Here is a 57,671-nt window from a genome sequence, read left to right on the forward strand (position 1 = left end):
TCCAATTGGAATCATTGAGTCAACAGATTTAAGTCCAGTTTGCATAGGTTCATGAACACTTTTACGCGCCATAATACCTGGTGCTTTTACTTCAACAACAGAAGTTTCTGAAGTATTTAAATCACCTAGTCCATCAATTGGTTCACCAAGAGCATTGACAACACGGCCAAGAAGTTGCGGCCCAACTGGCACACTGTTTACTTTTCCTGTTCGGCGAACTTGCATTCCTTCATAGATAGATTCACTTCCACCAAAGATAGCAACTCCAACATTATCTTCTTCAAGATTTAAAACAATTCCTTTAGCACCATTTTCAAATTGAACTAGCTCACTAATAAGCGCTTTTTCAAGACCGTAAATGCGAGCCATTCCATCTGCAATAGAGACGACAGTTCCAGTTTCAGACACTTCTGCCTTCTGACCAAAAGCCTGAATTTTCTGCTTTAACAATTGGCTAATTTCATCAACCCGGATATGCTCCATGAATTCAACTCCTAACTCAAAGACTCTTTAAGATTCAAAAGACGAGAACGTAGACTCGCATCTACGTTAGTATTTCCTACTTTTACTATAAAACCAGAACGAAGTGATTCATCAACCTTCGTTTCGAGAACAATTTTTTTTCTTAAAACTGAAGACAAAATTGAAGAGAAATCCTCTTCACCTTCTTTAGTTACCTTATTAGCTGATATTAAAGTTGCTCTAGCAACTCCAATGTATTCATCTGCTTTGATTAAAAAATCTTTTAAAACAATGGGAAGCTCTAATAAACGAGCATTTTCGATCATAAGCCTTAAAAAATCTTTTAACTCAGACGGTAATTTTTTTTCATTAGTATTAATTTTACTTAATACAATATCAAGAAGTTCATTTTTTTCTTTAATAGTTAACACAGGACTTTTAAAATAAGACAATAATTTCTTATCAAAAGTTGCTTGCAATTCTCTCACAATATCTGCAAATTTCTCAAAAGAAAGAGAGCTTCCATTTCTGGAAGCATCTATTGCACACTCATATAAAGCTGTGCCGTAGCGTCTTGCTATAGGGCCAGAATTTTTTTTCATACCTTAAATACTCCACAGAAAACAAAAAAATAATACTTAGTAATTAATTAAGAGTTTTTATTCCTTCGATTGTTTCTGACTTTAGTTTGGAGTCAAGTGAGAGCAATTTTTCGGAAGTAAGACGTTTTTCAACTTCTTCAAGCGCTATACTAAAAAGTTCTTGTCTAATTTCTTCACGACTGCGATTAATAAGTTCTCTTGCAGCACGATCCGCATCTCTTAAAATTGCTTCAGAAACTTTTGAAGCTTCAGCTAAAATTTTCTCACGTTCAATTTTTGCATCAAATAAATTACGTTCTTTTAGCTCATTAATTTCATTTTGTAGAGAGGCAATTTTACTTTCATATTCTTTAATTTTTCTTTCCGCTAACAACGCGGCTTCTTTTGCTTCTGAAAGTTTTGCTTTGAAATCATCACGTCTTTTTTCTAGCATTGCAGTTATAGGCTTTTTTGCAAAATAAACAAGCGCTAATATAAAAACTGCAAACTGAAAATATGGCCAAAAAACACCATATAACCAATTAATTTCTGAACCACTCGCAGCAGATGCAAATGCTGAATTTTTAAAGAAAGCTGCTGCTGAAATAAATGACATCAATACTGCTAAACCAATTTTTTTATAAATTGTTTGAACTAAATCATTAATTTGGTTTGGCATATTTGATTTAGCTTCTAACATTTCCAAAGAAAGTTTTTCTCTAATTGAACTCACATGCAACGCTGCTTTCTTTTGGTTTTCAGCAATCATTTTATTTGCAACTTTTTGAGCAGCTTTGATTTCTTCTAACCTTAAATGTTTTGCTTCTTCAGCACCATTTTTAAGTTCTAAGAAATATTCATGTTCAAGTTGAATAGCTCTTTCATTTTGATTCTTAGATGTCTCAAAACTTCCAACGGTTCTTTTTTTACGCTCATTGTGTAAGCGAATAGCAGGACCAATTATAAGCCTTTGAGCAACCACAACACCAACTAAGAATATTGCAACTTGGATACCGAATCGGACAGCTCCTTCTGTGTCATGAAACGGATATATATCTAGAGAGCCAGCCATTTACTCCACCTCAGCGCAAATTCAGCACGAAGCACTGAATATTCTAAATAAAATAAAAATATCTCAAAACAAAAACGGTGTTGTTTAAGTGAGATTACCCAAAGCAGCACCCGCTCGTTCCTGTATCTGGCCTTGTTATTACTGTGATCCTAGAGATTCTGCAAGCCCTCGCACACATATTTTGCAAATTTAATATCAATTAAATTGACTTTTGGATATTTCCTTCAAAAAAATGGGAAACTCCAAGTTCTTCCGCAGTTTTAAGATGAGCTTGTAAAGTTGTCCTCGAAATTGATAAAATTTGACTAGCTCGACTCATGCTCAGCCCTTGTAAATATATTGAATAGTAGCTAAAGCTTGATTTTAAAAAACAATGAGCATCTTCACCCCTTAAAAGGACATATGAAAAAAATCTTTCTGCACATTTTTCAAGCGATATTTCTTTTCCAACACTTTCATTGCTTGATTCAAAATGTGTTTTATTCAAATGGCGTTGTGCTTCCTCACTTTCACCTTTAAAGCCTCCTAAATAAGCAGTTTGGATAACTGAATCAACTAACACATTGAGACCATGCGTTCGCGCAATCTGTTTGAGACTTAGTAATTTTTCTGAGTCAAAAACATCCAAGTATATTTCTAAACTAAAGTAGTTTAACACTGCGGTGATCGTGGATGGTATGGAACTTATAAGTTGATCTGGAGGAGGAAGATTTAAAGTTATAAAACCATATCCTTTCTTTATCGCCGCCCTTCCAACGTAAATGATCGGCATAAAGTTTAAATCTTCGTTTTCAGGAAGTTCATATTCTGAATATATTTGCTCAGGCTCAATAATTAGACGATACGCTCTAGAATTGATTTTTAACTGTACCTCTAAAATTTCTAATAATATTTTCTCAACTTCTGGATACTCCACTCTAATTTGAATATCAAACCCTTGCCTTGATATAGATAAAAACTGATCAATTTCTATATTTAGTTTTTTACTTATTAACGATGAAACTAATTTTGATCGCAAGCCAGCCATTCTTCCTCCAACATTAATTGTTAACAAAAATGACTTACCTGACTCATAGATCTTCATACCACCTATTCATTTAAGAGTGATATTGTTTAAAACTTATTGATATTCATTAGAAATAAAACAAGAAAGAGTGCTCTCATCAAAATAATCACAGAATATTGAATCAAAACATTTTATAATTCTTCTGTGAAATATTCACAGCCCATCGTACTTCAATGTTTCACGTGAAACATTTTAAAATTTATTAATTTAATTGCACTAAAAAGGATTTTTATTAATTTTAGTTTAATTTAAAAATAATATACTTCTTGCAAAATGTTTCACGTGAAACATTTGAATCTAAAATTTTAATATTATTATATAAAAACTAAAAATATATTTTTTAAAACTCAAAAACTTAACTCCTCAATAGCATCTATAAAATGAATCATATATGAAGGTTTTTAAATAAATAATATTTACTCATTCCTAAGAGGAGACAAAATGAAATTACACAGTGAATTTAAATTTCCAAATGGCATTCAAGTTAAAAATAGAATAGCTCTTGCGCCAATGACAAATAGTTAGAGCCTTAAGAATGGAGAGCTTGGTGAAAATGAGCTGCAGTGGTTAGTGAAACGTGCAAAGGGGGGATTTGGAATCATAATCAACTGCGCTGTGCATGTCTGTCAGAGTGTTCAAGGATGGATAAATGAACTTGGAATATATGATGACTTACATTTACCTGGTCTGAAAAGACTTAGCGAAACTTTGAAAACATACGAAAATTTAAACATCATACAAATTTTTCATGGCGCCGCTCGTTCAGCAAGAGCACTGACTGGAAAGCAACCAATGAGCGCAAGTATATATAAAATTGATAACCAAAACTTTGAAGAACCAAGAGAAATGTCTCACAAAGACATCTCAGATATTTTAAATAAATTCGCTGCAGCAACAGAAAGTGCATATAAAGCAGGTTTTGATGGAGTCGAAATACATGAGGCAAATGGATATATTCTCACTCAATTTCTAAGCACTCAGTCTAATCTAAGGAAAACGAGTATTGTGGAAGCATTGAAAACAGAGCTTGTTTTGTTCGAGAAGTCATAAATGCGTGTCGAAAAAAAGTGCCTGATCATTTCCACATTGGTATGAGACTCTCTCCAGAAAGCTCAGGAATTCAATCAGGTATAGATATTGATGAAACAATTCAAGTCGAAAAGTGGCTCAAAGAAGGCAACTGATTTTATCCATCTTTCAACAGCAAATGCATTAAAAAGACCAGATAAATATTCTCATATTAATAAATCTCTAATTAATATGTTTAGAGAATCTTTAGGCAGTGACTATCCAATATTCATAGCTGGATCAATAATCACTCCTAACCAAGCACAACAAGTATTAAGTGAAGGTGCAAGCTTTGTTGCATTGGGTGTTATTGCGATTTGCAATGCGCATTGGGCAGAACTATCAAAAGATCCAAATTATAAACCAGTCTTACCACCATATGATTTTGAACAACTCTCAAAACAGAAAGTGAGCAAATAATTTTATGCGCAACTTAAAAACGTAAGAAACTTTTTAATCTGCACAGACAAACTACAAACTAACGGCTAATTATATATAAATATAATAAATTTCTTACATCATTCATATTTAGTACGATCTACCTGAAGTTAAAATAATCGAGATTCAATTTTTATGGCTTCTATACTTAAATATTGTATAAGAAACTATTGTTGCCAATTCGACTACAACTAGGAAATTTTAACCTATTCAATCTATCCATAAGAGTTTTTTTTGTGTGAAAATTGATCTTGGTAATGTTTCACGTGAAACATTCGTTCTTAAACTCATAACATTAATTGATTAATTTGAATTTAACAGAAAACTTGAATTTTTATATATTTTAGAATTAGTGTCTCAAACTGTGCTGAAGGAGCTCCTCATGACGCAACATATGAACCAAAGTGAAAACCCTCTTATTGAAAAACAAAGGCCTATGACGCTCAATCATCGTTACACCGATCAAGCAAAAAACTACTATCAAAACCAAGTGATAGAATACATTTCAATTAATCTTCTTGCTCCAATGGAAAATCAACCGCGCTATACTTTTGAACAAGAAAGTCTGGAAGAACTTGCTCAAAGCATTCGAACCTATGGAATTCTTCAACCTCTCATTGTCTCATTAGAGAAAGATGGGCAAATTACAATTATCGCAGGTGAAAGAAGATGGAGAGCTGCAAAAATTGCAGGGTTGGAATCAGTACCTTGTATTGTTCGTGAACTGCATGATCACTCTCGTCTAGAACTTGCACTTATCGAAAATATTCAAAGAGAGTCTTTGTCAGCACTTGAAGAAGCACATTCTTTAAAACAGCTTATAGAAGAGCACAATTACACGCAGGATGCCTTAGCAACACGAATTGGAAAAAGTAGAGCCACAGTTACAAACACAATACGACTTTTAACTTTACCAGAAAAAGTGCAAGACGATCTTCAAAATAAAACTATTTCTGCAGGGCATGCACGAGCATTATGCGCATTAAATAATGAAAAATTGCAAATAAAAGCACTCTCAATTATTGTTAAGAAAAAATTGTCCGTAAGACAAACTGAAGATTTAATTAAGAATTTAAAATCAGAAAAACATCAAAAAACTTTAATAGATTCCATCTCACCTGATTTACGCTACATATGCGATCAATTTAAAGGACACCTTGGAACAAAGGTAAAGATCACTGGTGATACAAATAAAGGCAAAATTGAGATCAGTTATTATACCCTAGATGATTTAGAGCGTATTTCTGAGTTAATTCTAGGAAATTTGCTTTCACCAAGAAAATAAAATTTTCAATTGTTTACTTATTAAAAAATTTCTAAAAAATTAATTTGCAGAAAAAATTTTATATTCGAAAAAAATGCTGTTACTTTAAAATTAAATTTTAACACCCATGCCACAAAAGAGAAAATAAATAATTAAATTAATTAACATATATTTTACTATAATTATTTATTTTTCTTAATTAATATTCTGATTTGTTACTTTAATTACAACAAACTAGCTGCTATTGTTGCAAGTGCAGATCTCTCTCCTTTAACTAAAGAAACATGCCCAGCAATTGCTTCCTGCTTCATCCTTTCAACAACATACGTCAAACCATTCGATGCAGCATCAACATAAGGATTATCAATTTGGTAAGGATCTCCCGTTAAAATTATCTTCGTATTTTCTCCTGCACGCGTAAGAATAGTTTTTATTTCATGAGGAGTTAAATTTTGTGCTTCATCAACAATAAAGTACTGATTTGGAATGGATCGTCCTCGAATATATGTTAAAGGTTCTACTTCAAGAATCCCTTGATTTATAAGTTCATGATAACTTTGCGACAATCTTTTTTGTCTACCTTGAGCAACTCCTCCAAGAAGAAGTTCTAAATTATCGAAGATAGGTTGCATCCATGGATTTAATTTTTCTTCTAAAGTACCAGGTAAATATCCAACGTCACGTCCCAACGGAAAAATTGGTCTGCTTACAAGTAATTTTTGATATTTGGATTCATCTGTAGTTTTTTCTAGGCCTGCAGCTATAGCTAACAGTGTTTTACCAGTACCAGCCGTTCCAACTAAAGTAATAAGTTTAACATCATCATCGAGTAATAAATCTAATGCAAAGCTTTGTTCCAAATTTCGTGGATAAATTCCCCAAACAAAATCTTTTCCACCTAGATTTAAATTTTTTAAATTACCTGTAACATGATCGTATTTTCCATAAACAAATTGCAATGAGTCTCTATTATCTCTTAAAATTACATATTGATTTGGCATCAATTCATAATCCTCAAGTGAAACTGTGCCTGATGACAAATATTTTTTTAAAATTTCTGCATCAACTTCAAATTCAACAATCCCTGTGTACAATTCCTCAATATTAACTTTATCTGCTTCAAAATCTGAAACATTAATTCCCAATGCATCTGCTTTGATTCTTAAGTTAGAATCTTTTGTGATTAATATAACAGCCATATTCGGAGTCTGACGTTTTAAAATAAGAGCAACACTTAATATTAAATTATCTGGCTTTCTTTCAAAATGAGCAGGGAGTAAAGCCATATCTGACTCCAAAACAACATACACACGTCCACTGTCTTTCTTATCAGTGAAAAGCGGAATACCGTTACTTAATGATCCCTTTTCTCTAAGATCATCTAATATTCTTGAAAATTGTCTTGCATTTCTTCCCGTTTCACTCAAACCTTTTTTAAATGTGTCCAATTCTTCAATCACAGAGATTGGGATATAAACATCATTATCTTCAAAGGAGAAAATGGCGCTTGGATTGGAGAGCAATACATTTGTGTCAAGAACAAATTTCTTTTTCAACCCCGTACCCCTTCTGCAAATAATCCGACCCAAAGAGGGATCGGTCTCTTACAAGAAATCAAATCTTCCTCTATCATTCCATGAGAACGTTTTGAGGTTAACAGAGTCAAGCATTTTTTTTTAGGGCAACGGCAGGAGGAAAAGAAATGGCGACAATGCATTCCAAAGAGCTACTCAGTTCTGTATCCGATAGCGTACGTCGGGAATTTAAAGAACAAAAATATATTTTATCTTATGATGAATTTCTTGATATTTTTAGCAATGAGCCCAAAAGACTTATAAGAAATTCAGCTGAATATATGCTTGATATGTTTAAATTTTTTGGAGTAAGCGAAATTAAGCATGGATTTAATCATACCAAAAGACATTTTAAACTTTTTGAAAGGGTGCGTGGCAAAAATAAACCTGCCATCGTTGGCCAAGAAGAAGCTCATGAAAGTATTTACAGAGTTCTAGAACAATTTGTCCGTCAGGGAAAAATTGATAAATTAGTCTTATTACATGGGCCAAATGGCTCAAGCAAATCATCCACTGCGGAATCCTTAGCAAATGGACTCGAAGAATATTCAAAAACTGAAGAAGGTGTCGTTTATAAATTCAATTGGATATTTCCTTCAGACAAAATTGGTTATGAGGGTCTTGGAGATGCTTTAAATAAACATATTGGATTTGGTGATAATAATCCAAGTAGAAATGGAAATAAAAGCTTTGCACATTTAGAAGATGACGAAATTATGTGCAAAATTGTTAGTGAAATGAAAGAAAATCCAATTTTTATTTTACCTAAAAAAGAACGTGTAGAATATTTTAAGAAAGTAATTGGGAAAAACTTAACCCATGATGAAATACCAAGCTACCTTGAAGAAGGAGCACTAGGCGCAAAAAGTAAAAAAATATTTGATTCACTTCTTGTTGCGTATAAAGGAGATCTCGAAAAAGTTTTAAGACATGTTCAAGTCGAAAGGTTTTTTTACAGCAGTCGCTATCGCGAGGGCATTGCATCGGTTGAACCACAAATGGCTATCGATGCACAAGATAGACAAATAACCATGGAACGGAATATGCAAAATATTCCCCCTGCCCTACAAAATATTAGGCTTTACGAACCTCAAGGTGAATTGATTGATGCAAATAGAGGATTTATTGAATTTGCGGATTTATTAAAACGACCACTTGATGCATTTAAGTATTTACTTTCTACAATTGAAAAAATGAATATTAATCTCTCAAGCGGAATTGCTGATCTTGACTTAGTCATGATGGCCAGCGCAAATGAAAAACATTTAGATGCATTTAAAAACTCACCAGATTGGCCTTCATTTAAAGGGAGATTCGAGCTTGTGCGTGTTCCATATCTTTTATCTGCTCGACTCGAACAAAAGATTTATGAAGAAGACATAAAAATAATTGAAAAAACTAAAAAAATTGGTCCTCATTCACTTAATCTTCTTGCCCGCTGGGCAGTGTTAACTCGATTGAGGCAACCAGATCCTGATTATTATGATCCAGGAATAAGAAATTTAATTGCCCGTCTTGATCCCTATGATAAACAGGCACTTTATGATGGAAATGAGCCTTCTAATGCATTTACTGAAACAGAAAAAGGTTTATTAAAAAAACATGTGGAAGATATTTTAAAAGAAAGTCAAAGTTCTGTTGCATATGAAGGTCGATTTGGAGCGAGTCCTCGAGAGATGAAAATGTTACTTTATTTTGCTGCACAAAATGAAAGACATGATTCTCTCTCAACAATTGCTCTTTTTGATGAAGTTGAAAAATTAACTCGCGATAGAACTATATATGATTATCTTCAATTTGAACCACGTGGAGGTTATCATGATTACCGTGAATTTATTAAATATATTAAATCTCAATATGCTCAATTTTTTCATAGAGAGTTTTTATCTGCCTTAAATTTATATGATGAAGAACAATATATAAAAGCACTGCAAAGGTATATGAAAAATGTTACTTCATATTTAAAAAAAGAAAAAATGCAGAATGATATAACAGGCAGACAAGAAGATGCTAACGAAAATATTATGGAAGAAATGGAATCTCTAATGGGTACGACTGGAAACAAGAGAGAAATTAGAGAAAGACTAGTTGGAAAAATTGCCTCTTGGCGTGTAGAAAGGCCAAGTGAAGAACTTAACTTCGCAAAAGTTTTTGAACAAGAATTAGCAACTATTGCAAAACGAATTTATGAGAGTAAGGAAGAAGAAATTAAAAAAATTAAATCATCTATGATGATGAATGGCAGTGAAGATTATAAAAATCTTCCTAAAAATGTTTTAGAAACCTGTGAAAATACATTTGCAAATTTAGAAGAAAAGTTTCATTATACTAGAAAAAATGCTTGGGAGAGTTTAATTTTTTTAAACTCAATAAAAAAATAACTCTAAAGATATTTTTTTATTCACAATCATGAACTTGACTTGGAGAGTATTTCTCCCAATCATAATGAAAAATCTTAAAAAATTTACATATAAAAATAAAGTTATGTTAGACAGCACTAATGAAATATAAAAGACTATCACTCAAATAATATTTCATACGTACTAATGCGTAGAATTTAATGCTAAAGACATTTTTTCCGAAAATAATTTTTAACTACTTAATATATATATATATATATTTATTACTTCTACAATATAAATAGTTATGAGAAAGTTTAATCTGATTTCATTAAATTTCAATTAAAATCTATTATGTAATGCATGAAAAAGTTAAAAAATCCATAAAATACGAAAGTCATAGCGAGTGTTTAAATTTATTAATATATTTTAGTGGAAAATAATATTTCTTTCGTATATAAATTTTTTTCTGATAACATGTATTGCTAATTCTCCAATGAAAAGCAGGAGCCAAATTTCATATGCACATCACGCAAAAATCACTTCACAAAAAACAAGATGAAATATTATTGCATTTAGGACTCGATAATTTTGAAGTTAAAGAGTCACAAATTCATGGACTTGGTTTATATTCAAAAAAATATTTTGCAAAAAATACTGAACTTGGCCCATCTCTAATACATAAATCAGTTGAGCTACCGTATATTCGATATTTAGGCTCCCAATATGACCCAGATTTAAAGTGGGAATACTCACAAACCACTGCAACAAGATTTATCAATCACAATAATAAACCAAATTTAAAAATTTATAAACAAGAACCAGATATCGGTATAATTTATGCGAAATGTCTTATTGATATTTTTCCAGGAGATGAATTAACATTAGATTATAAAGAAACTGCTTTAATTGCTGAAGACTTCACAGACAAAAATGTTGTTGAATATTATTGCAAAATTTTAGAAATGTCGCTTGATGAGTTATATAGTTTTCTAAAACTACATAATAAAGCATTTTAACAAATAGACTTTTTATCTAAGAATTTTTCCTATTTTTATAAACGGTAAAATCAGTCACTTTTTTAGTGTATTTTCCAGAAAAATATGGTGATGAAATAAGAAAATCTGCGGAAGAGCGATTACAAGCAAGTGGCACATTCCAAACAACAGCAACTCTTAATAAGGCGCGCACATCAGGATCGTGTGGTTGAGCAGCAAGAGGATCCCAGAAAAAAAGAACGAGATCGAGTTTTCCATCAGCGATATATGCTCCAGCTTGCATATCCCCGCCTAATGGACCACTTTCAAAACACGTTACCTTAAGACCTGTTTCTCTTTCTAATAACTTCCCTGTTGTTCCTGTAGCAAAAAGTTTGTGCTTCGATAATTCATCGCGGTATTTAACAGCCCATTCTAATAATTCTCTTTTTTTATTATCATGAGCAATAAGAACAATTTTTTTTCTCTCAGGTAAATTTACTTCTTTAAAATGAGAGTGCATATTGCTTCCTTATTTTTATGTTTTATTCCACTGTAACACTCTTTGCTAAATTTCTTGGTTGATCAACATCAGTACCTTTTTTAACAGCAATCCAATAAGACAATAAATGCATAGGCACAGCGGTTAAAAATGGAAGAATAATTTCTGAGCATTCAACTACACCAATAAACTCATCAGAAATACTTTTTAAATCTTCATCTCCTTCTGTCCCAACAGAAAGTATTTTACCACCCCGTGCACGTATTTCTTCTATATTACTAATTGTTTTTTCATAATAACTGTCTTTTGGAGCTAAACAAACAACCCAAAGATTTTCATCTATAAGAGCAATAGGACCGTGCTTTAACTCACCGGCAGCATATCCTTCGGCGTGAATATATGAGAGTTCTTTAAGTTTTAAAGCGCCTTCCATAGCAACAAACCACTGTTGTCCTCGTCCAATAAATAAAATACTCGATGCTTTATAGAATTTCTTAGATATTTTTTCAATATAGCTTGAAAGAGTCAATGTTTTTTCAAGTAAACTTGGAACTTTAACAAGTTCATCAATACATTCTGTTATTTTTTCAGAAGAGAGTTTCTTTTGCTCTTGAGCAAGTGCTAATCCTAATATTATGAGCGAACTCACCTGTGCCGAAAAAGCCTTGGTACTTGCAACACCAACTTCTGGCCCTGCATATATTAAACTTTCATCGTGGCAATTGTGCGCAATTGTGCTCCCAGGAACATTTACAATCGCTAAAGTCTGCGCTCCATTTTCTTTTGAAAATTTTATTGCTTGCAATGTGTCAATGGTCTCTCCACTTTGCGAAACAGCGATACTTAATGTTCTTGAATTTACTGTTGAAGTCCGATAGCGACTTTCACTTGCGAGTTCAACTTCAACGGGAATTTTAGTAAATTTTTCTATAAAGTAACGAGCCAACGAACCTGCATAAAAACTTGTACCACATGCAATGATTTGAATTCTGTCAATTTCTTTTAAGTTAATATTAGAAATACCATAATTATCAATATTTATTTTACCTAATTCAAGATCTAAGCGTCCATTTATTGTCTGAGCCACAGCCTGTGGCTGCTCGTGAATTTCTTTTAGCATATAATGATCGTAACCATTTTTATCGAGCATTGCAGTCGACCAAGATATTTGAATTGGTTTTCTTTCAATTTCATTTCCAGAAAAATCTGTCAAAATAATTTTATCGGACTTTAAAAATGCTATTTCTTTATCTTCCATTATTATAATGGAACGAGTGTGCTCAACAAGTGCGGTTATTCCAGATGCCATATAATTTTCATTTTTACCCAGTCCAAGAACAACAGGAGACCCATATTTTACGACATATAACGTGTCAGACACATCGGTACACATAATACCAAAAGCAAATGCACCATGAATTTGAGAAACTAAAGAAAAAATAGCTTTTTTCATTCTCTCAAAATTATTTTTTTCTTGTGAGAGTTGCTTATATTCATAATTTAATAAATGAGCAGCAACCTCCGTGTCTGTTTCACTTTGAAACTCATAGCCCTTTTTAATTAAAAAAGTTTTTAATGGTTTATAATTTTCAATAATTCCATTGTGCAATAAGATAATATTTTCTGAACGATGTGGATGCGCATTGTTTTCAGTCGGCTTACCATGAGTTGCCCAACGTGTATGCCCAATTCCAATCTTGGTATTTTCAGGAAGTTTAGAAAGTTTTTTTTGTAAATTATTTAACTTTCCTTCAGCTCTTTGTATAAACACTCCATCTGAATTCATCATTGCAATACCAGCTGAATCATAACCTCTATACTCGAGGCGTTTTAGCCCATTGTAGAAAAATTCAGGGGTTGCATTTGTTCCAATGTATCCAATAACACCACACATACTAAACCTCTTTTATAATAAATTTATTTTTTATTTTGTATTATATTTTTTTTGGAATCTTATTTCCATTTCCGCCAATTGTTCTTGAGAGTTTATACCTAGAAATTCGCTTTCATCTTCCCCTATCATATAACCAACTTTTTTACCAGAACTTCTAGAAATGAAAGGAGCGTCAGTCAAATAAAATTCTTTCGCTGAATTATCATTTTTCAATTGAGGCAGAATATTTTCAATATCTGAAAAATTCGCACATAAAAATCCTGAATTGCATAAATTTATTTTTTTCTCTTCGTCATTACAATCTTTTTCTTCATGAATTGCTAAAAAATTATTATTTTTATCAGTTAATATTCTTCCATAGCCAAAAGGATTTTTAGCTAAAAAAGCAAGAACTGTGAATGAGTGATTTTGAGCGCTATGATAGTTAAGAAAATCTCTGAAGGTTTCTCCTTCAACCGCAGGAGTATCTCCGTATGCAATTAATATTTTTGCATTTAAATTTTCATCAATTTCTTTTGAAAAAGAATGCCTCGCAACCTCAACCCCACAGCGGGCAGCATGCCCTGTCCCCAAAGGATTTTCTTGATATGCAAATTTAATTTGAATATTTTCTTGAAAAGAGCGTTCAGCAATAATCTGCTCAACTATTTTTTGTGCAGGAGAAATGACGACAACTAATTTTTTTACATCTGCTTTTATAAGTGATTCTATTGCCCAAATAACCAATGGTTTGCCAAACAGGAGATGTGCAACTTTAGGCAAATGGGAGTTCATTCTCTTCCCCATTCCAGCGGCAAGAACAACACCGATGGCTAAACCTTTAAATTGAGAAGGAGCTTCCACAGAGTAATTCTCCAAATTAAATAAATTTAGACTCAAACAATTCATGAATGTTTGATTGTATCAAATATTAGATACATTTTCTTCTCTCTACACAAAATAAGAGTTATTTTCAAAATTAAATTTATTTTTTTCGCCGAACCTTGAAAAAGGTTTTTAAAAGATTTGATGATTCTTCGGAACAAATACCAGAAATAACATGACATTGATGATTTAAACGTTTATCATTTAAAATATTGATTAGGCTCCCAACAGCACCCGCCTTGGGATCAGAAGCGGCAAAGATTACATTAGGAATACGAGCCAGCACAATGCCCCCAGCGCACATAAAACAGGGTTCTAAGCTCACATAAAGACTGCAATCACTTAAACGCCAACGTCCAAGTTTTTTACACGCACGCTCAATAGCAATAAGTTCTGCATGTGCTGTGGCAATATTTTCTATCTCTCGTAAGTTATGTGCTTCAGAGATAATTTCACCTTGGGAAGTCACAATAAGTGCGCCAACAGGAACTTCCCCTAAGGATGCAGCTTGTTTTGCAAGTTCAAGACATTTTTCCATGTAGTAGCTATGATTTAAATTGTCGTTTGTGGATTTTATAGTAGACAAGAATTGAGTAACCTAAAAGGTGGCGGAGCGAGAGGGATTCGAACCCTCGGAAGAGTCTCCCCTTCGCGCCCTTAGCAAGGGCGTGGTTTGAGCCACTCACCCATCGCTCCCCAAGGGAAATATATAATAAAAATGGCGCGCGGTAAGCGATTCGAACGCCTGACCGCCAGATTCGTAGTCTGGTGCTCTATCCAGCTGAGCTAACCGCGCATTTACTTTGTCAGAGAGATTTTCATCTCGACTGTCAGAGTGTTCTGTGGTGTACAAAATCAAAAAAGAGAAGTCAACACACTTTGTCAATTTTTTCTAACCAAGCTTATTTTTGGGAAAATACGAGACTTAAGATAACGTAGCAAAGAATTAAAAAGTCCTAGAAACATTTGGCGCATTTGTGCTATGCCTCTTTTGCTCGTGCCTATTTGGCTAAGTATCATATTTTGCCAAGAAACTTCAATCAGAAAGGATCTCTCGTGTCTCCTAGCTGTGTATCTAAAAAAGCAGGATTATTACTTTTTCCTCTCCTAAGCATGTCGGCAATCACACCCATGACATTATACGCTTCAGAGCCACCAAAAGTTTGTATGGTTCTGGATAAGGGAGGCAAAGACGACAGATCTTTCAATGAATCTGCTGTACTCGGTTTTAATCGAGCCATTAAAGAGTTTCCTGTCAATAAAACTAGCAAATTTGTAGAACCAAAGAATGACGCTCAAATATCCCAATTTTTTAGAAGTTTTGCAACTTCCGCCAAGTGCGATTTAATAATAGCTATTGGCTATAACCCCTCAGAATATCTACCAGACCTTGCCTCTAAGTATCCTAACAAAAAATTTCTCGCAGTCGATACCAATCTAGAAGGAAAAAACACCACAAAGAATATCCGTTCTATTACATTTGCGGAACATGATGGATCCTTTTTAGTGGGTGCAATTGCAGCCATGAAATCAACTACAGGAAAAATTGGTTTTGTTGGGGGCATGGATATCCCTCTGATTCATCGTTTTGAAACAGGATATTCTGCAGGCGCTAAGTATATTAATCCTAAAATCAAAATTTCAACTGCCTATGTCGGTATAACTCCAGATGCTTGGAATAATCCCGCTAAAGCAAAAGAGCTTGCACACGCACAGTATAATGAAGGCACTGATGTTATTTATCAAGTGGCCGCAAATTCAGGCCAAGGCGTTTTTGATTCTGCTGAACAGATGAACAAAAAGTCGAAAACAAAACACTATGCGATTGGAGTAGATTCCAACCAAAATTGGATTAACCCAAAAGTCATTTTAACGAGCATGGTTAAGAGGGTTGATAACGCTGTCTATTTAGCAATTAAAGATTTTTCAAATGAAACATTCAACACAGATCACACGACATTTAATTTAAAAGATGGAGGCGTTGATTGGGCCTATGATGAACATAATAAAAAATTCTTTACAGATGCGCAATTAACCGAAATTAATGGTATCAAAGAGAAAATTATCAATGGAAAAATAATTGTCCCTGATTATTATAAGTTAGATAAAAAATAATATTTCCTTTGAAAGGCTATAGTTTAAAATGAAGAATATTATTACCTCTATTTTCCTTCTATCAATAACATTGAATACTCAATCCGTGAGTGCCGCAATAAATCCTAAAATTTGTATGATTCTTGATAAAGCGGGCAAAGATGATCGTTCATTTAATCAAGCAGCTTATGAAGGGTTTCAAACTGCTTTAAAAACACTTCCAATTTCGAAAGAAAGTAAAGTTATTGACGCCAAAGAAGACACACAGCTTAAACAAGCTATTCGTTCTTTCACAAAGAGCAATTGTGCTGTTATATTCTCAATTGGAATAAATAATGCAGACGCAATAAAAGCTTTAATACCAAAATATCCTGAACAAAAATTTGTTGTTATTGATTCAGTTATTAATGAAAATAATGTGCGCTCCATTATTTATAGAGAAGATCAAGGCGCATTTTTAATTGGTGCTATTGCTGCAATGAAATCAAAAACAAATGAAATTGGTTTTATTGGGGGTATGGATATTCCTCTAATTCGTAGATTTGAAACAGCTTATATTGCTGGCGCAAAATATATAAACCCTAAAATTAAAGTTTTCTCTGGATATGTAGGAATATCCATTGAAGCATGGAATAATCCTACAAAAGCACAAGAGCTTGCTTTAAGCCAATATGCTCAAGGAGCAGATATTATTTTTCATGCTGCAGGTGGATCTGGCCTTGGGGTTTTTAATGCCGCAGAAAAAAAAGATAATTTAAAATATAAAAAATATGCTATTGGCTGCGACTCCAATCAAAACTGGATTAAACCAGGAATTGTTCTTACAAGTATGACAAAAGGAGTTACAGAAACTGTTATTGACACTATTCAATCCGTTATTGATGATAAGTTTTCAACAGGTAAAAACTCATATGGCTTGAGCAATGGTGGCGTTGATTGGGCATTAGATAAATATAATAAAAATTTATTTACTAATAAAGATCTTGAAAAAATTAAAAAAATTAAATCTGATATTATAGCAGAAAAAATTCAAGTTCCAGATTATTATAAAGAGGCAAAGAATTAATATGCAATTATTTAATTTTGTAAAAAATATTTTTCTTAAATCTTTCTTTTTTTCTTTATTTGCTATAATTTCTTTAAATTCTTATGCAGAAATAAATAATAAGATATGTCTTATTCTCGATAAAGGAGGAAAAGACGATAAATCTTTTAATCAATCTGCATATGAAGGATTTTTAAAAGCACAAAGCGATTTTAAAATAACAAAAGATAGTAAATACGTAACTGTTAAAGAAGATTCGCAATCACCTCATTTTATTAGAACTCTTTCAAATGGAGATTGTGGACTTATTATTGCCGTTGGTTTTAATAATGCTGATATTGTTGGAAAAATGGCACAAAAATTTCCAAAACAAAGATATGTTCTTGTTGATTCATCAATTAAAGAAACAAATATCCGTTCTTTATCATTTCAAGAACACGAGGGAAGTTTTTTAATAGGAGCAATTGCTGCTATTAAGTCGAAAACAGCTAAGATTGGATTTATTGGTGGAATGGAAATACCACTTATAAAACGCTTTGCTTTGGGTTTTGAATCTGGCGCAAAATACATAAACCCAAAAATAAAAATTACAGAAACATATGTAGGAGTTTCACCTGCTGCATGGAATAATCCAACAAAGGCAAAAGAACTTGCATTGTCTATGTACAATCAAGAGAGTGATATAATATTTGTTGCAGCAGGCGCATCCTCACAAGGTGTCTTTGATGCGGTATCTGATATGAATAAGAAAAACAACAAAGCAGAGACTAAAAAATTTGTTATTGGTGTTGATTCAAATCAAAACTATTTAATTCCTGGAACAGTTTTAACAAGTATGGAAAAAAAAGTTAATTCCAAAATTTATTCTGCAGTAAAAGATTTTATTGAAAATAAATTCACTACAGGCGTTATAACATGCGGTTTTGCCGATGATGGAGTTGACTGGGCATACGACACATACAATAAACAACTTTTTTCAAATGAAGATATAAAGAAAATTAATAAAATCAAACAAGATATAATATCTAAAAAAATTAACGTTCCAGATTATTATAAGGTAGGAAAGTAATTTTCTACCTTTTTATTTTTAAGTAATTTTTAACGACAAACGGTATTATATATGAACATAAGTAAAAACCAAGTTGCTTTTGAGTTTCGTGAGGTCACAAAGACCTTTGGAAAAATAATTGCAAATAATAAAATAAGTTTTTCAGTTCCAAAAGGCTCTATTCGCGCACTTGTAGGAGAAAATGGAGCCGGTAAATCGACTGCAATGAAAATTTTATTTGGACTTTATAAGGAAGATTCTGGAGAAGTTTTAGTTAATGGTCAACCACAACACTGGAGCTCGCCACGAGATGCTATAAAAAATGGAATTGGAATGGTACATCAACATTTTATGCTAGCAGAAACCGCAACAGGTTTAGATAACATAATTTTAGGTGATGAAAATAATACACTTAAAATACCTTTTCTACCTCTTTCTCTTAATATAATCGATAGAAAAAAAGCTAAAATTAGAATAGAAAAAATTGCAAAAAAATATGGCTTATCAGTTCCATTAGATATTAAAATATCTAAACTTCCTGTTGGAATGCAACAAAGAATTGAAATTTTAAAATTACTATATAGAAATGCTGATATTCTTATACTCGATGAACCAACAGCTGTATTAACACCACATGAAGTTGAAGAGCTTTTTACAAATTTAAAAAAGCTAAAAGCTGAGGGCAAAACAATTATAATTGTAACCCATAAATTAAAAGAAGTTCTTAGTTTTACCGATCATATTACCATATTTAGAAGTGGACAAGTTATTGGAAATATTGAAACTCACGACGCAACTGAAGAAAAAATTGCATCTATGATGGTTGGTCGAAATGTTAATTTAAAACCACAAATCCCAAATGGAACAAATATAAAAGGCCCAGTTTTAAATTTAACAGATGTAACTTTAAAAGATTACAAAACAAAAGATTCAAAAAGAAATTTATTAAATAAAATAAATTTAAAAGTATCAGGTGGAGAAATAGTTGGAATCGCTGGTGTTGAAGGCAATGGTCAATCCGATTTACTTGATCTTATTTTTCATCCTCAAAAATACTTTGGTAAAAAAACATCACAAACAAGCTCGGCAAGTGGTGAAATAAGTTTACTAGGAATAGATATAAAACATAAAAAGAGCTCAGAAATGTCCAATCTCATAGTTGGATTTATTCCTGAAGATAGACATGTTGATGGCCTACTTTTAAATATGTCTGCTGAAGAAAATTATATTTTGGGCAGACATTGGGAAAGAAAATTTCGAATTGGATTTTTACAAAATATATCCAAAATAAAAAAAACCGTCAAAAAAGAAATGGAATTATATGATGTCAGACCACGTAACTCTGAACTTTTGGCATCTGGCTTTTCGGGCGGCAACCAACAAAAAATAATAATCGCACGAGAATTTGGTAAAGATCCAAACTTTATTGTCGCAGCAAATCCCACGCGCGGGGTAGACATTGGAGCCATTGAATTTATTCACCAGCGAATTGTTGAAGAAAGAGATAAAGGTGTTGGAATTTTGCTTATTTCTTCTGAACTAGACGAAATAACAACTCTAGCAGATAGAATTATTGTTCTATACGAAGGAGAAATTGTGGCAGAATACAAACGCAATGAAGCTAACGAATATCAAATTGGATTAGCTATGTGTGGTGGACTTCCTCAAGAAGGAGTTCGCAAATGAATATCATTCGTCCGATAGCAGCAACAATAATTGGCCTTTTTTTAGGTCTCCTTGTTACTTTTTTTGCTGGAGAAAATCCTCTAAATGTTTTTCTTATTTTTGCAACATCAGGCTTTGGCAGTACATATGATTTTGGAATGACTTTAACTTATAGTATGCCACTTATTTTAACAGGTTTATCGGTTTCAATGGCTTTTAAATCTGGTTTATTTAATATAGGCGCCGAAGGACAATTAACAATGGGAGCTCTTGCTGCAGCAACTGCTGGAGCCCTATTTACTTCAGTTCCAGCTTTTATAGCCCCAATTTTTGCAGGAATCTGCGCAGCTTTAGCAGGTGGTATATGGGGAGGAATTGCAGGATATTTAAAAGCAAAAAGAGGAGCTCATGAAGTTATCACAACCATTATGCTTAACTTTATTGCTGCAGGAATAGCCAGCTATGTCACTGTATATTTATTAAAAGATCCAAACACTCAAAATCCACAAACCATTCCAATATCTCCAAATTATAAACTCGAAACTTTTGCGTTTTTTGATAGCGCACCCGTTTCAAGTGCATTATTTTTATCCGTCATAGTTGCTATTCTAGTTTGGATTTTTTTATACAGAACTCCACTAGGATATGAGATTAGAGCGGTAGGATCAAATGAATCTGCAGCTTCAACAGCATGTATAAGTATTTCAAAAACTCAAATTTTAAATATGTTTATCGCTGGAAGTCTAGCTGGACTCGTCGGTGTAGGAGAAGTCTTAAGTAGAGCAGAATGTTTTAAACTTGATTTTTCACCTGGCTATGGATTTACGGGTATTGCAGTTGCATTTTTAGCAAGAGGCAATCCAATAGCAATTATTTTTTCGGGATTTCTTTTTGGTGCACTTCAAAAAGGAGCTAGTGATCTTGAAATATTTACACATAATGTCACATCTGACCTTTCACTTGTATTACAGGCATTAATTATTCTTGCAGTATCTGCTGATGGTTTATGGGAAAAAATCTTATCTGGAAAAAAGGTTAAATTGTAATGGATTGGATTAATCTAGCATTCTCAATAGGCGGCGCAACGATTCGAATGTCAGCTCCACTTATTTTTGCAGCACTTGGCGGTCTCTTTAGTGAAAGAAGTGGAATAATAAATATTGCTCTCGAAGGTAAAATGCTTGCAGGCGCATTTGCAGCTGCTGCTGTGACCACTTTGACTCAAAACCCCATTCTCGGTTTAATTGCAGGTGGGTTTGCCGGCATGCTTATGGCAATTGTATATGGAATATTTGTAATTAATTTTAAAGCAAATCAAATTGTTGTAGGAACAGCTATAACAATTCTTGCGTCCGGAACTGTTCCTTTTGTCTCTCAAATTCTTTTTCAAAATACAGGTTCAACACCTGAAATTCCAATTGGAAATAGATTCATTTACACACCCATTATAATTGCTTGGCTTCTCGTGATATCCATTTGGTGTCTATTTAAATTTTCTCCTTATGGCATGTGGCACAAATTTGCAGGAGAGCACCCAGATGCTTTGCAAACATCCGGTATTGATGTCATTCGTACCCGTTGGTCGGGTGTTTTAGTATCTGGTTTCTTAGCTGGATTGGGAGGGGCAACTCTTTCAATATGCTTATCAAGTAGTTATACAAGAAATATGACTGCTGGACGAGGCTATATGGCTCTGGCAGCACTTATTGTTGGAGGATGGAAACCAATAACAGCTGCTCTGGCATGCCTTGCTTTTGGTTTCTTTGATGCTTTGGGAATTACTTTACAAGGAATTCAAATTCCTAAACCCGAATTTTCGATTCAATTTTTAAATCAAATATGGAGCTTTTTTGTATCAGCTCAATTTATACAAATCATTCCATATATCCTTACAATAACAATTGTTGCTGGTTTTGTAGGAAAAAGTAGACCACCTAAAGCTTTAGGACAACCCTATTTAAGAAATCGATAATTTAATTATCTCAGGGGACTATTATGAGAATAACTAAAGTTTACACACGCACTGGTGACAAAGGAACAACAGCTCTTGCTGATGGTAGCCGAACCTCAAAAGATAGTTCAAGACTAGAAAGCTATGGAACAATAGATGAACTCAATAGTATAATTGGAATATGTCGACAAAATCTCAATGAAATTTCTGAAGAAAAAAAACTACTGATCGACAAGTGGCTATTTGCAATACAAAATGATTTATTTAATTTAGGATCAGATTTAGCCACTCCAATATCTTCACGTTGGAAAAACATGATTTTAATTAATGAAAATGACATAATTCAATTAGAAAAAATAATAGATTATTGTCAAAGTACACTAGAACCACTTAAAGATTTTGTACTTCCTGGCGGTACTTTATTAAATTCATATTTGCATTTATCAAGAACGGTCTGCCGTCGAGCTGAAAGACTCATTGTTTCTTTAACGAAGGAAGAAGAAATTAATAAGTCCATTTTAATTTATGTAAATAGACTGTCAGATTTATTTTTTGTTCTCTCCCGTTGGGTTCAACAAGTATCTAATAAACCTGAAGTGATTTGGAACAAGTCAATGGGTGTTCGCTCTCTTGAAATTTAGCTCCAAGAAATACTATAACGAATTGATCCAAAGTTTAAAGTTCCTTTCTGACCTGCTTGTACAGGCCCTACTCCCGCTGGGGTTCCTGTAAAAATAAGATCTCCAGCTGCAAGAGGAAAAAATTCGCTTATATAAGCCACACATTCTGCTGGACTTAAACGCATATTTTTCCCGTAGCCTTCTTGCTTAATTTTATCATCTAAAGAAAATGAAAATTTTTCATTCAAATAATCAGGAAATTCAGAAACTCTTAACCATGATCCCACAACAACACAATCAGGAAAAACTTTACTAGTTGTCCATGGATGACCCGCTTTTTTCTGAGAATTTTGTAAATCTCTCAAGGTCATATCAAGGCCAATAGACACCGCTCCAATTGCTTTCTCAGCATCCTTTATATCGAGTTTATAACCACCCTTATCAAGTCTTAAGACGATTTCCGTCTCATAATGCAATGAACCTAAGTTTTGTGGTATACTTAAGAAAAGCTCTTCATGATCAACCGCAGCCCTTAAAACGCTTCTAGGCTTTATAAAGAGGACAGGTTTTTCAGGAACGATATCTCCTAACTCTTTCGCGTGATCGAGATAATTCTTGCCAACGCATACAATTTTATCCATAACCAAGTCTCCAGGAGACAAATGCTCTTTTTCATAAAAGTACATGATTCTTATTGGCATGTACCAAATGATAATTTAAAGAAAGTAAGCGGTATTGTCTACAAGACTAAAAAAAGAGTTCTATATTCTTCTTGGCCTTTCATGCCTTTGAAGAGTATAAAAAAGAAGCCTTGTTATTTTATGATTTGTTTTGGAGAAGTTTAGTATGGGATTTAGAGGTAACAACAGGAATACATATCGTCCAAAACCCCCCAAAGGACCAGTTCGTTTAACATTTGGAATTATCGAAGACAAAACAAATGAAGCAAAACCTGTTGCAATTGCTCAACCACAATTTGAAAAACAGGAAATAATTGGAACTTTATATCTAAAAAAAGTTAAAATTGACAACGTAAAAGCTTTGCCATCTAAACATATATCAAGGATTATAGAAAATATATCTAAAATTTATGAAGAAGGTAGATATTTAAATACAGCTACAGTTATTGATTCAGAAAATAATATTTTCAAAGTAACTTTTAATTACAATCAAAATACAATTGATAGAATTAAAGGGCTTGATCGAAATGAACGCCAATGGGAACCAGAAGAAAGAATTTGGAAAGTTTATATTGGTAGCTTTGATGATTTATTTGATATTTTAGGTAAAGGTTTTAAGCTAACAGAAAATGCATATAATGAAATAATCGAATTTGTAAAAAGTAAGTATTATGCGCATATAGCCCCAAGTAAACTTGGCAAATTAATTTTACGCGAAAGCTGGTTTGAAGAATTTGATCTCACCACTGAAATCAATGCATTTCATGGAAGTGAAGCAATGGCTTCTCAAGGTTTATTAAATATAAATTATTCAAAACCTCAATTTGAGCTTCTCGAAAAAATAAAAAATCAAATAAACTCTTTCTCATTTAAACGTAAACCGTACTCTCATCAGCTTGTTGGTATTGAATTTCTCTTACAAAATCCAGCATGCGCATTATTAGATGAAATGGGTTGCGGTAAAAGTTTTCAAATCGCTTCATCTGTTGCAATGCTCTTACAAAGTAAAACAATTGATAGATGTTTAATTGTTGCTCCAAAATCACTTGTAAGAACTTGGCAAGAAGAAATGTCACTTGCAACATCTATTCCATTTACAGTTATTGAGGGATCTCCTGCTCAAAGAGTTAAACTTTTAAAAAGTTCTTCACAAATTTTTATAGTCCACTATGAAGGAATTCGCCTTGAAAAAGAAGCTCTTTCTAACTGGATTAAAGAAGGTGAAGGCATGATAGTTTTTGATGAAAGTCAAAGAATTAAAAATTTAAATGCCCAAACAACTATAAGTGCAAAATTCGTTCGTAACAGCGCTAAGCGTTGCGTTATTGCAACAGGTACGCCTATTGCTAACCGACCACTTGACTTATTTGCACAGTATTTTGTTATGGATAATGGAAATACTTTTGGAACAAGTTTTCCTGCATTTAAAAATACTTTTTGCTACATAGATATTTTAGAAATAAATCAAGGACGCAGAAAAGTTAAAATTGAAAAATTTATGGGCGTCCGGAATGGCGAAGAATTAAGAAGAAGAATTCTTGCTACAAGCTTAAGACGTTTAAAAAATGAAGTTCTCGATTTACCTCCTATTATATTTAAAGATTATGCAATTGAATTAAAGGCTGAACAAAAAACAATTTATGCAAAAATGCGTGATTCCGTTCGCAGCGAAATTGAAAATATGAGTCCAGAAGAATATGCAAGTCAAGCAAATAATATTGTAGTTAGATTATTAAGATTATCTCAAATTGCTTCAAATCCAAAATTAATTGATGCAAAATACGACGGGACAAATGCAAAGCTTACTGAACTTGAAGATCTTTTAGTCGACATTTTCTCCGATGACACAAAAAAAGTTATTTTGTGGAGTCACTTTGTAGGAAATGTTAATTATTTAACCGAAACTTATCAAGAAATTTGGGGAGCAGTAGCTCATACAGGTGAAATGAATATTGAAGAACGCTCTCGCAGTATAGAACAATTCCAAAATAATCCTGAATGTCGTTTATTTATTGCTACGCCTCAATCTGCAAAAGAAGGTCTAACTCTTCTTCCACGCGATGGTAAAATGAAAGCTGACACAATGATTTATATGGATCTTAATTTTGACGGAGGAAGCTATGTTCAGTCTCAAGCACGTTTCCACCGTATTGGTCAAAACGCTGAAAAATGTCTTGTTATTCATTTACTCGGTATAGATACAGTTGACGAATATATTAAAAAATCACTTATCGATAAAATTCAAACTGCTTCTCAGATACTTGATAATGCAAATCAAGAACAATTAAATAAAATCAAAGGTGAAAGCTTTAAATTAACAAAAGAAGAAATTCTTAATATTTTATAAGCTTTCGCATAGATTCTTCTGAAATAACTCTCATTTCTTTTCTTTTTCTTTTATTTACTTCATATCGAATTTGCAATAACTGAATAAATAAAGCAAATAATAGTGGCGCATATAAATATTGTTTTGGAATAGATCGATCAAATGCTTCCAAACATAATGTTGCACCAATAACTAACATAAATACCAATGAAAGTATTTTAACAGAAATATAACTTTTTATAAATAAAGCTATTTTATTTACAAAGAAAATCATAATACAAACTGATACAAGTATCGAAAATATAATTACAATTAAATTTTCAGTTAAACCGATCGCAGTTATGACAGCATCCATTGAAAAAACAGCGTCAATAGTTACAATTTGTATAATTGCAGAAAACATTGAAATCTTATATATTGATTTATTCTCACTTCCTTCGTAGTCTTTATGTTCCACTGTTGCATGAATTTCTTTTATTGATTTCCAAATCAAAAATAATCCACCCATTGTTAAAATTATATCTCGAGTAGAAAAATCAAAGCTTCCAATATAAATAAAACTTTTTTGAAATGACGAAACCCAAGCAATCCCACATAAAAGAAAAATTCTTGTCACCGCTGCTAAAAGAAGTCCTAAATATCGAATAAAATTTTGTTCAGTTAATTCAACTCGATTAGATATAATAGATATCATTAAAATATTATCAAAACCCAAAACGATTTCTAAACACAGCAAAATAAAAAAAGTAATTAGAATACCAGCATCGGGCATTTCACTTTCCTCCAAACATTGTAATATCTTATATCATAAAATTTTCAAATTTAATATTTTAACTGAAAACTAAAATTAATTATTTATAGTAAATTTTTTTTACTTTTTTTTAAATTGAATTTTTACAAAAAATTTTTATAGAAAATCAGATAATATCTTTCTGAGTTTCAAACCTGACGATTGAATTTTTGATCTATAACTCCGACCTCGGTCTTCATTATAAGAATGATAGCAATTTATCCAATTATTTCCACAAGATTTTACATAATTTCTTAAAATCTTGTTTGAAAGAAAATCTACAGAAAACTGACCACTCAAAAACTCAATTGGACTCTTACCGGAATGCGCACCATTTGCCCTCCAATTGATTTGGAGAGGTCCAATATCAACATTCTTTTCTTTTGAAAGTCCATTTTCTAAATATTCTTTTGCATTGTTACCTGTTAATACTTTTTTACCTTCAATTTGTATCACTCGCATTTTAAAACTCGATTCAACAAGTGCTATTTGCCAAATAATGTCAGGATTTTTAGTTCGACATGCAGCTTTTGCAAAATTTAAAATTTCAAGCCTTTCATCAGGAGGTAATTTATTGAGCGCTGCTTTGCCAGCAGCAGCCAAAAAAATTGAATGACATGCAATTTTACGTTGTTTTGCAACATAAAATATTGCTTGCCCTTCAGGAACATAAGTTGGAAATGTGTCAGTAATTATCACAAATCGACCTCACAGCGTTCTCTCATCTAATTAAAATGTAATTTTCTCCGATCTTTATTTCTAAATCTCATTTGATGCGAGGTTTTATTTTGAAAAAAAATTTTATTTTTAATAAAAAAAAATTCGTTTTATTTCTCATTCTATTAAATTATAATTTTATTTGCAGAGCAAATATAACTATCCCCCCCCTTGATTTATACCTTGATCCACACGCTTTAGGAATGGGTGGTGCTTTCGTAGGTCTTGCTAACGATGAAAACTCTATATTTAGCAATCCAGCTGGAATAGGTTTTTTTGAGAAAAGAGAAAATTCAAAATCTATTCTAAAATTTGCTTCTTTTCCAAATATAACCGCTGCAGCAAACTCATACAGCGCTGGATTATTGGACTATTATTTTAATAGCAATACAAAATATCCAACGAAAGAATTAGAAAACTCAATTGAAAATGCAAACCCTACAGATATAGTTTATTCTCGAGCAAGTCTTTTTCCAACTGTTGTTATATCGCATTTTCAATTTGGCTTTCTCGCCGATACCCTTGTAACAGGCTACACCACAAAATATGCGGCCCCAAAAACAAGTGCATTCTCAACTCAATCGAACCCTATCACTTATGACAGAATCTTTTCTCTCGTAAGCAGAACTCAAGCGGGCCCATGTTTTGGAGTGGGAATACCTTTACCAAGTTCGAATGTGTCATTTGGAGTTGGAGCTCGATACCTTGAAAGAGCATCAATTATCTCGACAATTGAGGGCAATCAAAACGGTTTTGTTAAAGAATCGTCAGATGACACTAGCAATAAAATAAATAGAACTCAAGGAGTTGCAATTGATATAGGAATTTTAATTCCTTTTCGAAGTGTATTAAATTTTAAAATAGGTGCTTCAGCTCTAGACATTGGAAATACCACTTTTCAACCAAGTGACAATAACTCTACAAAAGAAATTGAAGTTATGAACCTTAAAACTGGGATGAGTATAAATCCTTCTATTGGCAAAGATGTTGGTTTCCTTATGTCAGTTGAAGCAGAAAGAATTAATGATCAAAGAGTAAACGACCGAGACAAATTGCGTGTTGGAAGTGAACTCAGTTTTGGATCATTTAATAACAGCGATGCTTTTATTTCTTTAAGAGCTGGTTATTCAATGAGAACTGTAAGTGCTGGTTTAACTTTAAGTACTCTTTTTGCTCGTTTAGAATTTGCCACCTTTGGAGAAGCTGTTCAAACGAATGATGGAGTTGTAGCTGATAGACGCTATGCATTTCGCCTTACTGTCGACTTAAACAAGTAAAGTCTTCTGATACATGGAATTGTTGAGGAGGTTTAGACGTGGAAGTGCAATTAAAAGACGGAATCTATTTTGTATCCGGTGATATCACAGAAACCTGTGACTTAGGCGGATTTGGATTGCCTTCTGGAAGTGTGCACTTTGACCTTGGAAGCGTGCGTACAATCAATAGCTGCGGTGTAAGAGAGTGGATAACTTGGATTAATAAATTAAAAATCACCCCAATTTACTCAAACTGCCCTCAATCTGTAGTCATGCAATTCAATATGGTAAAAGAGTTTTTATCAAATAATTCTAAAGTAGAAAGCTTTCAAATCCCTGCATATTGCGAAAATTGTGGAGAACAAAAAATATATTTATTACGCTCAGGAAAAGAATTTCAATTCGGAAAAAAATTAGAATATGAGCTGAAAAAATGTGAAAAAGACGGTTGTTGTATTGAATCAGATGTTGATTTTGAATCATATTTTTACTTTATAGAAAGCTTGAAGTCGTAATTGAGGCAGTCACAATGTCGAATACAGATTCAATAAATATTGACTCAGTTATAGATGTTCAAAACGAGCATTACAGAACCGAACTTGTCGCACTTTTTAAAAGCTGTGCCATGAATACAATCGTTGCTCAAGGTGAGCAAACAATAGAAGAAATCAAAGTTTTAGCAAAAAATGGTTGTAAACAATCTCTATATATTACAGATACAATTGATGAAAAAAAATTAAAAACACACGAAACAATTCCATCTATCCGAATGGAAAATCTTTTATTGGTCGATGATGATACAAAAGATCAGATCATTGACAGTGAAGGTCTTATGATGTTTGAACATGTTCTCTCATGCAACCAAGATCACGTTCCTCATATGCAACTAATGAGTACAATTAGAAAAATTCGAGAGACAAAATATTTTGGAGTCGACAAGTGTGTTTCGTACGGAGCATATGTGCATAGATACGTTTTATCTCATTCAGACCAGAGACAATGGTTCCGCGACGCACTTTTTGAGTTTGTGATAGGCTTATCAAGTGTTCTTGGCAGACCGACTGATGCTTATGCGCAATTTGCCGTTGAGGTTCAAGAAGAACTTCTTATGAATGCAATTTGGGATGCAAATCCAAAACTTCAAGAAGTAGATAGAAGAGTTCCAATCGCTCTGCTTCCACAAGAAACCGTGCAAGTTGAATGGAGTTTTGATGGAACTCATTTGGCAATTGGAGTTAGAGACTCATTTGGTTCTTTTAGCAAGCCAACCATATATAAATATTTAAGATTTTTATTTGCAAGCGAAAAAAAATCCATGATCCGACTGCAACAAGAAGCTGCTGGAGCTGGCTTAGGCTTGTTTATGGTACTAGAAAGACTAAGCTCTTTAATTGTAACAGTGGCTCCTCTCAAAAGTACTGAAGTCATTGCGGTATTAAATCTTTCAACAAGTCCTAAAACGTTTTCTAAAAAACAAAGGTCATTCCAATTCTTTAGCGTTTAGTAGGTTTTTTTAGTTTTTATTGGGAATCCAGTTGAATTATATGGAATTCTCATATACACAAAGGTCTTGAGCGGACGTGGTGAAATTGGTAGACACGCTGGTCTTAGAAGCCAGTGCCAATGGTGTGAGAGTTCGAGTCTCTCCGTCCGCACCATCCTAAAAAGTCTTATTATAATTCCTTTCTTAAGACGGTGAAACATGAGTATAAAATTAACAATTGAAAATAAATTAAAAGAAAATTTTTCTCCGCTTTATTTAAAAGTTGAAAATGAAAGCTATATGCATAGCGTCCCTAAAGGTTCAGAAACACATTTTCGAATTGAAATCGTATCAAATGCTTTTGAAAATATTTCATTATTAAAAAGACACCGTATGATTAATGAAGTTCTTGCTGAAGAATTTTCAAAAATTAGAGCAAGTTCTTTACATACTTTTACTCAATCAGAATGGGAAAAAAGAAATGGAGAAGTTAATAAATCACCAAATTGTATGGGTGGCTCTAAAACAATTTAACATTCTCACAATTATTCAAATCGCATAGGTGCTATTTCAAAGTGTTCTAAATGATACTCAACAAAAGACTTAACTACTACTTTTTTTGAATATTTTAATTTTAATTCATCCAAGAATATTTTATCTTCTTCTAATAATCTATCAGAAACATGTGGATGTGCTTTAATAACAAAGCCTTCATTACTCGATCGACTAAACTCTCTTAAAAGCTCTCTAATGACTTCATACGAAATTGTAGCAGGACTTTTCACATGACCATTTCCTTCACAATAAGGACAATCTACAGTCATTTTCTGCATAAGACTTTCTTCAGTTCTTTTTCGAGTCATTTGCACTAAACCCATTTCAGAAATTCTTAATACAGTCGTTTTAGCTTTATCTTTTTTAAGTTCTTCAACTAAAGCTTGAAATACTTTATCGCGATCATCCCCACGATCCATATCGATAAAATCAAGAATAATAATGCCACCAATGTTTCGAAGTCTTAATTGCTGAACAATTTCTTTTACAGCTTCAAGATTTGTTTTAACAATTGTATCACCTAAAGATTTACTACCTACAAATCGGCCTGTGTTAACATCAATTGCAGTTAAAGCTTCGGTTTGTTCTATAATTAAATATCCACCTGATTTTAACCAAACTTTAGAACCCAGTCCTCGTGAAACTTCCTGCTCAATTCCAAAGGCATCAAAAATTTGATTTTCACCTTGAAAAAGCTGAACTTGTGCACCCAATTTAACACTAAATCGATTTAAAAATCGAACAAGATCTTCGTAACGCTTTTTATCATCTATAACAATTCTATCTAGATCTCTAGAAATTAAATCTCGAGTTGCTCGAAATACTAGATCTAAATCTTCATGAACAAGGCAGGGAGATTTTGATTTTAAACTTTTTGTTCTTAAGGTTTCCCAAAGTTTTACCAAAAAATCGATGTCTGCTGTGATTTTTTCATCAGGAACATTTTCACTTGCGGTTCTTACTATTATCCCAGCGCCTTCTGTTTTAATTTTTTGGACAACTGTGCGTAGACGAGTTCTTTCGTCTTCAGACAATATTCGTCTACTCACTCCAATATGATTAATGCTTGGCATTAGAACAACGTAACGACCAGGTAAACTTAAATACGTTGTTACTCTAGCTCCCTTTGTACCAATTGCATCTTTTGCAACTTGAACAAGTACTTCTTGTCCTTCCTTAACAAGATCTGTAATTTTATATTGTTTTTGGAAATGCTTAGGATTGTTTGTTTCGATATTTTCATCTTCATCTGGCTGGTGGTGATGAATAGGTTTTCCTTCTTCATCAAAACCTTCGGGAAGTTCTTGGGAGTCTTCAGATTTAATATCTCCGCCATAAAGAAAAGCGGCTCGTTCAAGACCTATATCAACAAAACAACTTTGCATGCCAGGTAAAACACGAATGACTTTACCCTTATATATTCCTCCGACAATCCCTCTATCTCTGCTTCGTTCAATATAATACTCAGATACTTGCCCACCTTCGATGAGTGCAACACGTGTCTCATACGAGGTACTATTAATAACCAATTGCTTAGCGACCATGACTCATATTCTTTTTTAAAAAGGTTCAAAAATCCAAACACAAGTGGAATCACCTAGGCACAATTATTTTTGCTCTTTTTTGAGAGCTTGCAAGACAATTTCACTTGTATCGGGAATACTTCTAAAAAGTTCCAACGATCTCGACTTGGATTGAGCCAACAGTCTAGCTGGGTGAGGAGAATCAGTCCCCTGCTCTTCCAAACTAACCCACTGAACCAAAAATTGAAACAACTCATTTGAATTTTGAAAAGAAATAGCCCCACCCATTCTAACAAGCTCTTTTGCTTCGCTTGCACGCAAAAATAGACTACCAATTAGGACAGGAACACCATGTGCAGCAGCCTCTAAAACGTTATGAATTTGACCATCAAACCCCCCGCCTATTATAGAAACATCAGATAATTCATAAATTTCAGCTAAATAACCAATTTTATCAAATACTATTGCATCATAACTAGATAATAATTGAGAGGATATTTTAACATTTCTTTTTAAATTATTTAAAGTATGGGTCTGTTTAATTTCTTCTATATTAATACTTTCATTATCTAATAGATCTGTTGAAAAATGTTCATGAACTTTTATAATAAATTCACTATAAAGAATAGCAAACAAACCTACGGACGAAAACTCATCAATTATTTTTTTACAAGAATTTTCTTTCACATCATGTGGAACATATATAATAAATACTTTTTCTTTAATTTTTGAGCAATCTAATGCAATCTTATGCTCTTCTTTATGAGGAGAACCAAAAATAATATTTTTTTTATTTAAAACCTCTCTCTGAGCCAAACAGAATGAAAAAAAGTAAGAAAAATCTTTTTCATTCTTTCTCTTAAAACAATTATTTGCTCTTTCTAAAGCACGAGCCCACTTTGCATCACCAGCATAATAAACTTTTGTTTGAGGTAAGAATTGATTAAAAAATAATACATCATCTTTATTCACTGCAAATATATTTGCAAATTTTCTATAAAACTTAATATTCCAAATTTTACTCAAGTACCCAAAAACACCTTTCTTTGTTTTATTAGCAGATGCAGAAAGCAAATTCATTTCAATATTTAATTTACTAACTTCATAAAATAAAGCAGGCCAAATATCATATCGAACAAAGAAAACCTTAGAAATTGGCAATGTATTAAATATCATATTATAATTTTTTCTGGCATCAATTGGCAGTCCAAAAGATGAAATTAGAGCAGGAAAATTTTTTATAAATGGTTCAGTGCTCGGCGAAAAATAAGTTAACAAAAAATAAGTATTCGACTTTTCGTGAAGTTTTCTTGCAATTGGAATAGCTTGCTCAAGTTCACCAGCACTTGCTACATGAAACCAATAGATTGAAAAATCTTTATTTTCTTTTGTTTTTATTTTTAAAAAATTTTCTTGAGCAATTTTTAATTCTCTTACAAAATAATGAGTTTCTCTAATTTCACAAAATCTTTTTAATTTATAATTATCTATATATTTAGAGATAAAATTTAATAAAATATAAATTATTTTTTGTGCAAACTCATATAAAAATAACACTCAATTCTCCTTAATTAATATATATTAGCGCTGTTCAAGTGGAATATATGGAATATTTACCTCACCAATGTAATGGGACGTTGGACGATAAAGTTTATTATTTTGTCGCAACTCCAAAATATGGGCGCACCAACCAACCATTCTAGCAGCAGCAAAAATAGCAGGATATAATATTGGATGTATTCCTAATTTTTTATAAACTGCTCCACTCCAAAAATCGACATTGGCAAAAACAGGCATCATTTTTTCTTCAAAATACTTTCTTGCCTCAATTTCAATTCTTGTTAATAATTTTAAATCACTTTCTTTTTCATCTTTAGATGTAAGCTGAGTTAAAAGATCTCGAAAAATAATTGCTCTTGGATCGATTGTTTTATAAACTCTATGCCCCATTCCCATAATTTTTGCACCAGAATGCAATAAGTCTCTTGTGTATTTCTCGATATCATTGCTATTTTTTGCATTTTTAAGCATTTCAACCACAAGTTCGCTTGCTCCTCCATGCAAAGATCCACTTAAAGCCCCAACAGCTGCACTTGTTGCAGAATAAAAATTAGTTAATGTCGAAGCAACTGCGCGAGCGGTAAAAGTAGAAGAATTAAAACCATGATCCATTTGAATAATAAGTGCTATTTCCATACATCGTGTTTGATTTTTTGTAGGAATTTTTCCAAATAGCATATAAATAAAGTTTTCAACAAAACTGAGATCAGAACGAGGTTCTAACAAAGGAACACCTAAATAATGCCGATAAGCCGCAGATAATATAACAGGACTCTGCGCAATTATTCTCATAACATTTTCAATATAATTATCTTCTTCTAAATACTCTTCACTTCTATCAATACATGCTAAAGCAGACAAACCAGTTTGAAGCACAAAAAGAGGATGTGAATGTTGAGGCATTTCTTCAATGATCCTTAATACTTTTTCTTGGGTTCGAGACATATTTCGCAGTCCCCACTGAAATCCTTCCAATTTACTTTTGGTTGGTAATTTACCAGAAAGGAGCAACCAAGCCGTTTCTTCAAAGGTTGCGTGTGCTGCTAATTCAGCAATATTAATTCCTCTATAAAATAGCCTACCGTTCACTCCATCGACAAAACTAACGCTCGTCGTATCGACGATAATGTCTTGCATACCACGCTTGAATTCATCACTTTGTTTGAAAGAATCTTGCTGGTTCATTTCAAATAACCTCTTATATTTTGACCAAGACGTACAATTTTGCTACCAACTTTAACAATGCTCGAATTTTTGTTTTGAGCTGTACACATTGTGACATAACAGCTATTATAGAGGATTAACACATTATGGACATTCTGCAGCTTGAAAAACCCTTGCATGAACTTTCTAAAAGAATAGAAGAGCTTCGTCTTGCAGCTCAACAATCAACTCTCATCCCTGATAGACAGCAAGATACAAAAGGTTTAAATGAAGAAATATCTATCCTTGAAAATAAATTCGAAACTCTTGCAAAAGAAATTTTTTCGAATTTAAATTCATTTCAAATCACTCAACTTTCAAGACATCCAAATCGTCCATATACTTTAGACATCATCAATCAGCTGTGCACCGATTTTATCGAATTACACGGTGATAGAAACTTTATGGATGATCAAGCTATTGTTACAGGAATTGCTATATTTAGAAATAGAAGAGTTGTTGTTGTAGGCACTCAAAAAGGACGCGGCACCAAAGAAAATATGAAAAGAAATTTTGGAATGCCAAAACCTGAAGGATACAGAAAAGCACTCCGTGTTATGGCATTGGCAGAAAGATTCGGCCTTCCAATCATAACTTTTATTGACACCCCAGGCGCTTATCCTGGCCTTGAGGCTGAAGAGCGCGGACAAAACGAAGCAATTGCAAAAAATATTATGGTTATGAGTCGCTTGTCTGTACCTATCATTTCAGTTGTTGTGGGCGAAGGACAAAGCGGCGGAGCTCTTGCAATTGGTGTTGCAAACCGAATTCTTATGATGGAATATTCAATATATAGCGTCATTTCTCCTGAAGGCTGCTCCTCAATTCTGTGGAAAGATGGAACTCAAGCGGATAGAGCTGCAAATATCTTAGGATTAACAGCAGAAATTGCACTTAAAAATAAAGTTATTGATGAAATAATTAAAGAACCTCTTGGTGGTGCTCATTGGAAAACGAAAGAAGCTATTGAATCGATTGGAAATGCAGTTGAAAAGAATTTAACAAGCCTTTCCAAAATGAGCAAAGAAGAACTCAAGCAAGACAGAATTAAAAAGTATTTTAAAATTGGTAGTGTTCAAAATATGCCGGCTATTTCCCCATTCCGTGTTGATAAATCGCCAGTTGCAGCATGGGATGAATCTTGGGAAGATGTAGAATCATCTATGGGATTAAATTAAAAGGATTAGCATGTATCCAGATCACGATCTTTTAGAAAAATTAAAAGTCATTACCATTGATGGGCCCGCTGGTTCAGGAAAAAGTACAGTTGCAAAAATTGTAGCCACTAAACTTGGCTGGATTTACGTAACAACTGGCGCTATATACCGCTCTCTTGCACTTTTATTTCATGAAGCAAATTTAAAAGAAAAAGATTTAGGAAACATTGAACGTTTTACTTCTTTTATCAATGAAAGATATAGACAAGAGTCTTCTTCTGGAAAAGTGTTTCTTGGCGAAAGAGAAGTCTCTCATGAAATTAAAGCCCCGCATGTTTCAGAACTGGCAAGTCTTTTAGCACAAGAAGATTCTGTTAGAAAAAGATTATTACCGATTCAACGCAAAGTAGTATTAAATAATAATGGAGCTGTTGTTGATGGTAGAGATATGGGAACAGTCGTATTTCCAGATGCTCCACTTAAAATATTTTTAACAGCATCACCCGAAGAACGAGCAGAAAGACGTTTAAAAGAGCTACATTTAAATGGAATGAAAACAAATATAAACGAACTTATGAAAGAAATTAATGAAAGAGACTTACGCGACACAAATAGAAGAATTGCCCCCCTAAAGCCAGCTCATGATGCAATTCTTCTCGATTCCACAAAATCAACACAAGAAGAAATTGCTAAAATTATTTTAAAGTATGCTTTGCAAAAAGAAATGATTATTAAAAAATCTGAAATATAACTTCTGGAAGGTAGCATTCATGGAAACAGTAGCGCAATCTACAAAAATTGATTGGTTTTCAATTATACTCCATGGAGGTCCAATTGGAATTGCAATAATGGTATTACTTGCAATTATGAGTATTTGGGCCTGGATTGTTATTATTAGTAAAATGCGTGTTTTGAAAGAAATGCACGGACTCTCAGAAAAGTTTTTAACTAATTTTTGGGAAGCAAAAAGTCTTTCTGAATTAAACCTAAGAGTTAAAGACATGGAATATAGCCCTGCGCGAGAAGTTTTTCGCTCAGGTTTTAATGAAATGATTCGGGTTTTACAGACACGTGAAAAAAGAGGATCAACCAGTTCTGTCATATTTGATACCGTAAAAAGAACTCTTTCACGTCAGAAAATGATTGAGGAAGCTAATCTTGGCAACAACTTAAGTATTTTAGCTGTGTGTGCATCTGCAGGACCATTTATAGGTTTATTTGGAACAGTGGTCGGTATTATACGCGCATTTCATGATATAGGTTCAAACGGTGCTTCAAGCTTAGCAGCTGTTGCTCCAGGAATTTCTGAAGCACTTATTGCGACAGCTCTTGGCCTTTTTGTAGCTATTCCAGCAGTTATTTTTTACAATATTTTAATTAGTAAAATAAAAAAGCATCTTGTTTTACTCGATGGATTTTCATCCGATTTTATAAATATTTTAGAGAGACACTACACAATAAAACCAGATCAAGATAATAATTAAAAGGAAACATTCATGTCATTTCATCTTGATAGCGAAAATGACGTTGGAGAAAGTAGACGCAAGGCTAATTTCATTTCAGAAATTAATATGACTCCATTTGTGGACGTTTGTCTTGTCTTACTTATAATTTTTATGGTTACAGCACCATTTGCAATTTCCGGAATTAATGTTCAACTTCCAAAAACTCAAGCAAAATCACTTACACTTTCCGGAGAATCACTCGTTATTTCTATAAATAAAAAGGGTGAATATTATATTGGAAAAAATCTTGTAAAAGAAACAAATCTTGTTTCTCAAATTCAAAACTCTGTTAAAGATGACGAACATCCCTCTATATTTATCCGAGCAGATGATGGTGTTCCATACGGCAAAGTCATGAATGCTATGACAGCTGCCCAAAGAGCAGGGGTAGAACGAATTGGCATGGTTGGCGAAAATAAACGTGATAAAAAATGAAAAAAAATAATCTACTTTTAGATCACCCAAATCGTTTTCCTGAAGTCGATGAAAAAAACATGCTTAAATATGGAAAAGCATTTTATGATACAAAGACCAATATTTTATTTTCAAGAACAATTGAAGATGATTTTACAAATAATATATTTCCAGGTCCCCGTTTTGTCAAAACTCTTGATTTACCATTACAGAAGAAAATTAAACAACCTATCATTGATATTATAGGTACAACTGCAAAAATCCCATTTTTATCACCTGATCAAGTAAAAATACTTTATTATCCAAATAAATCTCACTTTATAAAATCCATAGTAATTCATATTTTTTTCATTTTGAGTTATTTTATTCTTTCATATATATTTAGTTTTCAATCTGTGCCCCCTGATATCGTAGAAGTTACTTTTGGAATGAGTGAAAATTTTGCGCAAACAAAACAAACTTCCCAAAAAGATGATGAAGTTGGCGAACGCGAAGCAACAAAGACAATTAGAGAATTACCTCAATTAACAAATAATATAACCCCAGATACAACTCCAGTTACTCAACAAAAAATAGAAAAAACTACCCCAAAAATTTCAGACAAATCAAAAGATTTAATTCTAAAAGAGCAAAATAAAAAAGACATTAATGAAAATAATGAGAAACTAAAAACAGATTTAAAAAAACCAATAGGCCCCGTTCCTGATCAAGATAAGCAAAAGGTTAATTTAGAAGAATATTTAAAAAGAAAAGAATTAGATAGCCGAAAAGAAGACGTTAGAAAAAATGTAGGAGTTCGCAATGCAGATGATGACAAACCTGAAGGCAGTAAAAATAATATAAATAATTTGCCTGACTCTCCATTTTCAACGCCAAGCGATATTCCAAACAGTCCATTTGCAGCAGCACCTTCAGGCGTTATAAATGGAAAAATCAGTTCAAAAAGTTATAATTCTTATAAGGCATATATTGCAAGGCAATTAAAGCTCAATTGGAGCACAACCGAAGGATCTGCATTTACACCTGCCTTAAGAACTCGCGTTATTTTTACAGTTAATTCCTATGGATACTTAATTGGAAAAGCTAAAATACTTAAGACAAGCGGAAACTCACAATTTGATCAACTAGTTTTAAACTCAGTAGAAAGTACATTTCCTGTACAAGAAATTCCACCTAAAGATATAAAACCACCTGTTACTTTAGATGCAGGTTTTACACCAAAAAGTGTTCAATAAAAGGACTTTTATGAAATTAAATTTTAAAATAAAAAAATTATATCTATTCACATTTCTCCTTAGTATTAGTTGTATAAATAATATTCAATCAGATGAAATTTCAACGAATAATTCAAATATTTTATTAAGTAACGATGATCTTGTTGATGAATCAAAATTAGACAATACTATCGAAGTGGGGGCTCCAAATGTAAGAAAAATTCGAATGGCAATCCCAAACTTTGCATTGTCAGAAAAAACTATTTCAATTAACTCAAACGAATTAAATAATTTCTCTAAAAGATTAACTTCAATATTAAGTTTTACAAATTGGTTTGAATTTATTCCACAGGAAGCTCTTTTAACTTCTCAAACTGTAGCTCTTCAACCATTTCAGACAGCTCAATGGAAAGCTTTAAAAGCAGAGTTTGTCATCCTTGGTAAATTTACCAAAGCTAAAAATCAAACTCGCTTTAATTTAGAATTAAGATTATTTGATGTAAAATCTCAAATTCAGTTAATTGGAAAAATGTATAATAATTTAACAATAAAATCGACCGACATGGCATTAAGAAGATTTGCAGACGTTTCAGTTGCAGCTTTAACCGGAACAGCAGGACCATTTATGTCGCAAATTGTTTTTGTTGGAAAAAAAGATAAAAATGCAAATGGACAAATATTTACTGCTGATTTTGATGGTGGTAATGTTCGACAAATAACTGAAGACAGAGCTGTTCATTTAAGCCCCAATTGGTCGAATGATGGAACAAAAATAGTCTACACGTCATTCAAATCCGGCAAACCAGATATTTATATTTACAATCTTTTAACTAAACAAGAAACACGCGCAATTTCTGGAACAGGCAACAGCTCAGGAGCCAATTGGTCACCAGACGGAAATTTAATCGCATATTCAGCTAGCACAATAGATGGATCTACTCATATATTCACAACAAATAAGTTTGGTGGAAATAAAAAATCATTTATTTCTACAAGTGCAATTGAAGTAGAACCGGCTTTTTCGCCTAATGGAAAATCAATAGCCTATACAAGTACAAAATATGGGAAACCTATGATTTTTGTAAAAGATCTCAGTTCTGGAAATACAACGAGACTTACTTATGCAGGCTGGTACAATGCAAGTGCATGTTGGAGTCCAGATAGCAAAACAATTGTATTTGCAAGCTATGATCGAGATATAAATCTCTGGGATTTATTTAAAATTGCTTCAAATGGAACCGGAATAGAGCGACTCACACTCAGTCAAGGTGATAACGAAAAACCTTCATTCTCACCTGACGGTCGATTTATTTTATTTCAATCAGATAGATCTTCTTCAGGAGGTCGTTTAGGGACCCATAAACTTTATTATATGGCGAAAGATGGGGCTTATCAAAAAGCTTTGAATATTCCGATCTATGAAACGAAACAAGCAACTTGGGGACCAAGAATAACTCAATTCGATGACGAATAAAAAAATCTCCTCTCAATTTATTATAAGAAATTTGCCAAAATATTGACTTATCTAGTTTAATCTTTTTTGAATAAAATATTGGCACTCTAATTAACTCATAATATTTTTACTGTTATGCTTATAAAATAAATCAATCTTTTATAAACAAATAAATGGTAAAAAAGAATGATAATTAAAATTGAAGACATTTTAGAATCCATAAAAATTCCAATTGCAATTTTTAATGAAAAAGATTTTAATATAACAAATAAAAATAATGATTTTAGTTCTTTATTTAAAGGAATAAGTGATAATTTAATCGACATTTTTTTAAAAGTTGATTTAAAAAATATTCTATCTTTACCAGAAAAAAAATTCGAATATAATTGTACTCTAAAAAAAATTAAAAATGTTCCATTTGAATTCCATATAAATGTAATCTCTGATGAATTTTCAATAATTTATGGGTTCAATAATATGAAAATCAAAGAAAATGAATATATTATGAATTCATTTTCTAAAATGATAAATGACTTCAATCTACTCAAAGAAAAACAAATGAAAGATAGCCTAGAAATGGCGAGTAGTATTCAAAAATCACTTCTTCCTCTTCCAAATCTAAAAGTTAAAAATTTTTCAATTTCTTCATTTTATCAGTCTGCTGTTTCAATTGGAGGAGATTGGTATAACTATTATGTAAATGAAAAAGAAGCTCATATTTATATAGGTGATATTACTGGTCATGGTATTGGATCGGCTTTATTAGCAGGAGTTATTACAGGAATATATGAAAAACATCTTTTGAAAGTAATAAATGAAAAATCTGATTTTCCAAATCCAACTCTTATTCTAAATGATTTTAACAAAATTATTCTCAAGTTAAGTAATCAAAAATTAGTCATGACAATGCTTGCTTTGGTTATTTCAAAAGAGAAAATGAATATAATTTCTTATTCAGCAGCACACAATCCACCATTACTTCTTAAACGAAGTAAATTAGATTCCAGTGGACAAATTGAAATTAAACTTATTGGAAACAGTGGAAGTAAACTTGGATATTCTGAAAATTTAAATCTTACAGAGCAAAATATAAGTATTGAAGCTGGTGATATCCTATTTGCATATACAGATGGTATTATTGAAGGATTATCAAATGGAGAAGAATTTGGTATTAAAAGATTAAAAGATACTTTAAAAAATTTGTTCATGCAAAAAATACCCGTTGAAGAAATTATGCTGCAAGTAAAAGAAACTATTTTATCCTCATTTGATTCGCGAGCTCTAGAGGATGATATTTCTGCAATAGCCGTTGAAGTGCTCAATTAGTATCTAAAGGAGTAAAAATGAATGAAAGTATTTATGACAAATATGGTGGCTATACAGTTTTGCATTCAGTTGTAAGTTTATTCTATAAAAAAATAATGAACTCTGAAAACCTTATCCACTATTTTGAAAATGTTGACTTATCTAGACTAATTGATCATCAAACAAAATTCTTAACTACTGTTTTGGGTGGACCCATCATGTATGACTCAAAACTTTTAAAGAAAGCGCATGCAGCTTTAAAAATTCCTATCAAAGATTTTACAGAAGTTGCTGGCTTACTTCAAGAAACCCTTGTTGAATCAAAACTAGAAAAACCAGATATAGATAAAATAATGGAAGTGGTTGCATCTTTTAAAAATGATATAATTACAACATAAGAATTGAGTTATAATGAAAAAAAATATTTATGATAAATACGGCGGCAGCAAAGCATTAGAAGCTATTGTTATTGTTTTTTATGAAAAAGTTTTACAATCTAAAAATTTAATTCACTATTTCGAAAATATAGATATGAATAAATTAATGTCTCATCAAGTTAAGTTTTTATCCGCACTTTTAGGTGGTCCTATACAATATGACAATTCAACTATTAAAAATATGCATAGAAAACTAAATATATCTGAAAAAGATTTTAATGAAACAGCAAATCTATTAAAAGAAACATTAGCAGAAAAAAAATTTGATTGGGAAGATATTGATTCAGTTATGAAAAAAATAAGTTCATTTAAAGATGATATTGTGACTAAAAGTCCCCACGCATAGCTTTCATTGCAAATGCTCTATGGCTTTTTGCATTTTTCTCTTCCATTGTTATACTTGCAAAAGATAAATCCTTTTTTGATACAGAATAGAATAAAGAATCATACCCATGACCAGCACCTTGAATTAAGTTTTGTTCGCTATTTGAGACTTCCCCACAACAAAATCCATAGTGTATATTGAGAATAAAATTACTAATAAATTGTGGAATTAAAGTGGGTATTGAGATTTTATCAGTAAAAAATCCGCCATCACTATTAAAATCTACTTTATGTAAGCACTTTTCTTCGAATTCTATAATATTTTTATTTACAAGTGATTTTGCATCTTTAATATTATAATTTATAATACTATTACTTTTGAGATCTTTAATTGCTATTTCAATTAAAAAGCAAACAAAAAATGCAGGCGTTCTTTTTTCATTTTGAAAATCAGTTGTAGATCCCAAATTACCTATTTCATAAATCAATTTTTTTCGATTGTTAGTATCATCTTTAGGAGAACCAGCATAAGTAGCGGAGTGAACTCCAGGCAAAAAATTTAAAGCAGGCACGCACAATCCAGAATCATCGACAATTATCTTTTCTATTTCATTAAATTCTTTAATTTTAAAATTATCTGAAATGTATTTCAATGCAGATAGAATTTTAATCAAAGCATTTGAAAAAAAATAATCTGAATTTTCAATAGCCTCTATTTGTTTTATACTTTCAATTTTTTTTAAATCACGTATACCAATTATTTTATTCTCTGCTGAGAGCATGTTTGAAAATTCAGCTAATTTACCTTGATTACTTGTGCATATAAAAAGACTCATTGGAATTTATAACTTCTAATTTTAAATTATTATAGATATCACTGTGAAAGAATACTTCTTTGTCCTGAATTCTTCCAATCTTCAATAAATTGAATTAATCCTTTTTCAGTTAGAGGATGATAATACAGTTGAAATAAAACTTTATATGGCAATGTAACGACATCAGCACCTGATATAAAAGAATCCGAAACATGCCTAGGATTGCGTATACTCGCTGCAAGAATTTTAGTTTCAACTTTGTGAGAAGTATACAATGTCCTTATTTCTTTTATTAAATGAATACCTTCTTCACCAATATCATCAAGTCTTCCAATAAATGGAGAAACATAGGTTGCTCCAGCTTTAGCAGCTAGCAAAGCCTGGCCTACACTAAAACAAAGGGTAACGTTCGTTTTAATGCCTTTTCCATTTAAATATTTGCACGCTTTTAAGCCGTCTTCTGTTAATGGGAGCTTAATAACAATACTATTTGCAAGTTTAACAAGCTCTTCAGCTTCCTTAATCATCCCTTTTGAATCTAATGAAATAACTTCTGCTGAAATAGGTCCTGGAATAATATTTGCAATCTCTGTTAATACTGTTTTAAAATCTTGTCCTGATTTTGCAATGAGAGATGGATTTGTCGTAACTCCATCACAAACTCCAAGTTCAGCAACTGCTTTAATTTCTTTAATATCTGCAGAATCAATAAAAATTTTCATGATAGATTCTTTCATTATTAAAATGGTGTAAAAACTGAATTCGTTGAAGAAACGTTATATTTCGTAATTTCAGAAGTCAAAAAATTTACACAAAATACTTTTGGGGTTCCACTTACAAAGGAAACATCTGTACACAGCTGTGCTCCCGAAGCTGAGGGAAACGAATAGTAATCTGGTGCAGTAGGATCGTTTGTTGTCCCAGGAAATGTATTTGACGGTGTAATTGTTTTGAAATTATTCCCAAGCCAAGAACTGTCTAATCCCCAAGTAGAAACATTTGCAGTCATTCTATACCAATAAGGACGACAAGTTGAGCCACCAAAATTTAAAACGCTCATTTTTGGAACTGCTGAATTTATATTTTTAAATAAATCTATGTTTGATGTTCTCGAATACATATAAAATGTCAATGGCCCAGCATTCTTAGGTGTGCCTGACGCTGAACCTAATAACCAATTTGCGTTCAAATTAGTTACAGTATTGTATGGATCTATAAGTTGATATGGCGCAAGACTTGAAAAATCATTTGTATTTAAGTTTGATGCTGCATTTCTAGCTGTATTTATAGAATTAATATTTGCGTTAAGAACATCAAGCCCATTTATTAAAAATATTTCTCCACCATAACCTGTTTTACCACTTGAAGAATTATCACTTTTATTGATTGTTGCATTTGTCCCATTTTTTACAACAAACAAACTATTATCTGTAATTGTTCCATATTGGTTTCCAGTTATTGTTGCGGTAGAAGGATAACAAGTTGCAGCACTCGTTCCTGCATTTACTGAATTAGCCCAATAAGATGACCAAAAACGATTTTGAAATGAAAAAGATTTTATATCATCTTCTTTTAAGTTAATATTTGAAGCAACAATATCAATTCCATTTGATTTTGCAGCATAAGGAATTCCATTTTGATTCCAGCCTAAAGGAACAAAAAAAGTTGATTCATTTATTGTTTTATTTGCATCAATATTTGTTAACAAAACAGCTGCTAACGAAACAGCACGAAAATCTGGACATCTTATTGTAGTACATTGAGTATAATTACTATTTCCAAAATAAGATAAAGGCTCTGGCAACACTGGAAAACTATTTATAGAACTTCCTGCAAGATTTCCCATTGTTCCTGTTGGGAAAGCAATAAATAAATCATGTGTTGAATCGTATGTAGGAGCTTCAAAACCAAAAGTATAAGGTATACTTATTGAAGACTTTAATGAATCAGAAGCTGTTGATTGTTTAACAAGTGATAATGGATCATTTAACCCATAAGAAAGTATAAATAATAGCTGTGGTGCTGAACTAAAATCTTTCTTAACCTTAGTAAGAAAAGTTCTTGGAGGAATATTTGCAAAAGTTCCATCTAAATTTGCAGAAGTTATAATTGTTCCATAAACATAATAATTATTTGCATCAGCAGTTCTAGTAAAGGTCCCAAGTCTTTTTATGGTTTGTTTTCCACCTGTACTTGGCAATGTAATAGATTGACTTATAAGAGGAAAAGCGGAGTTAGAATAATTAAGAAATTGCAATTCTGTATCTGATTTAGAATCATCAAAAGATAAAGCTACAAGTTTTCCGTCTGAAGAAGTAGTTAGTTCAGTTCCGTGACTTTTAACTGAAAAAACAGAACTCAATGATATATTTCCAAATATATCAACAGCATATCTATGAATACTTCCGTCTGAATAGTCATCATTTGCAGACGTATTTAACAATAAAAAACTACTCGTAGTATCAGCAACAATTGCTCCGGGGAAAGACATATTATTGCCAATTGGTGGAGGCAATTGTCTTAACCCGCAGGATGTCGTTAAAGCCAAAGTAATCAAATACGAAGATCTAAAAAAAAAACAAGTTTTGTCCATTTATTCACTCTACTTCTTCAACTGATTCAATTTGTGTTACAGGAGTGTCGTCAAACTCACTTGGAGTTGAAACAGAAACAATCTTTTCTTCATCTAAAATACGCATAAGGCAAACACCTTGGGTCACACGTCCCATAACGCGTAATGAGCTTACTTTAATTCTTAAAACACGTCCTGTATTGGTGGTTAACATAATATCGGATTCTGCATTGACTGACATCATACTTATGACGTTTCCATTGCGTTCACTGATTTTTATAGTTTTAACACCTTTTCCGCCTCTGCTTGTTTTTCTATATTCTTCTAACTTACTTCTCTTGCCATAACCATTTTCTGTTACGACGAGAACACATTCTTCAGGTTTTACAACTTCAGCAGCAACAACAAAATCTTTGTCTACTTCGTCAAGAGTAATTCCTTTCACACCACGCGCAGTGCGTCCCATACTACGGACATCTACTTCACTAAAACGAACTGCTTGCCCATGAGCTGTAGCAATAACAACTTCATCTTTACCGGTTGTAATTTTAACAGAGACAAGTGTGTCCCCCTCTTCTAAGGTAACAGCACGCAAACCTCCCACACGAATATTTGAGAAAGAGGAAAGTTCAGTTTTCTTAATAACTCCTTCTTTTGTTACCATAAGAATATGCTGATTTTCAGTAAATTCTTTCACAGGTAACATAGCAGTAATTTGTTCATTACTAGACATTGTTAGAATTTGGTTAATAGATTTACCACGAGCTGTTGCAGACGCTTCAGGAAGCTCATAGACTTTAAAACTATAAACTTTACCTAAGTTAGAGAACATCAATACATAGTCATGTGTATGTGCATGGAAAGTAAATTTAACGACATCATTTTCTTTTAATGCAGCTCCAGTTTTACCTTTACCTGCTCTATTTTGGATTCTAAATTCATCTTGATTTACACGCTTAATATAACCAGTACTAGAAAAAGTAACAAATACATTTGCTGGCGGAATCAGACTTGCAATATCTACATCACCTGCTTCAGTAGCAATTTCTGTTCTTCTATTATCACCATGTGAATTTTTTAAATTAATAAATTCTTCTTTAGCAATGGCTTTAACTCTTTCTGGCTTTTCAAGAATATCTTTTAAATCTGCAATAATAATTAATGTTTCTTTATGTTCAGAGATAATTTTATCACGTTCTAATCCAGTCAATTGGGATAAACGCATGTCTAAAATTGCTGTAACCTGTTTTTCTGAAAGTGCATATGCAGAAATTAATTTTTCTTTTGCATCGTCACGACTTGCAGCAGCTCTAATAATTGCAACAACTTTATCGATATTATCAACAGCAATCTTTAAACCTTCCAAAATATGGAGGCGATCTTGTGCTTTGCGTAATCTAAAAGTAGTGCGTCGCGTAATCACTTCAAGGCGGTGATCTAAAAAATATTCAAGACATTCTTTTAAGTTTAAAAGTCGAGGAGCACCTCGAACAATACAAACCATATTTACGCCAAATGAGTCTTGTAAACGTGTGCGTTTATAAAGATGGTTTAATAAAACCTCAGCATTTTCACCTTTTTTAACTTCAATAACAACGCGTATACCTTCTTTGTTACTTTCATCACGAATATCAGAAATTCCTTGAATTTCTTCTTGCTTTACAAGCTCAGCTATTTTTTCAATCCATGTTAACTTATTCACTTGGTAAGGAAGTTCAGTTACAATAATCTGTTCTCTACCATTTTTTGTTGCTTCAATGGCTGCTTTTCCACGAACAACAACACTTCCTCTTCCAGTACGATAAGCGTCATGAATGCCTTTTAAACCACAGATCATTCCATAAGAAGGAAAATCAGGTCCTTTAACATAGCCCATAACTTGCTCAACCGTTACAGAGCTTTTATTTTCAATCATAAAAATAAGTGCATCGAGAACTTCTGTTAAGTTATGTGGTGGAATATTTGTTGCCATACCTACAGCAATACCGCTTTGTCCATTGACTAATAGCTGTGGTAAGACAGAAGGCAAGACAAGAGGTTGAACTTCACTGTTGTCGTAGTTTGGACCAAAATCAACAGTGTCTTCTTCAATTGAACCCATTAAAGATTCAGAAATTTTAGCCAAACGAACTTCGGTATAACGCATTGCTGCAGGAGAGTCTCCATCAATGGATCCGAAGTTTCCTTGACCATCAATTAATGGATAACGCATTGAAAAATCTTGTGCTAAACGAACAAGTGCATCATAAACAGATGTATCACTGTGAGGGTGGTATTTACCTAGAACATCACCAACAATACGAGCTGATTTTTTATACGGCTTATTATGAACATTATTTTGTTCATACATAGCATAAAGAACTCTTCTATGAACAGGTTTCATACCGTCACGAACGTCTGGAAGCGCACGACTTACTATTACACTCATTGCATAATCAAGGTATGCATTTTTCATTTCATCATTAATATTTGCGGTAACAACATTTGCTTTTTCTTGTGACATAATCTTTTTTCCAACTTTTTGTTACTTTTAATTTAGGCGTCAAGGTTTCTGACATTTAATGCATTCGATTCAATAAATTCTTTTCTTGGTGGGACATCATCACCCATTAACATAGAAAATATATCATCAGCTGCCATTGCATCTTCAATTGTAACTTGAAGTAATTGTCTTGAAGAAGGCTGCATTGTAGTTTCCCAGAGCTGCTCAGAATTCATTTCACCAAGACCCTTGTAACGTTGAATATATGCACCACTTCTACCATCAGATAATAAAAACTCTCTTAATTCAACCCATGAAGTAATTATACGAGATTTTTTATCGTGAGAATACTTTAAAGGCAGTGTAAATGTAGAGTCTAATTGATTAGAAAGTCGCTTTAGTTCTTCAAACTCTGTAGAGCTTACAAAATCAAAGTCTAATTTAAAGTGGTATGGTTTGCCTGATAATTGGATATCAACAATTGCAAAATATCTATTATGTTCAGAATCAAAATCTATTTTCGCATGAATATGTCCATATTTTAAAAAATGTAATTTCATATCAGAAATAAATTTTTCAAAATCTACTTTTTTATAGAATATTTCTGGATTGAGTTGTTGATGATTTGCAAGATAATTTACAGCAACCGAGCTTCTTCTACGTGAAAGTATATTTGTTATTTTATTTCTACGTTCAACACAAATCAGCATATTTTTAACAACAGACATTTCAATAGTTTTTTCATTTCCATCTAATATTGATGCATCTTGCATAGCTGTTTCAACTAAGAATTTTTCTAATTCTGTGTCATCTTTCAAATAACGTTCTGTTTTTTGTTTTTTATATTTATACAATGGAGGCTGTGCAATATATAAGTGACCACGTTTTATAACTTCTTTCATTTGTCTATAAAAGAACGTTAACAAAAGGGTTCTAATATGTGCCCCATCTACGTCCGCATCTGTCATTATTACAATTTTATGATAACGAAGTTTAGAAATATCAACTTCACTGTCATGCCTTCCAATACCCGTACCGAGGGCCTGAACAAGTAAACGTATTTCTTGGTTTGAAAGCATTTTATCTGTTGTTGCTTTTTCTACGTTTAATATTTTACCTTTTAATGGTAAAACAGCTTGTGTTTTTCTATCACGACCTTGTTTAGCAGAACCTCCTGCTGAGTCACCTTCCACTATGAAAAGCTCACAATTTGCAGGATCTCTATCTTGGCAGTCAGCAATTTTTCCAGGCAATCCACCTAAATCAAGTGCACTTTTACGGCGTGTTAATTCTTTTGCTTTACGCGCAGCAATACGTGCACGTGCCGCATCTACAATTTTTGCAACAATTTTCTTTGCAATGTCTGGATGCTCATGAAAATAATCACTTAATTTTTCGTTCAAAGAACTTTCAACAAGTGTACGAATACGAGAATTCGCAAGTTTATTTTTAGTTTGCCCCTCAAATTGTGGATCACGTAATTTAACATGAACAACACCTGTTAAACCTTCACGAATGTCCTCAGGAGAAAGACCTTCTTTTAAATTTTGTACACCTTTGTCGTTAGACGCTAATTGGTTAACAACACGTGTTAAGGCGGCCCTTAAACCTGTTAAATGCGCGCCACCTTCGGCTGTATTAATATTATTTGCATAGGAATAAACACTTTCAGAATAACTATCATTCCATTGCAAAGCAATTTCTATAACAGTTTCTTCTTTTTCAGTCGTCATATAAATTGGTTTTGGATGTATTACAACTTTACTGCGATTTAAATATTCAACAAAACTTACCAAGCCACCTTCATATTTGAATTCTTGTGTTTTATCTTTAATTTCGTCAATCAATCGAATACAAATACCTTTATTTAAAAAAGATAGTTCACGCAAACGACCGCTTAAATAATCAAAACTAAATTCTGTGGTTTCTTGAAAAATTGTAATATCAGGCTTAAAAGTTGTCGTTGTACCATGATGAGTTGTATCACCAATTCTGCGTACGCTATAAACTGGAATACCACATTTGTATTCTTGTTCATAAACACCACCATTTTTCTTAACTTCTACGCGGCAATGACTTGAAAGAGCATTGACCACGGAAGCACCCACACCGTGTAAACCACCTGAAGTTTTGTAAATTTCATTATCAAATTTACCGCCCGCATGTAGGACAGTCATAACAACTTCAAGTGCACTTTTTCCAGAAGGATGTTTATCCACTGGAATACCACGAGCATTGTCAGACACTGTTACGCTACCATCAAGATGTAAAGTGATATCAATTTGAGATCCGTGCCCTGCTAAAAATTCATCAATAGAGTTGTCAATAACCTCATAAATAAGATGATGAAGCCCTATAGTACCTGTATTTCCAATATACATCCCAGGTCTTTTTCTAACGGCTTCTAAACCCTCCAGTACAGTAATATTTGAGGAGCCATAACCATCATCATTTTTTTCATTATTTTTAGGATCGCAAACAAATAAATTGTGTTTTTTAAACATAGCTCTTTTCTTCAATCAAAAAATTTAAAACTTTAAACAATATTAAAAACGTGCAGGAACAAGCAGATAAAAAACTTCAATTCCTCTTTGTTCTTCGCCAGTAATTTTAACAGGTCTATTCATATTTTCCCAAGCAAATTGTACTCGAGATCCAGAAATAACACCTAAAATTCCTGTTATCAAAGAACCGTTATAGTTTACTTCAAAAGGAGAAGATATGGATGAATTCATTTCTATAACTTCTTCGCCTTCTTTTTGACCAGGAGTTGAACTTGCCATCGTCAAAAGAGAGTTTTCAAAATGAAGCTTCATAATCTTATTTTTATCTGCAAATAGAAGCGAACGTTTTACACTATCTTGTATTGATTTAAGATCAACTTGAATTTCCATATTAATTTTTTGAGGTATTGCAGCTTCATAGGGTGGATATTGACCTGCAATGCATTTAGCAAACATTGTATATTCAGAAGTTTCTATTGCAAAAAAGAGTTCTTTATCATGCCATCTTAATAGAAACTCAGTTTCGGGTTCAAGACCAGCAACTCTTTTGAGTTCTTCAAGAGCCTTTCTTGGAACAAGCACTTGACTTGCATCGAGATTTTCAATGTTTACACCTTCATATAAAGTCGATTTTGCTAATCTCAGAGCGTCACTTGCAACAGAATGCAAAACAGCTCCCTTTGTTGAGTCTTTTTCAGCCCAAATAAGAGCTCCATTAGCATAAAAACGATTGTCATCTACCGATACAAAATCTTTAAAACTTGAAACAAATTTTTCAATTTGGCTTCCTTTAATTTTAACGACAGTTCCAGATTCTGGAATATCAATTTTACTTTGGGATTGATCTTGCACAAGCTGAATTTTTGCTGAACTTCTTCCACAGCGGAGGTGAATACGAGATGGAAGTTCTGCTTTTAATGAAACTTTTGTAGAAGGTAATTGTTTCACATAATCAGAAAACTGCTTACCAGAAACTTTTATGACACCAAAACCATTATGGGGTGTCTCAATTTCACATTTGATTGCTAAATTATGACTTATAGAAGATATTATGACTTTTTTTTCACCCGAAAAGGATAATTGAACCCATCCTATATCAGGATCGATTTGAGCTGCACTTACTGCAAGTAAAGCTGCAGCCAATTTGTCTCTTTCAAACTCAGCAGATATTTCTGAATTTGAACCTTGGACGTCAGATGAGAAAAAACGATTGCACTTTTTAAACATGTGTCCACCTTTGAAGAAGTTCACGCATACAACATTTTGCTTAACCTATTGTCAACAGCTCTTCAAGCAAGAGATCTTGAGCACATCTTCTTATACACTTATTAAGAAATAGAATCTCTTTTTTATTAGAAGTAGTAGTAGGCTGTTCCTATTTATGTGGATAACTTAGGAAGCATTTAATGTAAATCTTGATAATATAAGACAAATTACTAAGAAAAAAGCCCAAAAAGAATGTGGATAACGTGTGGATAACATGTGGATAGAGTGTGGATAAGTCTCAAATCCTGTGGATAAGTATGTGCTAATAAAAAGTGCAAATAAGTTGTCCACATGTTATCCACACGTTGTCCACATGTTATCCACAGAAGAAAAATGGGTAGGTTATCTTATCAAATTTAAAGTTTGCATGAAAATGTAGAATGTGGATATGTGGATAACTTGATGCTTTTATGTGGATAACTTTTTATAAAAACCTTGAAAATCATTCTGAAATATGGAAAAAGTGCGATCACCTATATGGGTATGTTACCATGTGGATAACATGTGGATAAGTCGTTTAAGAAGCGAATATGAAACAAAAATCATCGGAGAAGCTTGTGGCGAAAATTTTACCTTTATCTGAAGAATCATTAACTTCTTGTGCAAATGCACTCATTTCTAACTCTTTAGTTGCTTTTCCAACAGAAACTGTCTTTGGACTCGGCGCAAATGCATTAAGTGAAAGTGCTACGGAAAAAATATTTGCAGCAAAAGGTCGTCCCAAATCTGATCCACTCATTGTTCATATTAGTTTCATGCGTCAAGCAGAAAGTTTAACAAAAATGTCTGGGTTTCAAAGACAATGTTTTGACATTCTAGGTTCAAACTTTTGGCCAGGACCTCTGACATTAATAGTTAAGGCCTCAGATATTGTGCCAAAAATTATAACAGCAGGCGGGGATTCCATAGCTTTAAGGATTCCTTCTCATCATGTAGCTCAAGAATTGCTTAAGAGAGCAAATATTCCTGTTGCAGCGCCAAGTGCAAATAGGTTCGGACATGTAAGCCCTACAACTGCTCAGCATGTGTTTGATGATTTAGGAAATGTTGAAGATCTTTCTATTTTAGATCATTCTGAAGCATGTACCATTGGTATAGAATCTACTGTAATTAAAATTTCAGAAGAAAATAATATTTCTCTCTTAAGACCAGGTGCAATCAGCTCACTACAAATTAAAAATGCATTAAATGAAGCTCATATTAATTTCACTTTTCATGTTATTAAGAGGGAGATTAAGCTAACTGATTTACAAAAAGCGAATAAAAATGAAATGTCTCTTGATGCTCCAGGGCAATTGCTTACGCATTATGCACCTTCAATCGAAGCTTTTATTATGGGGCAGCCGAAAGTGAACAATGAAACAGTGCAAAATTTTGAAAAATCACTTTTGAAAAGTGCAGTTATTATTGATTTTTCTCAAAAAAATAAAAATTTATCGAGTCATTGTTTAAAATATTTAGATTTGTCTAGTCAAGGTAACTGCGATGAAGCAAGTCATAATTTATTTTCTTGTTTAAGAATGGCCGAAAATATAGAAGGAGCAAAATATATCTTACTACCTGATTTAAATTTTGAAAATAATGAAAAAATATTAGCAGTTTTTGACAGAATTTTTAGAGCTGCATCTGGAAAATATATTCAAATAGTTAATTAGATTGCATGATTTGATCTAGTTTTCTTTTAATTTGTACAAAATTCCCTCTGAATTCATCATCTTTATCTAATGATTCTTTTACTTTTGACATAGCATGTAAAACAGTCGTGTGATCTTTTTTTCCAAATGCACTGGCAATTGCAACTATTTGCAACCCAATCATTTCTTTTGCTAAAAACATTGCTATATGTCTTGCAATGACAAATTTTTGCTGACGACTTTGACCCATTAAGTCAGACATTTTTATTTGAAAATGATTTGCCACAACTTTTTGAATTGCAGCAATATCAATGGTGGATTCTACAGATCCTGATGGAAATCTTCTTTTTAAAATTGCGGTTACCGATTCAATAGTCGGTGTGCGACCCGTCATGTGTTGATTCATTAAAAGATCTTTAAGTAGCCCTTGTATTTCTCTTACATTTGTTTTTGCATGAGTTGCAATTAGAAATGAAATTTCTTGATTTATTTTTAAACCGATTAAATTTGCTTTTGTTTCAATGATTGCAACACGATCTTCAAATCCAGGTGGCTCAATATCTACGAGCAGTCCTTGCAGAAAGCGGCTTTTTAAACGCTCTTCAATATTCGGAATATCTTTTGGGAACTTATCGCTTGTAATGACAATTTGCTTTCTTTTTTGATAAAGCTCATTGAAAGTATGGAAAAACTCTATTTGACATGCGTCTTTCTTTTCTAAGAATTGTATATCGTCAACTAATAAAACATCACAAGCGCTATATTTCATTCGCACCTCATCCATTTTACCAACTCGAATTCCTCTATGAATAACATCATTTACAAAGTCTTCACTGGTAATATAAAGAATTTTTGCATCTGGAATTTTGTGCTGTATTTCATTACCAACAGAATGTAAAAGGTGTGTTTTGCCTAATCCTGTTGCCCCATAAATAAACAGAGGATTAGATAAATTTCCTGGGTTTTTTGCCACAGCTTCACATGCTGAATAAGCAACTAGATTGCTCTCACAACGAATAAATGTGCTGAAATTTTGTGATGCATCTAAAGTTCTTGGTTTCTCTGCATTTTGAATGCTTATGTCTTTAGTTTCAATTATTAAAGATGTAGGTTCTTCTGTTTTAGTTGGTGTGAAGTTATCTTGAAGTGTCTTTCCTTTTACTTTTTTCTTTTTTTCTGAATAATATATCTGTTCATCTGGAAATAGAGTGATTTCATCTCTTGTTTCGTTTTTTTGTGGAAGAGAATTATTTTTAATTTGGTTTAAATCATTTGGATGAGAATCAATTTTAAATGAATATTCAGAACCAAAACATTGTTTTGCTATTTTTTCAATTTCATCAATTTTAGGAGAAATAAATTGATCGCGATAAAAAGGATCTGAACATGAAGATACTATTGTATTTCCATCAATACGTATTGGAGTCACTAGTTTTGCTATTTTAGTGGCAGTTGACTTGGAGAGTCCAAGCTCAACAAAGCGAATACGTAGTTTTTCTGAAAAAATTTGATTGAAATCTCTATCTAACATGAAATAAGCCTCTTATAGGGTTTGCAGGTTTGAAAATTTTTCCAAGACTGCAGGTTCGATAATTACGAGACTGATTCGTATGGTCAAGTGTTTTGCCTAATTTTTGGTGCCTATTATATGAGCAAAGAGTTAAGGTCAATTGCAATACTCTATAGTCAAATCACTTCTTCGTTCATTCTCATTATTACAACATGGGTTTGGGGAGATTCCAAAAGTGGTAAAGAGTTTTTTGAATCATGGAACATATCTTCTCTATTATTTGAGTTGTTAATCACATTTATTGTTTTATTGGTAACAGCAATATTGATTTATAAATCAGTTAGAAAACTCATTCATAACAAAAAGAATGAGAGCGAGGAAAAGGGTGAATGATATTCTAGGAACGGTCTTATTTAGCTTATCAGGTGTTATTATAATGCTTGGCATTGTGCTTCAAGCAAAAGCAACGCTTGATCAGGGGCTTGGGCAAACTGGCTTTTCTAAAGCAATTGCTATGCTTTTAAAATATTCAGGGTTTGCTTTACTTGCATTTTTAATGCTTAAATATAAAACACTTTATTTAGCATTGCACTTGATTGTATTTTTTTTATCAGCCTTAGTCACCTTTTTGCTCTACCTACTTGCAAGAAGGGCTTCATTAAGGTAATTGGCATGTGTTTGCTTTGATATTTTACGAAGGGATCCTTTATAAACAATATGAAACGTAAAATTATTGCTATATTAGCTTTTTTATCACTCGCTATTATGCCTGCAGCTCATGCAGATTCTTCGGGAGTCCAGGTTGTGAATTGGTATCATGAAATTTTAGTTAAATTCTTTTCTATTTTTAATCCTGAAACTTCTGCAAATTTAATTGCATTGAAAGCAGAACAATGGTCCCCCGTATTTGCTTCAGCATTTGCGGTATTGCTTTTAATTGTTATTGCAATTGTTTCTGGTTTTTCTCGTATGAAACCAGAGCAAATGAGTGATGAGGAAATTCTTCCACCAAAGAAATTCGGTCTTATTGCTTTTTTTGAATTGTGCTGGTCTGTGGTTTCATCAACACTTGAATCTACTATTGGTGAAAAACACTGGATGCGTTTTGTAGGTGTATTGGGTGGAACATTTTTTGTTCTAATAATCTCAAACTTATCTGGGGTTTTACCTGGGTTTTCTCCTGCAACATCAAGCATGTCATTTACTTTTGCAGCAGCAATGGCAATATTTGTTTACTTTAATTATTATGGCTTAAAAGAAGCTGGTTTTCATTATATTAAACATTTAGCTGGTCCCGTTTTATGGATGGCTCCACTTATGTTTTTAATTGAATTTATCAGTCTTATGTCCCGCCCATTATCATTATCTCTTCGTATTTTTGGGAATATTTCAGGAGATCACTTTGTCTTCGCAATTTTCTCAGGACTTATGAAAGATCTTTATATTCCATTTATTCCAATTCCAGCTATATTTCTTGGCTTTGGTACATTTGTTGCATGTCTTCAAGCATTTATTTTTATGACCTTGAGTGCTGTGTATATTAAACTTGCTCTTGACTCAAAAGCTCACCATTAATTGGGCTTTTGTCTTATAGATTAAAAGGAATTATAAATTCATTTATTAAATTTACCATTTAGTTTGTAAATATGATTTTGTAATTTTCCTAACCTCTTTGAGGAGATTCCATTGGAATCAGTGAATGAGAACTAGAATTCTGCTTTCACAAAGTTTTGAAAAAATGGGTGTTGTTACTATTTATTTAATTAGTTTTTTATTCAGGAGAATAATATGAAAAGCAAATACGCATTAATCACTGCTGCCGCAACAACTGCTCTGTTAACAACACTTCCTGCTGTAGCAGAAGAAGCAGCTGCTACAGGTATGTCTACTGGTACAGGACTTAAGTTAATTGGTGCTGGTCTTGCAATTGGTCTTGCAGTTGTTGGTGCTGGACAAGGTCAAGGACATGCTGCAAAAGGAGCGCTTGAAAGTATTGGTCGTAACCCACAAGCTTACAACAAAATCTTTACACCATTCCTTCTTGCAATGGCTCTTATTGAGTTTCAAGCAATCTTAGGTCTTATTATTGCATTCCTTATTCTTGGTAAATAATTCCAAGTATTTTTCATTAATTTATAGGAGCCTACGATATTATACGTAGGCTCTTTTTTTATAAACGCTCTTGACTTCAATACTCATCTTAGATAACAACACTGAATACACGTGGAGGGTTAGCTCAGTTGGTAGAGCAAGAGACTCTTAATCTCTTGGTCCAGGGTTCGAGTCCCTGACCCTTCACCATATTTTTAATTTAAGCTCCCAGCCAAATTATGCATATAACTCCTGTAAACTATATAGGTCGTTTTGCTCCCTCTCCAACTGGAAAACTACATTTCGGTTCACTTGTAACTGCTATAGCAAGTTATCTTAGAGCGCGTTCTCAATCTGGTAAATGGTTAGTT

54 protein-coding genes and 4 tRNA genes (2 of these 58 cut by a window edge) are annotated in these 57,671 nt (G+C 32.8%); 34 read left to right on the forward strand and 24 right to left on the reverse strand.

All coding sequences use genetic code 11. The features are described 5' to 3' along the window. The 4 genes from atpA to GCL57_RS07885 form a co-directional block, all read right to left on the reverse strand. Positions 1–483, reverse strand: the beginning of a protein-coding gene (gene atpA, locus GCL57_RS07870) for a F0F1 ATP synthase subunit alpha (RefSeq protein ID WP_152212810.1). 1,044 nt of this gene lie to the left of the window's left edge; 483 of the gene's 1,527 nt are visible here — the first part of the coding sequence; the start codon lies at positions 481–483; its stop codon lies beyond the left edge, outside the window. 11 nt (positions 484–494) lie between these two features. After that, complete coding sequence (gene atpH, locus GCL57_RS07875) at positions 495–1,064, reverse strand: ATP synthase F1 subunit delta (protein WP_152212811.1); 570 nt, start codon at positions 1,062–1,064, stop codon at positions 495–497. Positions 1,065–1,107: 43 nt separating this feature from the next. After that, positions 1,108–2,115 (reverse strand): F0F1 ATP synthase subunit B family protein, encoded by a 1,008-nt coding sequence (locus tag GCL57_RS07880; protein WP_152212812.1) that lies wholly within the window; start codon positions 2,113–2,115, stop codon positions 1,108–1,110. 199 nt (positions 2,116–2,314) lie between these two features. Continuing rightward, entirely contained in the window at positions 2,315–3,199 is an 885-nt protein-coding gene (locus GCL57_RS07885; RefSeq protein WP_152212813.1) for a helix-turn-helix domain-containing protein, read from the reverse strand. Between the two features lie 540 nt (positions 3,200–3,739). Here GCL57_RS07885 and GCL57_RS07890 point away from each other — a divergent pair. The 4 genes from GCL57_RS07890 (at position 3,740) to GCL57_RS07905 (ending at position 5,972) form a co-directional block, all read left to right on the forward strand. Beyond that, the gene (locus GCL57_RS07890; protein ID WP_152212814.1) at positions 3,740–4,231 is read left to right on the forward strand and encodes an oxidoreductase; all 492 of its coding nucleotides are present in this window, start codon (positions 3,740–3,742) and stop codon (positions 4,229–4,231) included. Next, the gene (locus GCL57_RS15200) at positions 4,228–4,365 is read left to right on the forward strand and encodes a hypothetical protein (protein ID WP_425483343.1); all 138 of its coding nucleotides are present in this window, start codon (positions 4,228–4,230) and stop codon (positions 4,363–4,365) included. The genes GCL57_RS07890 and GCL57_RS15200 overlap by 4 nt, the downstream gene beginning before the upstream one ends. Further along, on the forward strand, positions 4,322–4,669 hold the full coding sequence (locus GCL57_RS07900) for a beta/alpha barrel domain-containing protein (RefSeq protein ID WP_152212815.1): 348 nt from the start codon (positions 4,322–4,324) through the stop codon (positions 4,667–4,669). The genes GCL57_RS15200 and GCL57_RS07900 overlap by 44 nt, the downstream gene beginning before the upstream one ends. A 400-nt stretch (positions 4,670–5,069) precedes the next feature. After that, positions 5,070–5,972 (forward strand): ParB/RepB/Spo0J family partition protein, encoded by a 903-nt coding sequence (locus GCL57_RS07905; protein WP_152212816.1) that lies wholly within the window; start codon positions 5,070–5,072, stop codon positions 5,970–5,972. A 203-nt stretch (positions 5,973–6,175) separates the two neighbouring features. On the opposite strand, the gene GCL57_RS07910 is transcribed toward GCL57_RS07905, so the two are convergent. Then, positions 6,176–7,507 (reverse strand): PhoH family protein, encoded by a 1,332-nt coding sequence (locus GCL57_RS07910; protein WP_152212817.1) that lies wholly within the window; start codon positions 7,505–7,507, stop codon positions 6,176–6,178. Positions 7,508–7,653: 146 nt separating this feature from the next. Here GCL57_RS07910 and GCL57_RS07915 point away from each other — a divergent pair, with 146 nt between their 5' ends. Together GCL57_RS07915 and GCL57_RS07920 are read left to right on the forward strand one after the other, a co-directional pair. Next, complete coding sequence (locus GCL57_RS07915; RefSeq protein WP_152212818.1) at positions 7,654–9,906, forward strand: hypothetical protein; 2,253 nt, start codon at positions 7,654–7,656, stop codon at positions 9,904–9,906. 479 nt (positions 9,907–10,385) lie between these two features. Then, positions 10,386–10,883, forward strand: coding sequence for an SET domain-containing protein-lysine N-methyltransferase (locus tag GCL57_RS07920; protein ID WP_152212819.1), 498 nt, complete (start codon positions 10,386–10,388; stop codon positions 10,881–10,883). A 16-nt stretch (positions 10,884–10,899) separates the two neighbouring features. Here the strand turns inward: GCL57_RS07920 and GCL57_RS07925 are convergent, their stop codons facing one another. The 6 genes from GCL57_RS07925 to GCL57_RS07950 form a co-directional block, all read right to left on the reverse strand. Further along, positions 10,900–11,364 (reverse strand): methylglyoxal synthase, encoded by a 465-nt coding sequence (locus GCL57_RS07925; RefSeq protein WP_152212820.1) that lies wholly within the window; start codon positions 11,362–11,364, stop codon positions 10,900–10,902. 22 nt (positions 11,365–11,386) lie between these two features. Next, positions 11,387–13,237 (reverse strand): glutamine--fructose-6-phosphate transaminase (isomerizing), encoded by a 1,851-nt coding sequence (gene glmS, locus GCL57_RS07930; RefSeq protein ID WP_152212821.1) that lies wholly within the window; start codon positions 13,235–13,237, stop codon positions 11,387–11,389. 30 nt (positions 13,238–13,267) lie between these two features. Next, positions 13,268–14,080, reverse strand: a complete 813-nt coding sequence (locus tag GCL57_RS07935; protein WP_161597663.1) for a sugar phosphate nucleotidyltransferase — start codon at positions 14,078–14,080, stop codon at positions 13,268–13,270. A gap of 121 nt (positions 14,081–14,201) precedes the next feature. Further along, positions 14,202–14,678 carry a tRNA adenosine(34) deaminase TadA gene (gene tadA / locus GCL57_RS07940; RefSeq protein WP_343034444.1) on the reverse strand — a complete coding sequence of 159 codons (477 nt, stop codon included), beginning with the start codon at positions 14,676–14,678 and terminating at the stop codon, positions 14,202–14,204. A 29-nt stretch (positions 14,679–14,707) separates the two neighbouring features. After that, positions 14,708–14,797: transfer RNA gene (locus GCL57_RS07945), tRNA-Ser, on the reverse strand. A 23-nt stretch (positions 14,798–14,820) separates the two neighbouring features. Further along, positions 14,821–14,897: transfer RNA gene (locus GCL57_RS07950), tRNA-Arg, on the reverse strand. A 260-nt stretch (positions 14,898–15,157) separates the two neighbouring features. Between GCL57_RS07950 and GCL57_RS07955 the strand changes: the two genes are divergently transcribed. From GCL57_RS07955 to GCL57_RS07985, 7 genes are read left to right on the forward strand one after another with little or no spacing between them, the layout of a single operon-like run. Continuing rightward, positions 15,158–16,216 carry a BMP family lipoprotein gene (locus tag GCL57_RS07955; protein ID WP_152212823.1) on the forward strand — a complete coding sequence of 353 codons (1,059 nt, stop codon included), beginning with the start codon at positions 15,158–15,160 and terminating at the stop codon, positions 16,214–16,216. 28 nt (positions 16,217–16,244) lie between these two features. Then, positions 16,245–17,261: a BMP family lipoprotein gene (locus GCL57_RS07960; protein WP_152212824.1), complete on the forward strand. Its 1,017-nt coding sequence runs from the start codon at positions 16,245–16,247 to the stop codon at positions 17,259–17,261. Position 17,262: 1 nt separating this feature from the next. Beyond that, positions 17,263–18,309 (forward strand): BMP family lipoprotein, encoded by a 1,047-nt coding sequence (locus tag GCL57_RS07965; protein WP_152212825.1) that lies wholly within the window; start codon positions 17,263–17,265, stop codon positions 18,307–18,309. 51 nt (positions 18,310–18,360) lie between these two features. Next, positions 18,361–19,974: an ABC transporter ATP-binding protein gene (locus GCL57_RS07970; protein WP_152212826.1), complete on the forward strand. Its 1,614-nt coding sequence runs from the start codon at positions 18,361–18,363 to the stop codon at positions 19,972–19,974. Then, on the forward strand, positions 19,971–20,999 hold the full coding sequence (locus GCL57_RS07975) for an ABC transporter permease (protein ID WP_152212827.1): 1,029 nt from the start codon (positions 19,971–19,973) through the stop codon (positions 20,997–20,999). Before GCL57_RS07970 ends, GCL57_RS07975 begins: the two co-directional genes overlap by 4 nt. Beyond that, a complete protein-coding gene (locus tag GCL57_RS07980; RefSeq protein WP_152212828.1) occupies positions 20,999–21,925 on the forward strand; it encodes an ABC transporter permease in 927 nt (308 codons plus the stop codon). Before GCL57_RS07975 ends, GCL57_RS07980 begins: the two co-directional genes overlap by 1 nt. A gap of 23 nt (positions 21,926–21,948) precedes the next feature. Further along, complete coding sequence (locus tag GCL57_RS07985; protein WP_211363244.1) at positions 21,949–22,545, forward strand: cob(I)yrinic acid a,c-diamide adenosyltransferase; 597 nt, start codon at positions 21,949–21,951, stop codon at positions 22,543–22,545. Here the strand turns inward: GCL57_RS07985 and GCL57_RS07990 are convergent. Continuing rightward, positions 22,542–23,165: a fumarylacetoacetate hydrolase family protein gene (locus GCL57_RS07990; RefSeq protein ID WP_161597664.1), complete on the reverse strand. Its 624-nt coding sequence runs from the start codon at positions 23,163–23,165 to the stop codon at positions 22,542–22,544. The genes GCL57_RS07985 and GCL57_RS07990 overlap by 4 nt on opposite strands. Before the next feature lie 205 nt (positions 23,166–23,370). Here GCL57_RS07990 and GCL57_RS07995 point away from each other — a divergent pair, with 205 nt between their 5' ends. After that, the gene (locus tag GCL57_RS07995) at positions 23,371–25,551 is read left to right on the forward strand and encodes a DEAD/DEAH box helicase (protein WP_152212831.1); all 2,181 of its coding nucleotides are present in this window, start codon (positions 23,371–23,373) and stop codon (positions 25,549–25,551) included. On the opposite strand, the gene GCL57_RS08000 is transcribed toward GCL57_RS07995, so the two are convergent. Continuing rightward, complete coding sequence (locus tag GCL57_RS08000; protein WP_152212832.1) at positions 25,538–26,302, reverse strand: TerC family protein; 765 nt, start codon at positions 26,300–26,302, stop codon at positions 25,538–25,540. The two genes, GCL57_RS07995 and GCL57_RS08000, sit on opposite strands and share 14 nt — an antisense overlap. A 135-nt stretch (positions 26,303–26,437) precedes the next feature. After that, a complete protein-coding gene (locus GCL57_RS08005) occupies positions 26,438–27,019 on the reverse strand; it encodes a lysozyme family protein (protein ID WP_152212833.1) in 582 nt (193 codons plus the stop codon). 89 nt (positions 27,020–27,108) lie between these two features. On the opposite strand from GCL57_RS08005, the gene GCL57_RS08010 reads away from it, so the two are divergent. From GCL57_RS08010 to GCL57_RS08030, 5 genes are all read left to right on the forward strand, one after another. After that, positions 27,109–28,314: a hypothetical protein gene (locus tag GCL57_RS08010; protein WP_152212834.1), complete on the forward strand. Its 1,206-nt coding sequence runs from the start codon at positions 27,109–27,111 to the stop codon at positions 28,312–28,314. A 38-nt stretch (positions 28,315–28,352) separates the two neighbouring features. Then, positions 28,353–28,808: a hypothetical protein gene (locus GCL57_RS08015; RefSeq protein ID WP_152212835.1), complete on the forward strand. Its 456-nt coding sequence runs from the start codon at positions 28,353–28,355 to the stop codon at positions 28,806–28,808. Between the two features lie 14 nt (positions 28,809–28,822). After that, on the forward strand, positions 28,823–29,797 hold the full coding sequence (locus GCL57_RS08020; protein ID WP_152212836.1) for a hypothetical protein: 975 nt from the start codon (positions 28,823–28,825) through the stop codon (positions 29,795–29,797). Positions 29,798–29,867: 70 nt separating this feature from the next. Beyond that, positions 29,868–29,951, forward strand: a tRNA-Leu gene (locus GCL57_RS08025). A gap of 44 nt (positions 29,952–29,995) precedes the next feature. After that, a complete protein-coding gene (locus GCL57_RS08030; protein WP_152212837.1) occupies positions 29,996–30,310 on the forward strand; it encodes a BolA family protein in 315 nt (104 codons plus the stop codon). Between the two features lie 11 nt (positions 30,311–30,321). Here GCL57_RS08030 and GCL57_RS08035 read toward each other — a convergent pair whose 3' ends face one another. The 3 genes from GCL57_RS08035 to GCL57_RS08045 all read right to left on the reverse strand — a co-directional run bounded on the left by GCL57_RS08035 (position 30,322) and on the right by GCL57_RS08045 (position 34,599). Then, the gene (locus tag GCL57_RS08035; RefSeq protein ID WP_152212838.1) at positions 30,322–31,875 is read right to left on the reverse strand and encodes an Rne/Rng family ribonuclease; all 1,554 of its coding nucleotides are present in this window, start codon (positions 31,873–31,875) and stop codon (positions 30,322–30,324) included. Positions 31,876–31,938: 63 nt separating this feature from the next. Continuing rightward, positions 31,939–33,411 (reverse strand): 3-deoxy-D-manno-octulosonic acid transferase, encoded by a 1,473-nt coding sequence (locus GCL57_RS08040; RefSeq protein WP_152212839.1) that lies wholly within the window; start codon positions 33,409–33,411, stop codon positions 31,939–31,941. Positions 33,412–33,435: 24 nt separating this feature from the next. Then, positions 33,436–34,599 (reverse strand): citrate/2-methylcitrate synthase, encoded by a 1,164-nt coding sequence (locus tag GCL57_RS08045; protein WP_152212840.1) that lies wholly within the window; start codon positions 34,597–34,599, stop codon positions 33,436–33,438. A gap of 125 nt (positions 34,600–34,724) precedes the next feature. On the opposite strand from GCL57_RS08045, the gene GCL57_RS08050 reads away from it, so the two are divergent. The 9 genes from GCL57_RS08050 (at position 34,725) to GCL57_RS08090 (ending at position 42,448) form a co-directional block, all read left to right on the forward strand. Next, the gene (locus tag GCL57_RS08050; protein ID WP_152212841.1) at positions 34,725–35,795 is read left to right on the forward strand and encodes an acetyl-CoA carboxylase carboxyltransferase subunit alpha; all 1,071 of its coding nucleotides are present in this window, start codon (positions 34,725–34,727) and stop codon (positions 35,793–35,795) included. A 10-nt stretch (positions 35,796–35,805) separates the two neighbouring features. Further along, a complete protein-coding gene (gene cmk / locus GCL57_RS08055; RefSeq protein ID WP_152212842.1) occupies positions 35,806–36,525 on the forward strand; it encodes a (d)CMP kinase in 720 nt (239 codons plus the stop codon). 19 nt (positions 36,526–36,544) lie between these two features. Further along, on the forward strand, positions 36,545–37,258 hold the full coding sequence (locus tag GCL57_RS08060) for a MotA/TolQ/ExbB proton channel family protein (protein ID WP_152212843.1): 714 nt from the start codon (positions 36,545–36,547) through the stop codon (positions 37,256–37,258). A 12-nt stretch (positions 37,259–37,270) separates the two neighbouring features. Next, positions 37,271–37,714: an ExbD/TolR family protein gene (locus GCL57_RS08065; RefSeq protein WP_152212844.1), complete on the forward strand. Its 444-nt coding sequence runs from the start codon at positions 37,271–37,273 to the stop codon at positions 37,712–37,714. Beyond that, a complete protein-coding gene (locus tag GCL57_RS08070; protein ID WP_152212845.1) occupies positions 37,711–38,928 on the forward strand; it encodes a TonB C-terminal domain-containing protein in 1,218 nt (405 codons plus the stop codon). Before GCL57_RS08065 ends, GCL57_RS08070 begins: the two co-directional genes overlap by 4 nt. A gap of 10 nt (positions 38,929–38,938) precedes the next feature. Continuing rightward, complete coding sequence (locus GCL57_RS08075; protein ID WP_161597665.1) at positions 38,939–40,381, forward strand: PD40 domain-containing protein; 1,443 nt, start codon at positions 38,939–38,941, stop codon at positions 40,379–40,381. Between the two features lie 165 nt (positions 40,382–40,546). Next, positions 40,547–41,686: a PP2C family protein-serine/threonine phosphatase gene (locus tag GCL57_RS08080; protein WP_152212847.1), complete on the forward strand. Its 1,140-nt coding sequence runs from the start codon at positions 40,547–40,549 to the stop codon at positions 41,684–41,686. A gap of 17 nt (positions 41,687–41,703) precedes the next feature. Further along, positions 41,704–42,063 (forward strand): group I truncated hemoglobin, encoded by a 360-nt coding sequence (locus GCL57_RS08085; protein WP_152212848.1) that lies wholly within the window; start codon positions 41,704–41,706, stop codon positions 42,061–42,063. Positions 42,064–42,076: 13 nt separating this feature from the next. After that, on the forward strand, positions 42,077–42,448 hold the full coding sequence (locus tag GCL57_RS08090; protein WP_152212849.1) for a group I truncated hemoglobin: 372 nt from the start codon (positions 42,077–42,079) through the stop codon (positions 42,446–42,448). Here GCL57_RS08090 and GCL57_RS08095 read toward each other — a convergent pair. The 6 genes from GCL57_RS08095 to GCL57_RS08120 are packed head-to-tail and all read right to left on the reverse strand — an operon-like array spanning position 42,429 to position 52,026. Continuing rightward, entirely contained in the window at positions 42,429–43,262 is an 834-nt protein-coding gene (locus GCL57_RS08095; RefSeq protein ID WP_152212850.1) for a non-canonical purine NTP pyrophosphatase, read from the reverse strand. The two genes, GCL57_RS08090 and GCL57_RS08095, sit on opposite strands and share 20 nt — an antisense overlap. A 38-nt stretch (positions 43,263–43,300) precedes the next feature. Continuing rightward, positions 43,301–43,963 carry a fructose-6-phosphate aldolase gene (fsa, locus tag GCL57_RS08100; RefSeq protein ID WP_152212851.1) on the reverse strand — a complete coding sequence of 221 codons (663 nt, stop codon included), beginning with the start codon at positions 43,961–43,963 and terminating at the stop codon, positions 43,301–43,303. A gap of 17 nt (positions 43,964–43,980) precedes the next feature. After that, entirely contained in the window at positions 43,981–45,834 is a 1,854-nt protein-coding gene (locus GCL57_RS08105) for a hypothetical protein (protein ID WP_152212852.1), read from the reverse strand. A 4-nt stretch (positions 45,835–45,838) separates the two neighbouring features. Further along, positions 45,839–48,316, reverse strand: coding sequence for a DNA gyrase subunit A (gene gyrA, locus GCL57_RS08110; RefSeq protein WP_152212853.1), 2,478 nt, complete (start codon positions 48,314–48,316; stop codon positions 45,839–45,841). Positions 48,317–48,348: 32 nt separating this feature from the next. Further along, complete coding sequence (gene gyrB / locus GCL57_RS08115) at positions 48,349–50,799, reverse strand: DNA topoisomerase (ATP-hydrolyzing) subunit B (RefSeq protein ID WP_152212854.1); 2,451 nt, start codon at positions 50,797–50,799, stop codon at positions 48,349–48,351. Between the two features lie 42 nt (positions 50,800–50,841). Beyond that, positions 50,842–52,026, reverse strand: coding sequence for a DNA polymerase III subunit beta (locus GCL57_RS08120; RefSeq protein WP_152212855.1), 1,185 nt, complete (start codon positions 52,024–52,026; stop codon positions 50,842–50,844). Between the two features lie 569 nt (positions 52,027–52,595). On the opposite strand from GCL57_RS08120, the gene GCL57_RS08125 reads away from it, so the two are divergent. After that, positions 52,596–53,720 (forward strand): L-threonylcarbamoyladenylate synthase, encoded by a 1,125-nt coding sequence (locus GCL57_RS08125; protein ID WP_152212856.1) that lies wholly within the window; start codon positions 52,596–52,598, stop codon positions 53,718–53,720. On the opposite strand, the gene dnaA is transcribed toward GCL57_RS08125, so the two are convergent. Then, positions 53,713–55,230 carry a chromosomal replication initiator protein DnaA gene (gene dnaA, locus GCL57_RS08130; RefSeq protein ID WP_152212857.1) on the reverse strand — a complete coding sequence of 506 codons (1,518 nt, stop codon included), beginning with the start codon at positions 55,228–55,230 and terminating at the stop codon, positions 53,713–53,715. The two genes, GCL57_RS08125 and dnaA, sit on opposite strands and share 8 nt — an antisense overlap. Before the next feature lie 364 nt (positions 55,231–55,594). Here dnaA and GCL57_RS08135 point away from each other — a divergent pair, with 364 nt between their 5' ends. The 5 genes from GCL57_RS08135 to gluQRS form a co-directional block, all read left to right on the forward strand. After that, positions 55,595–55,876 carry a hypothetical protein gene (locus tag GCL57_RS08135; RefSeq protein WP_152212858.1) on the forward strand — a complete coding sequence of 94 codons (282 nt, stop codon included), beginning with the start codon at positions 55,595–55,597 and terminating at the stop codon, positions 55,874–55,876. A gap of 50 nt (positions 55,877–55,926) precedes the next feature. Then, positions 55,927–56,784 carry a F0F1 ATP synthase subunit A gene (atpB, locus tag GCL57_RS08140; protein ID WP_152212859.1) on the forward strand — a complete coding sequence of 286 codons (858 nt, stop codon included), beginning with the start codon at positions 55,927–55,929 and terminating at the stop codon, positions 56,782–56,784. Between the two features lie 213 nt (positions 56,785–56,997). Next, positions 56,998–57,321 (forward strand): ATP synthase F0 subunit C, encoded by a 324-nt coding sequence (locus GCL57_RS08145; protein WP_152212860.1) that lies wholly within the window; start codon positions 56,998–57,000, stop codon positions 57,319–57,321. Between the two features lie 113 nt (positions 57,322–57,434). Next, positions 57,435–57,510 (forward strand) — tRNA-Lys (locus tag GCL57_RS08150). Between the two features lie 29 nt (positions 57,511–57,539). Next, positions 57,540–57,671 carry the beginning of a tRNA glutamyl-Q(34) synthetase GluQRS gene (gene gluQRS / locus GCL57_RS08155; RefSeq protein ID WP_152212861.1) on the forward strand. It continues 771 nt past the right edge of the window, so 132 of the gene's 903 nt are visible here — the first part of the coding sequence; the start codon lies at positions 57,540–57,542; its stop codon lies beyond the right edge, outside the window.

Source organism: Fluviispira multicolorata, assembly GCF_009208585.1.
Classification (GTDB): Bacteria; Bdellovibrionota_B; Oligoflexia; order Silvanigrellales; family Silvanigrellaceae; genus Silvanigrella; species Silvanigrella multicolorata.

Coding starts and splice junctions, on each gene's coding strand:
- atpH (WP_152212811.1), bottom strand. CDS start 1,064: ATGAAAAAAAATTCTGGCCCTATAGCAAGACGCTACGGCACAGCTTTA.
- GCL57_RS07880 (WP_152212812.1), bottom strand. CDS start 2,115: ATGGCTGGCTCTCTAGATATATATCCGTTTCATGACACAGAAGGAGCT.
- GCL57_RS07885 (WP_152212813.1), bottom strand. CDS start 3,199: ATGAAGATCTATGAGTCAGGTAAGTCATTTTTGTTAACAATTAATGTT.
- GCL57_RS07900 (WP_152212815.1), top strand. CDS start 4,322: ATGAAACAATTCAAGTCGAAAAGTGGCTCAAAGAAGGCAACTGATTTT.
- GCL57_RS07905 (WP_152212816.1), top strand. CDS start 5,070: ATGACGCAACATATGAACCAAAGTGAAAACCCTCTTATTGAAAAACAA.
- GCL57_RS07915 (WP_152212818.1), top strand. CDS start 7,654: ATGGCGACAATGCATTCCAAAGAGCTACTCAGTTCTGTATCCGATAGC.
- GCL57_RS07920 (WP_152212819.1), top strand. CDS start 10,386: ATGCACATCACGCAAAAATCACTTCACAAAAAACAAGATGAAATATTA.
- GCL57_RS07925 (WP_152212820.1), bottom strand. CDS start 11,364: ATGCACTCTCATTTTAAAGAAGTAAATTTACCTGAGAGAAAAAAAATT.
- glmS (WP_152212821.1), bottom strand. CDS start 13,237: ATGTGTGGTGTTATTGGATACATTGGAACAAATGCAACCCCTGAATTT.
- GCL57_RS07960 (WP_152212824.1), top strand. CDS start 16,245: ATGAAGAATATTATTACCTCTATTTTCCTTCTATCAATAACATTGAAT.
- GCL57_RS07965 (WP_152212825.1), top strand. CDS start 17,263: ATGCAATTATTTAATTTTGTAAAAAATATTTTTCTTAAATCTTTCTTT.
- GCL57_RS07970 (WP_152212826.1), top strand. CDS start 18,361: ATGAACATAAGTAAAAACCAAGTTGCTTTTGAGTTTCGTGAGGTCACA.
- GCL57_RS07975 (WP_152212827.1), top strand. CDS start 19,971: ATGAATATCATTCGTCCGATAGCAGCAACAATAATTGGCCTTTTTTTA.
- GCL57_RS07980 (WP_152212828.1), top strand. CDS start 20,999: ATGGATTGGATTAATCTAGCATTCTCAATAGGCGGCGCAACGATTCGA.
- GCL57_RS07985 (WP_211363244.1), top strand. CDS start 21,949: ATGAGAATAACTAAAGTTTACACACGCACTGGTGACAAAGGAACAACA.
- GCL57_RS07990 (WP_161597664.1), bottom strand. CDS start 23,165: ATGGATAAAATTGTATGCGTTGGCAAGAATTATCTCGATCACGCGAAA.
- GCL57_RS07995 (WP_152212831.1), top strand. CDS start 23,371: ATGGGATTTAGAGGTAACAACAGGAATACATATCGTCCAAAACCCCCC.
- GCL57_RS08000 (WP_152212832.1), bottom strand. CDS start 26,302: ATGCCCGATGCTGGTATTCTAATTACTTTTTTTATTTTGCTGTGTTTA.
- GCL57_RS08020 (WP_152212836.1), top strand. CDS start 28,823: ATGTCGAATACAGATTCAATAAATATTGACTCAGTTATAGATGTTCAA.
- GCL57_RS08030 (WP_152212837.1), top strand. CDS start 29,996: ATGAGTATAAAATTAACAATTGAAAATAAATTAAAAGAAAATTTTTCT.
- GCL57_RS08035 (WP_152212838.1), bottom strand. CDS start 31,875: ATGGTCGCTAAGCAATTGGTTATTAATAGTACCTCGTATGAGACACGT.
- GCL57_RS08045 (WP_152212840.1), bottom strand. CDS start 34,599: ATGAACCAGCAAGATTCTTTCAAACAAAGTGATGAATTCAAGCGTGGT.
- GCL57_RS08050 (WP_152212841.1), top strand. CDS start 34,725: ATGGACATTCTGCAGCTTGAAAAACCCTTGCATGAACTTTCTAAAAGA.
- cmk (WP_152212842.1), top strand. CDS start 35,806: ATGTATCCAGATCACGATCTTTTAGAAAAATTAAAAGTCATTACCATT.
- GCL57_RS08060 (WP_152212843.1), top strand. CDS start 36,545: ATGGAAACAGTAGCGCAATCTACAAAAATTGATTGGTTTTCAATTATA.
- GCL57_RS08065 (WP_152212844.1), top strand. CDS start 37,271: ATGTCATTTCATCTTGATAGCGAAAATGACGTTGGAGAAAGTAGACGC.
- GCL57_RS08070 (WP_152212845.1), top strand. CDS start 37,711: ATGAAAAAAAATAATCTACTTTTAGATCACCCAAATCGTTTTCCTGAA.
- GCL57_RS08075 (WP_161597665.1), top strand. CDS start 38,939: ATGAAATTAAATTTTAAAATAAAAAAATTATATCTATTCACATTTCTC.
- GCL57_RS08080 (WP_152212847.1), top strand. CDS start 40,547: ATGATAATTAAAATTGAAGACATTTTAGAATCCATAAAAATTCCAATT.
- GCL57_RS08085 (WP_152212848.1), top strand. CDS start 41,704: ATGAATGAAAGTATTTATGACAAATATGGTGGCTATACAGTTTTGCAT.
- GCL57_RS08090 (WP_152212849.1), top strand. CDS start 42,077: ATGAAAAAAAATATTTATGATAAATACGGCGGCAGCAAAGCATTAGAA.
- GCL57_RS08095 (WP_152212850.1), bottom strand. CDS start 43,262: ATGAGTCTTTTTATATGCACAAGTAATCAAGGTAAATTAGCTGAATTT.
- fsa (WP_152212851.1), bottom strand. CDS start 43,963: ATGAAAATTTTTATTGATTCTGCAGATATTAAAGAAATTAAAGCAGTT.
- GCL57_RS08105 (WP_152212852.1), bottom strand. CDS start 45,834: ATGGACAAAACTTGTTTTTTTTTTAGATCTTCGTATTTGATTACTTTG.
- gyrA (WP_152212853.1), bottom strand. CDS start 48,316: ATGTCACAAGAAAAAGCAAATGTTGTTACCGCAAATATTAATGATGAA.
- gyrB (WP_152212854.1), bottom strand. CDS start 50,799: ATGTTTAAAAAACACAATTTATTTGTTTGCGATCCTAAAAATAATGAA.
- GCL57_RS08120 (WP_152212855.1), bottom strand. CDS start 52,026: ATGTTTAAAAAGTGCAATCGTTTTTTCTCATCTGACGTCCAAGGTTCA.
- GCL57_RS08125 (WP_152212856.1), top strand. CDS start 52,596: ATGAAACAAAAATCATCGGAGAAGCTTGTGGCGAAAATTTTACCTTTA.
- dnaA (WP_152212857.1), bottom strand. CDS start 55,230: ATGTTAGATAGAGATTTCAATCAAATTTTTTCAGAAAAACTACGTATT.
- atpB (WP_152212859.1), top strand. CDS start 55,927: ATGAAACGTAAAATTATTGCTATATTAGCTTTTTTATCACTCGCTATT.
- GCL57_RS08145 (WP_152212860.1), top strand. CDS start 56,998: ATGAAAAGCAAATACGCATTAATCACTGCTGCCGCAACAACTGCTCTG.